The organism is Arthrobacter zhaoguopingii (genome assembly GCF_009828605.1).
GTDB lineage: Bacteria > Actinomycetota > Actinomycetes > Actinomycetales > Micrococcaceae > Arthrobacter_D > Arthrobacter_D zhaoguopingii.
Genome location: NZ_WIAE01000011.1, coordinates 55,227 through 111,900, shown reverse-complemented (window position 1 = coordinate 111,900; position 56,674 = coordinate 55,227). Strand labels below are relative to the sequence as shown.

At 63.3% G+C, this 56,674-nt stretch carries 56 protein-coding genes and 1 tRNA gene (1 of these 57 running past the window's edge); 27 read left to right on the top strand and 30 right to left on the bottom strand.

From position 1 onward, the window contains the following. Positions 1 to 300, bottom strand: the beginning of a protein-coding gene (gene otsB, locus GVV77_RS14385; protein ID WP_159619477.1) for a trehalose-phosphatase. 489 nt of this gene lie to the left of the window's left edge; the window shows 300 of its 789 coding nt (coding positions 1–300); its start codon is at positions 298 to 300; its stop codon lies beyond the left edge, outside the window. Then, a complete protein-coding gene (locus GVV77_RS14380) occupies positions 293 to 1,762 on the bottom strand; it encodes an alpha,alpha-trehalose-phosphate synthase (UDP-forming) (protein ID WP_159619475.1) in 1,470 nt (489 codons plus the stop codon). Before GVV77_RS14380 ends, otsB begins: the two co-directional genes overlap by 8 nt. A 122-nt stretch (positions 1,763 to 1,884) precedes the next feature. Here GVV77_RS14380 and GVV77_RS14375 point away from each other — a divergent pair, with 122 nt between their 5' ends. The 4 genes from GVV77_RS14375 (at position 1,885) to GVV77_RS14360 (ending at position 4,534) form a co-directional block, all read left to right on the top strand. Next, entirely contained in the window at positions 1,885 to 2,739 is an 855-nt protein-coding gene (locus GVV77_RS14375) for a DsbA family protein (RefSeq protein WP_246199839.1), read from the top strand. An 89-nt stretch (positions 2,740 to 2,828) separates the two neighbouring features. Beyond that, positions 2,829 to 2,905 (top strand) — tRNA-Thr (locus GVV77_RS14370). Between the two features lie 139 nt (positions 2,906 to 3,044). Then, entirely contained in the window at positions 3,045 to 3,254 is a 210-nt protein-coding gene (locus tag GVV77_RS14365; protein ID WP_246199838.1) for a helix-turn-helix transcriptional regulator, read from the top strand. 113 nt (positions 3,255 to 3,367) lie between these two features. Then, positions 3,368 to 4,534 carry a tyrosine-type recombinase/integrase gene (locus tag GVV77_RS14360; protein ID WP_159619473.1) on the top strand — a complete coding sequence of 389 codons (1,167 nt, stop codon included), beginning with the start codon at positions 3,368 to 3,370 and terminating at the stop codon, positions 4,532 to 4,534. 430 nt (positions 4,535 to 4,964) lie between these two features. On the opposite strand, the gene GVV77_RS14355 is transcribed toward GVV77_RS14360, so the two are convergent. Continuing rightward, positions 4,965 to 5,744, bottom strand: a complete 780-nt coding sequence (locus GVV77_RS14355; protein ID WP_159619471.1) for a metallophosphoesterase — start codon at positions 5,742 to 5,744, stop codon at positions 4,965 to 4,967. Positions 5,745 to 6,032: 288 nt separating this feature from the next. Beyond that, on the bottom strand, positions 6,033 to 6,614 hold the full coding sequence (locus GVV77_RS14350; RefSeq protein WP_159619469.1) for a hypothetical protein: 582 nt from the start codon (positions 6,612 to 6,614) through the stop codon (positions 6,033 to 6,035). 533 nt (positions 6,615 to 7,147) lie between these two features. On the opposite strand from GVV77_RS14350, the gene GVV77_RS14345 reads away from it, so the two are divergent. The 6 genes from GVV77_RS14345 to GVV77_RS14320 all read left to right on the top strand — a co-directional run bounded on the left by GVV77_RS14345 (position 7,148) and on the right by GVV77_RS14320 (position 11,227). Beyond that, on the top strand, positions 7,148 to 8,257 hold the full coding sequence (locus GVV77_RS14345) for an HNH endonuclease (RefSeq protein WP_159619467.1): 1,110 nt from the start codon (positions 7,148 to 7,150) through the stop codon (positions 8,255 to 8,257). 80 nt (positions 8,258 to 8,337) lie between these two features. Further along, positions 8,338 to 8,928 carry a hypothetical protein gene (locus GVV77_RS14340; protein ID WP_159619465.1) on the top strand — a complete coding sequence of 197 codons (591 nt, stop codon included), beginning with the start codon at positions 8,338 to 8,340 and terminating at the stop codon, positions 8,926 to 8,928. Beyond that, positions 8,879 to 9,472: a hypothetical protein gene (locus tag GVV77_RS14335; protein ID WP_159619463.1), complete on the top strand. Its 594-nt coding sequence runs from the start codon at positions 8,879 to 8,881 to the stop codon at positions 9,470 to 9,472. Before GVV77_RS14340 ends, GVV77_RS14335 begins: the two co-directional genes overlap by 50 nt. An 85-nt stretch (positions 9,473 to 9,557) precedes the next feature. After that, the gene (locus GVV77_RS14330) at positions 9,558 to 9,869 is read left to right on the top strand and encodes a 3'-5' exonuclease family protein (RefSeq protein ID WP_159619461.1); all 312 of its coding nucleotides are present in this window, start codon (positions 9,558 to 9,560) and stop codon (positions 9,867 to 9,869) included. Between the two features lie 196 nt (positions 9,870 to 10,065). Continuing rightward, entirely contained in the window at positions 10,066 to 10,368 is a 303-nt protein-coding gene (locus GVV77_RS14325; protein ID WP_159619459.1) for a helix-turn-helix domain-containing protein, read from the top strand. 79 nt (positions 10,369 to 10,447) lie between these two features. Continuing rightward, positions 10,448 to 11,227 (top strand): DUF6994 family protein, encoded by a 780-nt coding sequence (locus GVV77_RS14320; RefSeq protein WP_159619457.1) that lies wholly within the window; start codon positions 10,448 to 10,450, stop codon positions 11,225 to 11,227. Between the two features lie 33 nt (positions 11,228 to 11,260). On the opposite strand, the gene GVV77_RS14315 is transcribed toward GVV77_RS14320, so the two are convergent. The 5 genes from GVV77_RS14315 to GVV77_RS18170 all read right to left on the bottom strand — a co-directional run bounded on the left by GVV77_RS14315 (position 11,261) and on the right by GVV77_RS18170 (position 16,770). Next, positions 11,261 to 13,177, bottom strand: coding sequence for a hypothetical protein (locus GVV77_RS14315; protein WP_159619455.1), 1,917 nt, complete (start codon positions 13,175 to 13,177; stop codon positions 11,261 to 11,263). Positions 13,178 to 13,666: 489 nt separating this feature from the next. Beyond that, a complete protein-coding gene (locus GVV77_RS14310; protein WP_159619453.1) occupies positions 13,667 to 14,482 on the bottom strand; it encodes a hypothetical protein in 816 nt (271 codons plus the stop codon). Positions 14,483 to 14,723: 241 nt separating this feature from the next. Next, entirely contained in the window at positions 14,724 to 15,155 is a 432-nt protein-coding gene (locus tag GVV77_RS14305; protein ID WP_159619451.1) for a hypothetical protein, read from the bottom strand. A 516-nt stretch (positions 15,156 to 15,671) separates the two neighbouring features. Next, positions 15,672 to 16,508 (bottom strand): DUF4429 domain-containing protein, encoded by an 837-nt coding sequence (locus GVV77_RS14300; protein WP_201293245.1) that lies wholly within the window; start codon positions 16,506 to 16,508, stop codon positions 15,672 to 15,674. A 49-nt stretch (positions 16,509 to 16,557) separates the two neighbouring features. Beyond that, complete coding sequence (locus tag GVV77_RS18170) at positions 16,558 to 16,770, bottom strand: hypothetical protein (RefSeq protein WP_201293244.1); 213 nt, start codon at positions 16,768 to 16,770, stop codon at positions 16,558 to 16,560. 170 nt (positions 16,771 to 16,940) lie between these two features. On the opposite strand from GVV77_RS18170, the gene GVV77_RS14290 reads away from it, so the two are divergent. From GVV77_RS14290 to GVV77_RS14280, 3 genes are all read left to right on the top strand, one after another. Next, positions 16,941 to 17,126 carry a hypothetical protein gene (locus tag GVV77_RS14290; protein ID WP_159619449.1) on the top strand — a complete coding sequence of 62 codons (186 nt, stop codon included), beginning with the start codon at positions 16,941 to 16,943 and terminating at the stop codon, positions 17,124 to 17,126. Between the two features lie 35 nt (positions 17,127 to 17,161). Then, entirely contained in the window at positions 17,162 to 17,776 is a 615-nt protein-coding gene (locus tag GVV77_RS14285; protein WP_159619447.1) for a hypothetical protein, read from the top strand. 402 nt (positions 17,777 to 18,178) lie between these two features. Next, entirely contained in the window at positions 18,179 to 18,820 is a 642-nt protein-coding gene (locus GVV77_RS14280) for a hypothetical protein (protein ID WP_159619445.1), read from the top strand. A gap of 28 nt (positions 18,821 to 18,848) precedes the next feature. Here the strand turns inward: GVV77_RS14280 and GVV77_RS14275 are convergent, their stop codons facing one another. After that, complete coding sequence (locus GVV77_RS14275) at positions 18,849 to 19,529, bottom strand: hypothetical protein (protein ID WP_159619443.1); 681 nt, start codon at positions 19,527 to 19,529, stop codon at positions 18,849 to 18,851. 144 nt (positions 19,530 to 19,673) lie between these two features. Between GVV77_RS14275 and GVV77_RS14270 the strand changes: the two genes are divergently transcribed. After that, a complete protein-coding gene (locus GVV77_RS14270; RefSeq protein ID WP_246199837.1) occupies positions 19,674 to 20,042 on the top strand; it encodes a hypothetical protein in 369 nt (122 codons plus the stop codon). Positions 20,043 to 20,076: 34 nt separating this feature from the next. On the opposite strand, the gene GVV77_RS14265 is transcribed toward GVV77_RS14270, so the two are convergent. The 6 genes from GVV77_RS14265 to GVV77_RS14240 form a co-directional block, all read right to left on the bottom strand. After that, a complete protein-coding gene (locus GVV77_RS14265; protein WP_159619440.1) occupies positions 20,077 to 20,907 on the bottom strand; it encodes a hypothetical protein in 831 nt (276 codons plus the stop codon). A gap of 473 nt (positions 20,908 to 21,380) precedes the next feature. Next, entirely contained in the window at positions 21,381 to 22,367 is a 987-nt protein-coding gene (locus GVV77_RS14260; RefSeq protein ID WP_159619439.1) for a hypothetical protein, read from the bottom strand. Positions 22,368 to 22,725: 358 nt separating this feature from the next. Next, a complete protein-coding gene (locus GVV77_RS14255) occupies positions 22,726 to 22,890 on the bottom strand; it encodes a hypothetical protein (RefSeq protein WP_159619437.1) in 165 nt (54 codons plus the stop codon). A 187-nt stretch (positions 22,891 to 23,077) separates the two neighbouring features. Beyond that, positions 23,078 to 23,341 (bottom strand): hypothetical protein, encoded by a 264-nt coding sequence (locus GVV77_RS14250; protein ID WP_159619435.1) that lies wholly within the window; start codon positions 23,339 to 23,341, stop codon positions 23,078 to 23,080. Between the two features lie 99 nt (positions 23,342 to 23,440). After that, positions 23,441 to 23,941 (bottom strand): hypothetical protein, encoded by a 501-nt coding sequence (locus GVV77_RS14245; protein WP_159619433.1) that lies wholly within the window; start codon positions 23,939 to 23,941, stop codon positions 23,441 to 23,443. 309 nt (positions 23,942 to 24,250) lie between these two features. Next, positions 24,251 to 25,327 (bottom strand): DNA methyltransferase, encoded by a 1,077-nt coding sequence (locus GVV77_RS14240; protein WP_159619431.1) that lies wholly within the window; start codon positions 25,325 to 25,327, stop codon positions 24,251 to 24,253. 422 nt (positions 25,328 to 25,749) lie between these two features. Between GVV77_RS14240 and GVV77_RS14235 the strand changes: the two genes are divergently transcribed. After that, on the top strand, positions 25,750 to 28,554 hold the full coding sequence (locus GVV77_RS14235; protein WP_159619429.1) for a hypothetical protein: 2,805 nt from the start codon (positions 25,750 to 25,752) through the stop codon (positions 28,552 to 28,554). Between the two features lie 239 nt (positions 28,555 to 28,793). Then, the gene (locus tag GVV77_RS14230; RefSeq protein WP_159619427.1) at positions 28,794 to 30,356 is read left to right on the top strand and encodes a DNA polymerase; all 1,563 of its coding nucleotides are present in this window, start codon (positions 28,794 to 28,796) and stop codon (positions 30,354 to 30,356) included. Positions 30,357 to 30,531: 175 nt separating this feature from the next. On the opposite strand, the gene GVV77_RS14225 is transcribed toward GVV77_RS14230, so the two are convergent. The 4 genes from GVV77_RS14225 to GVV77_RS14210 all read right to left on the bottom strand — a co-directional run bounded on the left by GVV77_RS14225 (position 30,532) and on the right by GVV77_RS14210 (position 37,853). Next, the gene (locus GVV77_RS14225) at positions 30,532 to 33,573 is read right to left on the bottom strand and encodes a type I restriction endonuclease subunit R (RefSeq protein ID WP_246199836.1); all 3,042 of its coding nucleotides are present in this window, start codon (positions 33,571 to 33,573) and stop codon (positions 30,532 to 30,534) included. A gap of 64 nt (positions 33,574 to 33,637) precedes the next feature. After that, positions 33,638 to 34,834 (bottom strand): restriction endonuclease subunit S, encoded by a 1,197-nt coding sequence (locus GVV77_RS14220; RefSeq protein WP_159619425.1) that lies wholly within the window; start codon positions 34,832 to 34,834, stop codon positions 33,638 to 33,640. After that, entirely contained in the window at positions 34,824 to 36,341 is a 1,518-nt protein-coding gene (locus GVV77_RS14215) for a type I restriction-modification system subunit M (protein WP_159619423.1), read from the bottom strand. The genes GVV77_RS14220 and GVV77_RS14215 overlap by 11 nt, the downstream gene beginning before the upstream one ends. A 1,338-nt stretch (positions 36,342 to 37,679) precedes the next feature. After that, positions 37,680 to 37,853 carry a hypothetical protein gene (locus tag GVV77_RS14210; RefSeq protein ID WP_159619421.1) on the bottom strand — a complete coding sequence of 58 codons (174 nt, stop codon included), beginning with the start codon at positions 37,851 to 37,853 and terminating at the stop codon, positions 37,680 to 37,682. 37 nt (positions 37,854 to 37,890) lie between these two features. Here GVV77_RS14210 and GVV77_RS14205 point away from each other — a divergent pair, with 37 nt between their 5' ends. Continuing rightward, on the top strand, positions 37,891 to 38,241 hold the full coding sequence (locus GVV77_RS14205) for a hypothetical protein (RefSeq protein ID WP_159619419.1): 351 nt from the start codon (positions 37,891 to 37,893) through the stop codon (positions 38,239 to 38,241). 176 nt (positions 38,242 to 38,417) lie between these two features. On the opposite strand, the gene GVV77_RS14200 is transcribed toward GVV77_RS14205, so the two are convergent. Next, a complete protein-coding gene (locus GVV77_RS14200) occupies positions 38,418 to 38,687 on the bottom strand; it encodes a hypothetical protein (protein ID WP_159619417.1) in 270 nt (89 codons plus the stop codon). Between the two features lie 116 nt (positions 38,688 to 38,803). Then, positions 38,804 to 39,061, bottom strand: a complete 258-nt coding sequence (locus GVV77_RS14195; protein WP_159619415.1) for a hypothetical protein — start codon at positions 39,059 to 39,061, stop codon at positions 38,804 to 38,806. A gap of 101 nt (positions 39,062 to 39,162) precedes the next feature. On the opposite strand from GVV77_RS14195, the gene GVV77_RS14190 reads away from it, so the two are divergent. Beyond that, positions 39,163 to 40,050 carry a hypothetical protein gene (locus GVV77_RS14190; protein WP_159619413.1) on the top strand — a complete coding sequence of 296 codons (888 nt, stop codon included), beginning with the start codon at positions 39,163 to 39,165 and terminating at the stop codon, positions 40,048 to 40,050. Here GVV77_RS14190 and GVV77_RS14185 read toward each other — a convergent pair. From GVV77_RS14185 to GVV77_RS14175, 3 genes are all read right to left on the bottom strand, one after another. Continuing rightward, positions 40,047 to 40,727, bottom strand: coding sequence for a hypothetical protein (locus GVV77_RS14185; RefSeq protein ID WP_159619411.1), 681 nt, complete (start codon positions 40,725 to 40,727; stop codon positions 40,047 to 40,049). The two genes, GVV77_RS14190 and GVV77_RS14185, sit on opposite strands and share 4 nt — an antisense overlap. A gap of 301 nt (positions 40,728 to 41,028) precedes the next feature. After that, complete coding sequence (locus GVV77_RS14180; RefSeq protein WP_159619409.1) at positions 41,029 to 41,916, bottom strand: hypothetical protein; 888 nt, start codon at positions 41,914 to 41,916, stop codon at positions 41,029 to 41,031. Between the two features lie 40 nt (positions 41,917 to 41,956). Next, a complete protein-coding gene (locus tag GVV77_RS14175) occupies positions 41,957 to 42,397 on the bottom strand; it encodes a hypothetical protein (RefSeq protein ID WP_159619407.1) in 441 nt (146 codons plus the stop codon). Between the two features lie 523 nt (positions 42,398 to 42,920). Here GVV77_RS14175 and GVV77_RS14170 point away from each other — a divergent pair. From GVV77_RS14170 to GVV77_RS14150, 5 genes are all read left to right on the top strand, one after another. Further along, the gene (locus GVV77_RS14170; RefSeq protein ID WP_159619405.1) at positions 42,921 to 45,065 is read left to right on the top strand and encodes a DEAD/DEAH box helicase; all 2,145 of its coding nucleotides are present in this window, start codon (positions 42,921 to 42,923) and stop codon (positions 45,063 to 45,065) included. Next, entirely contained in the window at positions 45,052 to 45,717 is a 666-nt protein-coding gene (locus GVV77_RS14165) for a DUF2290 domain-containing protein (protein WP_159619403.1), read from the top strand. Before GVV77_RS14170 ends, GVV77_RS14165 begins: the two co-directional genes overlap by 14 nt. Positions 45,718 to 46,304: 587 nt before the next feature. Then, positions 46,305 to 46,688 carry a VOC family protein gene (locus tag GVV77_RS14160; RefSeq protein WP_159619401.1) on the top strand — a complete coding sequence of 128 codons (384 nt, stop codon included), beginning with the start codon at positions 46,305 to 46,307 and terminating at the stop codon, positions 46,686 to 46,688. 108 nt (positions 46,689 to 46,796) lie between these two features. Further along, complete coding sequence (locus tag GVV77_RS14155) at positions 46,797 to 47,024, top strand: hypothetical protein (protein ID WP_210252851.1); 228 nt, start codon at positions 46,797 to 46,799, stop codon at positions 47,022 to 47,024. A gap of 216 nt (positions 47,025 to 47,240) precedes the next feature. Next, complete coding sequence (locus GVV77_RS14150; RefSeq protein ID WP_159619397.1) at positions 47,241 to 47,837, top strand: hypothetical protein; 597 nt, start codon at positions 47,241 to 47,243, stop codon at positions 47,835 to 47,837. Between the two features lie 68 nt (positions 47,838 to 47,905). Here the strand turns inward: GVV77_RS14150 and GVV77_RS14145 are convergent, their stop codons facing one another. From GVV77_RS14145 to GVV77_RS14130, 4 genes are all read right to left on the bottom strand, one after another. Beyond that, positions 47,906 to 49,315, bottom strand: coding sequence for a family 16 glycosylhydrolase (locus GVV77_RS14145; protein ID WP_159619395.1), 1,410 nt, complete (start codon positions 49,313 to 49,315; stop codon positions 47,906 to 47,908). Between the two features lie 576 nt (positions 49,316 to 49,891). Beyond that, positions 49,892 to 50,152, bottom strand: a complete 261-nt coding sequence (locus GVV77_RS14140; protein ID WP_159619393.1) for a hypothetical protein — start codon at positions 50,150 to 50,152, stop codon at positions 49,892 to 49,894. Between the two features lie 356 nt (positions 50,153 to 50,508). Further along, positions 50,509 to 51,171, bottom strand: a complete 663-nt coding sequence (locus GVV77_RS14135; RefSeq protein WP_159619391.1) for an alpha/beta fold hydrolase — start codon at positions 51,169 to 51,171, stop codon at positions 50,509 to 50,511. Positions 51,172 to 51,213: 42 nt separating this feature from the next. Next, a complete protein-coding gene (locus GVV77_RS14130; RefSeq protein WP_246199840.1) occupies positions 51,214 to 52,311 on the bottom strand; it encodes a phosphotransferase in 1,098 nt (365 codons plus the stop codon). A gap of 378 nt (positions 52,312 to 52,689) precedes the next feature. Between GVV77_RS14130 and GVV77_RS14125 the strand changes: the two genes are divergently transcribed. The 4 genes from GVV77_RS14125 to GVV77_RS14110 all read left to right on the top strand — a co-directional run bounded on the left by GVV77_RS14125 (position 52,690) and on the right by GVV77_RS14110 (position 55,824). Then, positions 52,690 to 53,379 (top strand): CPBP family intramembrane glutamic endopeptidase, encoded by a 690-nt coding sequence (locus tag GVV77_RS14125; protein WP_246199835.1) that lies wholly within the window; start codon positions 52,690 to 52,692, stop codon positions 53,377 to 53,379. A 343-nt stretch (positions 53,380 to 53,722) separates the two neighbouring features. Next, complete coding sequence (locus GVV77_RS14120) at positions 53,723 to 54,043, top strand: hypothetical protein (RefSeq protein ID WP_210252850.1); 321 nt, start codon at positions 53,723 to 53,725, stop codon at positions 54,041 to 54,043. A gap of 1 nt (position 54,044) precedes the next feature. Next, entirely contained in the window at positions 54,045 to 55,226 is a 1,182-nt protein-coding gene (locus GVV77_RS14115) for a glutathionylspermidine synthase family protein (protein WP_159619502.1), read from the top strand. A gap of 115 nt (positions 55,227 to 55,341) precedes the next feature. Beyond that, positions 55,342 to 55,824, top strand: coding sequence for a hypothetical protein (locus GVV77_RS14110; protein WP_159619385.1), 483 nt, complete (start codon positions 55,342 to 55,344; stop codon positions 55,822 to 55,824). 79 nt (positions 55,825 to 55,903) lie between these two features. On the opposite strand, the gene GVV77_RS14105 is transcribed toward GVV77_RS14110, so the two are convergent. Then, positions 55,904 to 56,632 (bottom strand): M50 family metallopeptidase, encoded by a 729-nt coding sequence (locus tag GVV77_RS14105; protein WP_246199834.1) that lies wholly within the window; start codon positions 56,630 to 56,632, stop codon positions 55,904 to 55,906. Positions 56,633 to 56,674 lie beyond the last annotated feature (42 nt).

The following is a 56,674-nucleotide window of genomic DNA, read 5'->3' as shown; positions in this document are numbered from 1 at the left end:
GGGTGCGGCGTCCGGGCCGGTCCAGGTTTCGGCGCCGTGGCTGCCGATGAGCAGGGTTTCCGGTTCAGGGGAAGCCACCTCTCTCAGGCTGCCGAGCGCGCGGCCCGAGATCAGCGCCGTCGTCGTCGACGGCAGCGCGGCCAGGGCCTTCAGGGCGGCCGAGGAGCGGGGGAGCGGGCGGGCGTCCTCGGCGCGCTCGACCAGCGGCGAGACCACGCCGTCGAAGTCGAGCGCGATGAGCAGCACCGGTGTTGCGGCGAGGTCCTCAAGGGCCGCCCGGAGATCGGTGCGCTCAGGCATCGTTGTTCACCGCCGAGCCGTTGCGCAGGGCGGTCAGGAACGCCTGCGACCAGCGTTCGACGTCGTTCTGGAGCACCTGGCGGCGCATGATGCGCATCCTGCGGACGCCTTCCGCCGGGGGCATGTTCAGGGCGGTCACCATCGCGGACTTCAGCCCGTCGATGTCGTGGGGGTTGACCAGGACGGCCTGCCGGAGGGTGTCGGCCGCGCCGGCGAACTCGCTGAGCACCAGGGCGCCGCGGTTCTCGGTGCGGGCCGCAACATATTCCTTGGCCACGAGGTTCATCCCGTCGCGCAGCGCCGTGACGAGCATGACGTCGGCCGCGAGGTACAGGGCGACCATCTCCTCGACCGGGTAGCTGTGGTGGAGGTACCGGATCGCCGTGTTCTTCATGGTGTCGTAGGTGCCGTTGATGCGGCCCACTGCGCCCTCGATCTCCTCACGGAGGAGACGGTACTGCTCCACGCGTTCCCGGCTGGGGCTTGCCACCTGGATCAGCGCGGCATCCTCAACGGTGATGGAGCCGTCCTCGAGGAGTTCTCCGTAGGCCTTGAGCCGGTGACCGATGCCCTTGGTGTAGTCGAGCCGGTCTACCCCCAGCAGGACGTGCTTGGGGTTGCCGAGCTCCCGGCGGATCTCGCGGGAGCGCTCAATGATGTCCTGGCGTTTGGCCAGTTCGGTGATGGCGTTCACATCGATCGAGATGGGGAACGCCTCGGCGCGGGAGACGTAGGCGGGCGCATTGCCGTCGGCGGGGACCTGTACCTGCTGCTGGCGGATGGTGTGGCCGAGGAAGCGGCGGACGCAGCGCAGGAAGTTGCTGGCGTCGCTTGGGCGCTGGAAGCCGATGAGGTCCGCCCCGAGCAGGCCCTCGATGACCTGTCGGCGCCAGGGCAGCTGCGCGAAGATCTCCAGCGGCGGGAACGGGATGTGGTTGAAGAAGCCGATGACGAGGTCGGGGCGGGCCTTGCGCAGCAGCTTGGGCACCAGTTGCAGCTGGTAGTCCTGAACCCACACCGTGGCGCCGTGGGCCGCCGATGCGGCGGTGGCCTTTGCGAAGCGCTCGTTGACCCGGCGGTAGGCGTCCCACCAGGTGCGGTGGAATTCCGGCGGCGCGATGACATCGTGGTAGAGCGGCCAGAGGGTCGCGTTGGAGAACCCCTCGTAGTAGAGCTCCACCTCGTCCTCGCTCAACGGCACCGGGACAAGGCGCATGTTCCCCTCATCGAAGGGGTCGAGGGTCTCGTCGGGAGCGCCGTGCCAGCCGACCCAGGCGCCGTCGGTCTTGGCCATGACCGGAGCAAGCGCCGTCACGAGGCCGCCGGGGGAGCGGCGCCACGAGCTGTTGCCTTCGTCGTCCGTGACGCGGTCGACCGCCAGCCGGTTGGAGACAACGATGAAGTCAAAGTCGCCGTAGTCGGTGTCGGTGTCGGAATCCGCTGCCGTTGTGGCTTCGCTCATTGAAAACTCCTGCAATTAGTAGGCCTACTGATGAACTCTATCGGTTAGGGGCACCGGCCAGTCCCGATAAACTGGGGCAGATCGGGAAGCGTCCCGGAGAAGCAGGCAAGGCAGAAGGACCGATGGCACCGAGCAACTCCCGTAAGCCCAGCAAGGCCGAGCGCTCAGCGGAGTCCCGCGAGCGGGCACGGCTGCAGCGCGAGGCGGCCGAACGCACCGCCCGGCGGAACTCGCTGCTGATCCGCTGGGGCGTGGTGGCGGCCGCTGTCGTCATCGCCGTCGTCATCGCGCTGGTTGTCGCCGGCAATATCCGCGGGCGGGTACCCGACGCCGGTCCGGCGCCGCAGCACGGCAATGACCAGGGCGGAATCACCCTGGTCTCCACCTCCGAGCTCGCCGAGACCGAGGGCGGCGAGGTCGACGTCGCATCTTTGCCGGAGGAGCCCGCGCCGGGAGCGGGGGTGCCGCCGGGAGTGGAGCCGGGCGCGGACGGGGCGCCCATCCCGGTGGTGGCGTACGTCGATGTGAACTGCGTTCACTGTTCCAATTTCGAGAGCGAGTATTCGGATGACCTGCGGCGCTGGCTCAATGCCGGTGACATCACCCTCGAGTACCGCAACGTCGCCTACCTCGACCGCAACTCCCGCGACGACTACTCCTCGCGGGGGGCCGGCGCGCTCGCCTGCGTCGCCGATACGGCACCGGACAGCTACTTCGACTTCTCCACGGCACTGTTCGCCAACTTTGAAAGCGGCGAGCTCGATGACGGCGGGCTGGCCGATATGGCGGCCGAGGTGGGTGCCGGTGACATCTCCACCTGCCTGTCCGAGGGCACCTTCCGGCCCTGGGCGAAGTACACGACGGAGGCCGCGCAGGCTGCCGGCGTCGAGGGTACACCGACCGTTTATGTCGACGGCGAAGAGGTCCCGGACGCCGTGGCGGACTTCGGGAAGGTCGTCGAGGAGAAGCTTCGCTGAGTTTTCACGAACCGGAGGGCTGGGCTAACCTTAGGGGGCGCCCGTTGTGTCGTGGAGACCGCGGCGGCGCCTGCTGGTGCAGCCAGCATGCCTCCTTAGCTCAGTTGGCCAGAGCACCTGTCTTGTAAACAGGGGGTCGCCGGTTCGAATCCGGCAGGGGGCTCCAGAAACCCCTTCTGACTAGGCAAAACACCTAGCAGGAGGGGTTTGTCATGCCACCCAATTTGCCAAAGAGACGTTTAAGTGACGTTTTGGTTTGCCCCGCAGCGGTGAGCGTTCCACTTATCGCCGCACACATGGCGAACATGAACGAAAACGAGACGCCCCAGAAGCCTGCGGCAGTGAAAGTCCTGACCCGGAGCGAAGTGGCCAGCATCCTCGGCATCGCACCGAAGACACTTGCCAACTGGCACTCCACGGGCATCGGTCCGCCAGCGATGCGGCTCCATGGCCTAGTCAGATACGACGAGGCCGACTTCATCGCCTGGTACAAGGCGTGTAAGGCGGCCTCTTGATGGGCCGCCATAGGTTGCTGCAGGGTGAGTTGGGTAATCCTGGCGCGCAACGGACCGAGAACGGACAGTGGCAGGCGTGGGCGCGATTCGGCGAACGTGATGAACGCACCAGTGTGATCAAGCGAACGGGACGAACCAAGGCGATCGCGATCAAGGCCGTGGAAGGAGCGGCGGTCGCCCGGGTAAAGGCATGGCACGACAAGGAAGCGAAGGCGGCTGCGGACGCGGTTCCCACCATTAGCGAACTCGCGGAGCAGTGGTTCAGAACCATCGAGCCTCCCAAGGTGGGCGTCAGCTCGAGCGGTGATGAGCTGCCGGCGTCGCGCGGGACAAAAATCCGGCGCCAGACATTTGACCAATACCAGAGCACCTACCGCAACCACATTCAGGAACCGCTGGGTTCAATGAGGGTTACAGAAGTTGGAACAAAGGTCTGCGGTGACTTCCTTCACGGGCTTATCGAGGATGACGCGGGGCTTACCAAGGCACGTCTGGCAAAGGTGGTCCTGAAGGCCGTACTGGACGTCGCCGTCCGGCACGAGACGATTTCCTACAATCCGGTCAAGAACGTTGCGCCGCTGCCGAGAAAGCAGATCCAGCCCCGAAGCTTGAGCGCTCCGTCTCTCGCTCAAGTCAGGGAAGCAGTCCGCTCATGGCGGAACGAGCCCGGGACTTTCGGCCCTCCGAATGACGGAATGTTGACGGATATTGTAGACGTCTTGTTGGGCACGGGCGTCCGTATAGGTGAGGTTCTGGCGTTGCGCTGGTCGGACGTCAACCTTGAGGGGCCCGTGCCAACCGTACGGATCACCGGAACCATAGTCGAGCCGCGCCAAGGCCCGAAGTACCGGCAGGCTAAACCCAAATCGAAACGTGGCTTCAGGGAGATCCCACTTCCTCAGTTCGCCGTGGACACACTGAAGAGGCGCCGCATGCTCTCGCCCGAACACAACCTCGCGGACGCGGTCTTCTGGTCCCAGGAGGGTACCTACAAGCAGCCTTCTGCAGTTCGACGGTCCCTGAGGAGCGCCTTGAACGCCGCCGGGGTAGAACCCGGCTTTTCCGTCACGCCACATACTTTCAGGAGGACGGTCGCAACGATCCTGAAGCAGGAAGTGGGCGCAGAAGCGGCGCAATCCGTCTTGGGACACACGAGCGTAGCCATCGCGGAAAAGAGCTACTTCGACATCCCGTCGCTCGTGGAAGATCATCGGCAAGTTCTGGAGTCCCGGATAAGTACGGACCGAATCAGCTCGCCGGCAGCTCACCGCAACGACTAACGCCGTGCTCGTCCTAGGTTTTGCCGCATTCCTTTTCAAATCTCATTCGGGCGTCCAGGGAATCCTTAGGGGAGCGCCGCTCCGGGTTTTGGACACCGGAGGTTTTTCCACACACTGATAGAGACCGCCGGCGTGGTCTGCCGAAGGGTTTGGACGTCGTCGGGCCGGACCTGCAACCACAGCTCCGCTGCTCGACCCACTTGATTCACCCGAAGACCGAGTAGTGGTACGGGCGAACCGTCAAGCCGAAGGTCATATACGGGCTCTCTCTCGAAGTCTGGCGTCGCGGGCTCAACCTGCACCTACCGGGTGAGCCACCCGCGTGTCTCCTCCATCTTGAGCCGATATACCGTCCCGCTTGCCGTTACGAACTTCCAGTCACCTATATCTGAGGGGGTTAACCGCTCGATCATCCACGCTCCTTCATTGGCTACCGTGTATTTATCCGCAGCGGGGTCACCTTCATGGGCAGCTCGTGGTTGGGCCAGATCAACACGCCGTTGCCAAGATTCTGCAATTCGTTAGCAAGCACATCAACGCGAGTAGCGCCGCCACCGTCACCGGGCAGCTCATGAATCACGCGCTGATGCCAATGGCCAGCGAAAACCTGCGGAGGACGGAGCAGCCGCACTACGTCATCCAGTAGCTTCCTCGTCATCTCTGCGCGCGCAACGACTTTGGGTGGCAGCGCGAGCTGGCTCGCCAAGGGGACGGAGGCAGGAACATCGTGCGTAATGAGAATGTCGACCGGTCCATCAGCAATCAGTCGCGCGGCCTCCGCGTGCGTTGGCTCCTCGTTTGCCCACCAGTCCTTGCCCTCGGTTCGCCGGTGCTGGTCGACGCTGTAAGCGCCACCCAGCCCGCCGACGACGAGACCTTCAACGATGGTTCGCCCGCCACGGGGAAGCACGCGGATATTCGATCGCCAAGCAGCGAGTCCGTCCGTCCCGACTGGGAGCGTGGCAATGGTGTCGTGATTGTCGTGGTTTCCCGGGCTGACGATAAGCATCAGGTCACGCTCGACAAGGCACCCGTTCAACCTCTTCTCGAACCGCCCGCGGGCGCGGCCCGGGAAATCCAGCCCAAAGTCGCCCACGTGAAGCATCGTCCTCACACCGGCGTCAGCGGCCGCTTCTATGCTGGCGATCGCCCAGCCGAGGTGGCCGTGCCAGTCCCCGAATACGCCGATAGGCGAGGCAGTCGAGATCATCCAGCAAGCGTAGGTGCCCGGTCCGACAGCTTATTCGGCGGTGGCACTTGCGGCATGAAGATGGATCCGTGTTCTGCACGACAGAGAGGCGGTCGTGAATGCTCCACCGGTACAAATCTTCCCGGCGACAGTGCCGACGAAAACAACGTTGAGGCCCGGAGCCAGGAGGTCGGGCAAGCTGAAGTGAAGTAGTCATTCCTTCAGCTTGCCCAAAGGCCGCTGGGCTCCCAAGGGGCAATGACCAGGCGCCCAGGAATAGTCAACGGGTTGTGGCACGAGCTGGACTCCCTAGCGTTGCTCGAGCAGGTCCAACGTGTACTTTTCGCTGGCGTCGTTCCAGATGACCCGACAGGTCCAGCTGCTGCGCATCATGGCGCCAAAGGAGTTTTGGGCATCAACGACGGCGGTGACCTTGTAGGTGTCGCCCAGCTCCACGACATCAGTTGAGCTGAATTCGGCGGAGGCCGGAGACTTCAGCCGGGTCTCGATGAACTGCTGGCAAACGGCTTCGGCCCCTGCCGCCGAGCCGCTGGCTGAACTGGGACTGCATGCGCCGAAGAGAGTGAACCCTATGACGATGAGAGCCACGATGGGGAAGCAGCCCAGCCCTTTGCGCCTGATTCTCGGCGGAGGCTCCCCAGCTGCCTGCCGCCGGGCAGCTTCACGCAGTTCGCTTCTCTTCCATTCATTGAACACCTGGACGGCGCCGGTCGGACGGTCATAATCGGGGAATTGCTGGCCTGTCTGCATGTCGTACAGGGGCTCCAGCCCAACGTCGACCAGTTGCTTGGTGCGCAGGAACTTGGTCCCGTCCCAGTATTGGGCGATGGTCGGTTCGCGCGCGTCGTAATACCAGCCAATTGTTCGCATAATTCCCCCAAAAAAGTCAGCAATCCACTGAAGCTTATGGGCGGACACCGAATGCCGCTGGACCCCAGGCCGTGTCCCGGTGAGAGTTTCCACCAGCGCCGCACACATGGTGGATAAGGTTCCGGAGGCTCGCACACCCGACCGGTTCCCCAGTGGTTTCCGCTTCTGTCCGGTGCGCCCGTGTATGTGCGTGGGTAGAAACCAGAGCACCAATTGCGAGCGAGGGGGCCTCTCCTGGAGCGTTCGTATGAGCGTTGGCCAGTGCACGACTGAAGGTGTCTGGGAAGCGTTGGCTGACCCGCCGCTTTCGAAAGCGGCTTGATGCACTGGAGCGGCACCGTGATGTGTGCGGAGCGGCGGACATCCCTCCCCGGAGGCACCACCGCCGACGGGCCGTGGATGGGGAATGCTCACGCTAGGTTCGGCCCGTCGGATCCAGCCCTGGATGGGGGACTTTCACATCCTTGAATGTGCCAAAAACCGCGGAGAATGGCGGTTTTGACCCTGATTCAGAGTGCCCTAGAGTCGGCCGCATGACGGATCAAAAAGCGCAGGTAAAGGCCAACGGACAGGACGACCGGAACGAGCCCAGCGCGAGGCTCTGCGCGGTGGGTGGATTGGACTGCGGGCGGCAGAAGAAACTCTGGGGCGGGATGTGCCGGGCGCACAAATTTTACGCCGACGCCCCGGCCTGCATCGAGGAGGGGTGTGACATCCGGCCGACAGCCGAGGCGAACAAATTCGTGAAAGGCCGGTGCCCGAAGCACGACCAGCAGTTTCGCGCCGCGGCCAAGCGTGCAGCCCAGGGCTCCTGCAGGGTAGGCGAAAACTGCGGGCCGCAGAGTCGGCTTATCGACGGCCTGTGCCGCAAGCACTGGACGCTCCTTGGCACCTTTGGTTCCTTCGAAGTGCCCGTCTGCGAGGAGCCCGACTGCGAGGTAAGCGCCGACACCGATCCCAGTGGCAGCTTCAAGGCGGGACGGTGCAATATGCACTACCTCCGGCTGCGGCGCGCGATCCAGCGGGCTGAGGAGCTGGGGGACCGGCTCTGCCTGAGGTGCGGTAAGGACATGTCCACGGGCAGGCGGAACGCCAAGTACTGCAGCAACGAATGCATGGCGGCCGCAAGCAATGAGAGGAACATTGAGGAGATCCGGATGCGCGGGCGCCTGGGTGAGGCACTGCGGAAGGCACTCAAGCTTCACAATGAGGGCTCTGAGCCGTTCACGACCGATGAAGCGGTCGCCCTCCTTGAGCGCCTCGGGTTCCGGTGCACTTACTGTGGTGGCACATTCGAGCCGTCAGAGATGCACCTCGACCACATCGTCCCGCTGCGCAGGGGAGGCCCCCACGCGCTCTACAACATCACCGCGGCGTGCTGGGGGTGCAACGGCTCCAAGAAGGACAGGCCGCTGCTCCTCGAGTGGGCGCCACCGCTCCTGGGCGGCAAGCCCCGACGGGATCCCACCGCACCGCGCGGGAGGCGGCGCAACCCATGGGTTCCGGGCCAGTGGAGAGACGAGCATGGGCCGCTGCCGTCGGTCCTGGCCCTTGCCAGCGAACATCCCGAGCTGCTTCGCGCCATCCAGGTCACGGAGAAGTTCTTCCGCAACCAGGGGCAGGAGGCTGAGCGCGCGTCCTAGGGGGGGTTAGCGGCGGCGCGCGGGGGACGCCCGCGTGTCCGTCCGCACACATCAGGGGTGAACCCGACCAGGAGGACCCCATGCGCAAGACCATCGACACAGCCACCATCACCCGGGAAGGCTTCTCGCTCACCGCGACGGCACTCGGCGCCGACGACGAGCTTGGCCCGCCATCGGCCGGCAACCGGAACCAGCTGATTTTGGAGTTCACCCTCGGCGGCGAGACTGTGGTGCTGGATCTCAGCGGGGAGGAAGCAGCTGAGATCGTCACGACGGTCGCCCAGGCTGCCGTCCTGCACGAAACCAGGGAGATGTCGCCCGCCGCTACCTGCGCGAGCATGGAGACATTTACCGGCCCGAGCAGATTGCCGAGCTTGAAGCCATGTCCGCCGCCGAACCCGAGGTGCAGCGACCGTAGTATTCGGTCGTACCGGCACCGAACTCTCGGTAGGATCGAACCGCCTGCCACCGCAGACACTAAATGGGGTCACATTGAACAAGAAGTTATCTGCCGCTGCCCTTCTGGCTGCCTCCGTGCTCCTCTCGATAACGGGATGCTCGGGCCAGACCAGCGCCGGAGCGCCAGCGACTCAGCAGGCCGCCAGCACTCCTTCGCCGACCGTGTCCTCGGACAAGGAGGCCCCCGGGTCAGCGGCACCGACACCGGATGATGCCCCCACCAAGGTCCTCACCCCCTCGCAGGTTGGGTCCGCCCCGCCGATCTACCCGGAACCCGTCGCTACTGACCCCCTACCTGACCGTCTGGACGGATCCAGCCTCGCGCTGTCAGACATAGAAGGTGAGGTTCGCTTCGTCGACTACCTGGTCGAACGCGACTGGGGCTGCTTTGGGGGAGAGGTGGAACCGGCCATCTTTGGTATCCAAAGCAGGGAGGTCGAGCCCGGCCGCTTCATCGAGGACGGAAGCTACCGCCTCTTCGATGGGACAGTTTTTCCTGCTTACTGGGAGTACATTGACGGCGCACTCTGGCTCGGCCTGGACGGGGATGACCCGCTCAAGATAACCGTCCCGGAGATCATCTCGGTCCCGGGTGCCGTGGACGTCTGGATCGAACACCCCGGCAAACCGGAGCTCGACGCCTACACGGAAATTACCTTCGAGAACGTCCAGATGTACGGCTTGGTGCCGACGTACACCAACCCCAATACGGAGCAGCCGGAAATCTCCGGCACTGAAATCTCCTGCCGGGGGTAGGCCCCGGGTAGAGGCGCCGCTGCCGCCGCACACATATGCTCCAGTGCCCCGAACGGGGACCAACTGAAGGAGCAGTGCCGCCGGTATGACCACAGATTCATCCACCCGGGTGCCCGGGCTGGACTTCGTCGCCATCGACTTTGAGACGGCGAACCCTAACCACGCCTCCGTCTGCCAGATCGGCATCGCCCGCATCCGCGACGGAATCGTTACCCACAAGGCGACCGGGTTTTTCCTGCCGTCCGAGGGCGACCGTGAATTCGGGTACTGGAACAAGAAGGTCCACGGACTGAGCTTCGCAATGGGCGAGAACGCCCTCGGCTGGGAATCAACGCTGCCGCGGCTGATCAAATTCGCCGGCGACCTGCCCCCTGGTGGGCCACAACGTGGCTGTTGAACGCTCCATCATCACCAGGCGGCAGGGGAGCGCCCCGACGCTGGCGCCATAGTCATCTCGGCGACCCAGTTGCTCGTTGACGGCGCCTGACAATCACCCGCAACCTGTTCGCCAGACATTCCACATAACGGTACTTGTGTGTTGCTATAGATCGACCAACAGAACAGGCGAGTACCTATAGCGGAAGCAGGAACACATGCTCACGAGCAAACACACAGGCGAGGAGCTTGGAGGGCACCTTGGGGAGTCCCTGCGGCAATGGCGCATCATCCTCGGCCTGAGTCAGGAGCTGGCCGCCGAGCGGGCCGACATCTCGCTGCCCACCCTGCGCCGCATCGAGCGGGGAGATCCTGGCGTGAAGATGCGTAGCTTCCTGGCCCTGGTCAGCGTGCTCAATCTCGTGGACCGCTTCATAGAAGCGGCCGAGCCGCTTGAGACCGACCTGGGCCGAATGCGCGCACATCTGCTCGGGCGCCAGCGCGCCAGGCGGACGAACTGACCACGCACGAAGTATGCGTCCTCGGAGTTCTCCCGCGCGCCGTCGGCTTGCCCGCTGACGTGCGAATACACTTCCCCTCATGTGCGTCTTCGACACCTCATACGACTACAAGTCCGACAACCAGGGGCAATCCGGGTTCGACGCCGACAGGGACAGCGATCAGCTCAAGGCGGATCATGAGCTGCTGTGGACGAAGGAACTGCCATCGGGCGTCCTGTTCGAACCGAAAGCACCCACCGAGTCGGTGAAGCGCAGGAATAACTATCTGCTGTTCGATGGAGGTTCTCTGGGGCGGCATGTGTACGGCAGCGATGCCATCACAAACTCCTACACCGACTGGACGACGCCGTATGCGCTGGCCGACGCCATCGCCTCGCTGGACGAGGAGCAGAAGTCCCGCTATCTCAACCAGCCGTACACGATCGGCAGCGCGATGATCTGGCCCGTCCAGACGAAGGAACAGAGGGAGGCCCAGGGGAGGGTCCAGACCATGAACCAGGCACGGAAAAGCAGCGTCTTTGACCGCATGGACCTCACCCTGGAATGCATCCGGCGTTATTACGCAGGAGACCCCCGGCACCCCCTAAACAAAATCACCGAAGCGTACGGAGAATTCTTCGAGCTGTTCGAGGACTTTCGGAACTTCGTGGACTTTTTCCACTTCCAAGACCTCGTGACCCCTGACTATAAGGTCCGGTACTTCCTGCCGCTTGACCCCTTCAAGTGCGCCGGGACACCAGCCAGCAGGGAGGAGTACATCGAGTACCGCGAGAATGTGCTCGCGTTCATTGAAGGCCGGAACCGCCGGATGGCCGATTGGGTCAGGAAGCACCACTGCGACGTTGAGGACGACGGATAAAGCTTGGAGGTTCCGCCGACGGGCCCGTCTGGCTCAGATGCCCATGTCGTCGTGGACGCCCACGGTGGCGAACATGACCCTGCCGTCGATGCCCCGCCAGAAATGCAGCCGCCGGGCGGATGCAGCTCCGATCTGCAGGGCCACCCGCCAGGCGGTGCCGTACTCGGCGTGCTCGACGAACACGGTGCCGGCCTTGGGCCCGCTGCGCAGGCGGTGCATGTCGCGGCCGGGCATGGTCTCGGCAATTCCGGTGAGGACCTCTACGGCGACAGCGACGATCTTGGATCGGTCCACGCCCTGGATCTTCTCGACACTGGCGAGGAACCTGTCGACGAAGCCGTACTCCGCCAGCGGCATGTCGGCTTTCGAGGCGGCCGGGATGCGGTTGGCCCACTCCAGGTAGATCTCGTGGCGGAACTGTGCGGCGGGATCGCCGAAGAGGGGCCCGGTGTTGGCGGCCGCGGCCGCGGTGATCTCCCGGGAGAGCTGGCGGGCACGGGCGGCACGGGTCTGCTCGGTGCGGATGCTTTCGCGTAGGCGTTCGATCAGGTGGACCTGCGCGGCGTTCTCCGCGGCCAGGTCATCGGCTTCGCTCAGGGCCCGGGTGAGTTCCCCGGCCATCTCGATCCGTTCCCGGGTCAGGAGGGCGACCTGGCGCTGGGCGAGCTCCAGGGCGGCACCTCCAGCGCCCGGGGTCGGCACCGGCCCACTGGGCTTCTGGTTCGCCGCCACCTCCTGGCGCAGCGCTTCAGCGTCCGCGGCAAGGCGTTGGTTGTCCTCGTCGAGGGCGTACAGGGTCGAGCGGAGCAGCTCCAGGGCGGCAGCGACCTCGGTGTGACCGGCCGTGCGCGGTGCGGGTGCCTGTGGCTCCTCATCCTCGACGGCCGGGACCGGCGCAGCTTCTTGGGCAGGCAGGGCTTCGTCACCGGGCAGGGGCACTTCGGCTTCGGGCACGGCGGCTGGCACCAGGGACGCTTCTTCAGGCTCAGCCGGGACAGCGCCGTCCTCAACAGCAGCCTCGACAGGAACCTGGGCCGCAAGCGGGCTCCAGACAATCCACGGTTCACCGCCGATCGTGAACGGCAGCGCCGGGACGATCTCCTCCGGCTCCGGGTTCTCAACAGCGGACACCTTCCAGGCCTTGCCGTCGGCGCGGCCGGAGAGCTCGATGCGGACGGCGATGACGCTGCCGGGCTCCGTCAGGGAGGCGTGGCGGACGACCAGGCCGGGGAACAGGGCGATGCGCTTTTCGTTCAGGACCAGGGCCGGGTGGGTGATGCCGGCGCGGGCGTGAGCGACGGCCTCGGCGACGGTATGGATGCCGGAGGTGATGGTCAACAGCCCGTCCCGGACGGTGCCGGTGAGCTTCTGACCAGACGTGAATAGCCGCTCCGGCTCGATTCCCGGTGCCAGGGGGGAGGTGTCGATGCGTGCCATGCCGTCAGCCAGTTTCACCAGCACCCCGTCCGGGGGCAGCAGCATGGAGACCTCGCACCCAACAATCTCGGGTTCCTTTGAGCGGGCCGGAGTGCTTGAAGTGGTGACGGGTGGCGCGTACGGGTCCATCTTGTCGACGTCCTGGGCGAGGAGGTCGACAGCGTCGCGGGCCTCGGAATCCGAGTAGGCCAGGCGGAGCACGGAGGCGCGCTGGTTTTTCTGCCATGCGGTCCCGGTCGGGTAGGAGCGGGCGGCGCCGTTGTAGACGGAGGTGTCATCGGGCATCGCTTCATCGAAGGAGTAGGCGACCGCCGGCGTGGCTAGGACGTACACCGCTGCCTTGTCGCCGAGGCGTTTGGCGACGGCGGCCGGGTCGAGTCGGGTGCCCTCCTTCGTGGAGGAGATGACCACTACCGGCTTATCCCGCTCGGGATGGCACATCAGCGCGGCGAGGTCGATGGCGTCCCGGCGCGAGTCAACGGTCGTGTAGGTGGCGGATGCCGCGGTGGTCAAGGGGTCCTCCGATGGTGGGGTTTCAGCCACCATATGCGGACGACGGAGGCCGCCTCCCCAAGGCGTGCGTGGTACTGCTTCCGACAGCCTAGCGGCGGGTGCGCATGTGCTCGTGGAGGCCGGGGATGGCGAAGTGGACTTTTCCATACCCGCGGCCAGATGGAAGGGACTCCCCTTGTGAAGACCGTTGTTCGCGGTGTTCTGGGTGAAAGCGGTGAAACCGACCCGAGCCTATCCACCCCCGGCGAGCTGATCATCTAGTTCCCATGCGGGCAGACTACAATGGCCGCCTCCCCGGAGGAAGACGGCCCGCCGCTTGGGAACTACCAGCCGGGCGTGCTCAACGTGCCACCTCCTTGGCTCGGGGACAGGGACTGCACGGCTTTCATCAGCCACCTCTCATGTGTGCGGACGGCAAAGGCCGCCTCCCCGGAGGAAGACGGCCTCGTGGTCGCCGGCGTGGCGGCGTTAGTGCAGCTCCTGGACTGGTTACACCAGCGTTGGAGGGGTCTTCAGTGCCATGCTTCGCACATGGTCGACCAGGTCGCGCCACAACATGATGTTTGCCCCGTACTCATCATCGGATTCCACTACCGCTCGGGGCGGCAGCTCGATCAGGTTGGACTTCTTCACCCGCCCGCCGACGACGAGGGCGCCCACGTAGATGCGACGCCGAAAGATGGAGATGTGCTGGCGCACGGGATGGAGGAGGTGCGCCTGCTCGAGTTCGCTCTCCTCACCACTCCACTCCAGCACCGTGAACCGGGGATACCGGCCTCCGTCGTCCTGCTGATGGCCGATGACGCGCAGAAGCAACCGGGATCCGGTTGTCTCCTCGACGTAGAGCAGGTGCTGGCCCACCTCCCACGGCGTGTCCTTGGATTTGCGGGGCTTGACCTGCTTCCGGGGCGGAAGGTCTTCGAGGAGCTTCTTTCGCAGGGCCTGGAGGGATTTTCTCCGGGCCGCCACCAGGTCATCACTCCAGGACGCCAGCTCCTCGGGGGCCTCGATGATCCGAAGTGCCCACTGGAAGGTGTCGCCGTCCGGGATTCCCAGGCTGTGCTCGGTGGAAGCGAGGGCCAGGATGATCCGGTTGTTGTCATAGTCATCCGGCTGCCCGTAGCAGAACTGTCCGATGATGGCCGCCGACGCGTCGCCGGGGTCCTGCCCCTGGCCGATCAGGTCGGTGAACGTATCGCGCACGTCCAGTGCTTCGTCGCTGTCGAAGATGCCGACACCCCATACGCCCAAAGCCTCACCCTCCTTTTCTGGGGAATCCCACCCGTCCGGGCTCTCATCCTGCATGTGCTGCGGGTGTACTCCATCCCATGGGTCGACCCTTGCCGAGATAAGCCGGATGCGCCGCTCCGGCCTCTGCGCCGAACCGCACCCCAGCCGGGGCGGCCACACCATCGAGGACCATGCCCGTTGAGGATAACGAGGGCCTCGGAATCGCGTTCAACGCCCAGCTAGAGAGGTCCTGCACGTTCTAACCGCCTAGAGAAACCCCGGCCGCTAACTTGGCCGGGGTTCCAGTCTGTGCCGGCTACGACCCGGCGCGGGCGGCGGCGCGCCGCCTCCGGGGGCTGTGGTGGGCGTGTGCCGCGGCCAGCTGCTTCAGCCAGAACGACTCTTTTTCTTCCTTGGTGCTCATAGGGTCCGGATAATCGAGACTCTTGGCCAGAACGAAGAACCCGCTGCCGGGACCATCCGCCGGTGGTGCGAGTTTCACTACGGAAGAGATCATGAATTGGTGGCACATCGGGTCCTGCTCGACGATGTGGGCGAGCAGCCGGCTGAAGTACTTCAAGCTGCCGGGGTTGGAAAAATCGAATCGATCTAGGCCGGTCGCTGAGCACAGTGCTTCGTTGAACTGCGCGTAGGTCATGACGCCCTCGTCGCGGGCCGTGTCAACCATCACATCGTGGCCGGCATGGATGAGCTGCTCCCACTCGTCGTCCGGGCGCCCGTTCTGCATGGTGTTCCTCCCCATTGGCTACTGCTCCGGCCTAGTGCCGCTATGGGATCGTAGCAGGAGGACCACGCAGCACGCCCGGGGGGATCTGCGGCCTTGAGCGGCCGAAGCAGAGGTCAGTCTGGACCCTCCCGCATCTTTTGAGCAGCCGGCTTCCTACCGGTAGATTCAAGCCAGAAGCCCTGACGGTCCCCCCATTCGTCAGGGCTTCGACGCGTGCGGGGTCCGGAGGCGCCGGCCCCGGTTCGGCTGTGGGGCGCGGACCCGTATGGAAGAAGGTCGGGAAAGCGTCCCTCGCGCTGTGCAAAGACCGAGCGGAGGCCTCTTGAGCATCACCACCCCGTCCAGCCTGTGCTTGCGCAGGCAGTCGACAGCACCGAGCAGCGGGACGCACTCCTGCCCGAAGTCCAGGAAAAGGAACTTCCGCTGCTCGTCAGCGAGGAGTGGGGTGATCGCCTCGCCGCTGGACCTGACCTACTTCCGGCAAGAGCGCGGCGGGGCGCTGAACCAGCCCTAGGACTAAAGCCGGCCGAGAAGCTCGGCTTTCTTGGCGTCGAACTCCGCGGCTGTCAGCACCCCAGAGTCCCGCAGACCTGCAAGCTGCGAGAGCTGATCCAGCACTGAAGTGGCGGCCGGGGCCGTCGCAGGGGCCGGGTTTTGCCTGGAGGTGATGGCCGCCTCGAGCGCGTCCCGGAAAGTTAGGAACGCTGGCTCCTGGTCCCGGTAGAACACGACCGAGTTCTCGTCCCCGGCTGCATCCCAGGTTTGCTTACCGAACTCGCTGCGCTGTTCGTTGCCGCCCGGCACCGTAAATTGGATGAATCCGCTAACGACCGGGCCGGCTGGTTTAATTTGAACCGCGGAGACCGACCCGAGCGGAACACGCTTGACGCCCTTGCCCACCGTCATGCGGCCGAGGACTCCGGTGTGCTGGATCGTGAGGAACTGCCCGTCGAACGCGCAATATCCGCCCACGCCCACAGCCAGCACCGCATCGTCCGGGATGCCGTGCTTCGCCCGATAATTTGCATTGGATTCAGCAACGGGGCCGACGTCCTCCAGCACCCCGGCCGGAAGCTGCTCCGCCATCTTTTCCAGGTTCCGCTGCAGGTTGCTGCCCTGCCCTGTGATAGTCCAGACGATTACGGCCATGGTTCCGTCGGAGGTGATACTGCCGCTGTATTTCCCGGGAAACGTGTTGGACCGCATCGAGAACGGGGACTCCACGAGGACCTGACCGTCGCCCGGCGAGCTGGCTTTGAATTTCAGGGACTTTGCCGCGGCAAGGATATGACCGACCGCCGTCGCAGAATCGGCCCGGACAGTCCACTGAATGCTCTTATTTTTGGTAGCCACGCGATGACTCTAGCAACCCGCATACGCAGACTACCCGGCCTGTGTCCACCTAGGCCTTGTCCTTCGGCCAGGGGAACAGCGAGGTGTGCCGGGTCCGCGTCAATGTGCCGTCAGGGTTTTCGCGGAGACCGAGCTGCTCGTGGCTGCCACCGGCATGTGCGACCGCCGCCAGGACCAGCTCCAGCAGGTTGTGGTCAAGGCCCGGCACCGCCTCCGAGATGCTGACCTCAACCCCGCCTCCGCCGATGGATGCGGCAATCATCAGGAACCGCCGCTCTCCGCCTGAAAGCGCGCCGATGTGCTGCCCGATGGCCTTGATGTCGACGTAGCTGCGGTTGCGGTCCTCGCGAAATCACGAATTGCCGGGAGCGGCGAGGCCGCCGTGCACGCCACGTATGAGCAGTTCGGTGGCCCCTTCAAGGGGACTTGGACTTGCCCGAGGGAACCACTCTGCGCTGGCGCAGAGCCTCCGGCCGCGGCCTCACCGCCACCCGCGGACGCGACGGGCACGGGAGGGTGCTGATCACCAACGGGTTTCTGTTCGCCAACACCGCCAAATGGGACACCGGCCGGCTGGCGTTCGAGCTCGCCGGTGCCGAACCCGTGGATGTGTCCTGAGGGCCGCGGCGCATTGCCCGTGTGACCATGGAGCCATGATCGACATCACAGCCGGTTACCTGGCGCAGGCCCTGGAAGCTTCAGCACTATCCTTCGCCGACGGGGAGCTCGCCTACCTGGCGCTGACCTCGAAAGTGCAGCTGCCGCTGCGTGACCGCCTTGCCTGGAGCCTGGCCACCCAGCTGCCTGGTCTGGTGGTCGCCCGCGGATGGAAGCGCACCGACATCGCGATCCTCGACCCGTCGGCCCTGCCGCTGGCATTGGTGGAGGCCAAGGCCCTGTACACCTTCGATGTGGCCACCCCGGACCGCGCCAATGTCAGCGAGTACGCCCGCATGGTCAAAGACGATATGGCGAAGGCCTCCGCACTCCTCGGGGGACGTCCGGGCCAGGTCTTCGCGCTGGTCCTGGTCACCCACCCGATGGACGCACCCCCGGCGGTCCTCAAAGACGTCTTCAAGTACCCCGGCATCCGAACCGCCTTCAACCGGTCCACCGAGCAGGAGATCCGGGCCGGCGCCAAGGCAAACCTCTCGGCGGCGCTCGAGCCGCTGGGGCCGGCCGTCCACGGCTCACTGGATGGCGGATCGGCCTTCGGGGTGCGTGTTGTCGTCGACTACACGATTGTCGGCCCGGTGGCGGTTTCATGAACTCTACTTTGGTGAACACGGCCTAATGCGCTCAAATCGGCGTAAGAATCGAGCCAAAGGTGTTCCACGAACCCTGTTCACTGATGTTGTCCCGTAAGTCCTCGAGGATGTTGTGAACTGCGGCTTAGGAGCCGGAATGAGGTTGGGTTACGCACGCATCTCCACCAGGGACCAACGAGAGGGTTTGATCCGTCGTTCGTCCCGCGTTGCCTGTTCGCTGTTTAGGTTTTGTACTACTTCATGCCCATCTTCCTGAGTGACGCGGCGTATCGCGCCAAGGTGGCCATTGCGATCCTCGAAGCTTCTTCAGGGAGTTGCTAGAGCTCACCTAGAACAAGGGTGTCTCCGCGGCTCCTGCCTGAATCGTGGGCAATAATTACGCTCAGAAGCGATGGGGGAGCCGTGGAGAACAACCAACCGAATCATGCCCAGGCGGTCCACAGGATGGCCGCGGCGCTCAGGACCGCACCTCCTGCCCCCGACCCGGCCACCCTGCGGGCCCGGCAGGCCGCGCGGGAACAGGCAGACCGTGAAGCCGCCAGGGCCGCCGCCCGGAAGAAGGGCGGCAACACGGTCAAGTTCAACTTCGACACCACGGACTTCCGCACGAAGCTGCCCGAACGGGGCGTCAACAAGCGCCGCCGCGGCATCCTCAATAAGTCCGAGCGGGCCAACTTCGGAGACACCCCCGAAGGGATGAACTTCGCCCGGAGGATCCACCAGTTGCGCCTCCGGGCCCGTGATTACCGCGACCGGCTTCTCGAATCCGACGGGCAAGACTTCTCCGCGCTCAGAACTGACTTGCTGGCCGAAGCCGACAGGCTAAGCAAAGGATTCGCCCCGATCCTTCCGCCCTCGATCGCACGGGCCGCGCTGGCCGCCATCAGCGAGGTGCGCGAGGTGGTCAAGCTCAAGGTCGGGCAGTCCTCGCACGAGCCTCAGAAGCCAACCACCTACGTTCCGGTGCCGGCCGAGCTGACGACCGGCAGGTTTAGCCCAACCGTCTCCGGGGGCCTGCCCACCATGGGGCGCCGCCGCCGCTGACCGCCGAGTCAGGCTGAGCCAATATCGGCTATCGCCTTTGACCGGCCTTCGCGTAGTGGTCCGCGGTCCAGTGGCCGTCGAAAAAGCCGCGGTCGTTGAGCTGGTGCATGCGCGTGTCGATCAGCGGCGAGGCGAGAATCGACTCGCACAGCGGCGTCAGCGCGTCTACGACGATCGCTCCAAGGTGGGCGAGGATCTCGATGTGGCCGCTCGAGCGCCCCAGGAGCATGGGTGCCATCTGGCTCAGGGCGTGCTGGGCATCTTCCTCAGGCATGCCGAAATGGACGCCTCCTTCGACATTGGCGTAGTACTTCACCACCTCGAGGACGGTCAGCGGTCGTCCTCGAATCATGCCCACCCTCGCGCCGATGAAGTGCTTCAGCTTGGGCAGCGCTGGATCCTCGGGCGCGCCGACCAGCTCGCGACCGCCAAGCCGGAGAAAGTACGGCGGATCTTCTCCGTGCTGACCGTCCTCCGGAGCGCTCCACTGCCTGATGCGGAACTCCGTCCGCACCTCCGGGCGAGCGGCCCGAACAGTGTTGAGGAGGGGACGGCCGTCGATGAGGAGCTTGCGAAGGAGCGGCGCGGTCCCGAGCAATTCGTATCGGCTCCGCGCGCCCGGATCCTCGCTCCGCCGTCGGACGTCGGCGACTGTCTCGACGAGGAGCCATTCGGCGAGCATCGCCTCAGGGCCCAACTTCGGTGCCATGTTGCCTTCTTCTGCTGATGAGACGGATCGCGGTCCCGTCCTCTGGTGTTGACCGCCGGAACCAAGTGTATGCACGCCGTTAGAATCGCCTGACGTGTACAACGATGAAGGGTGACAGTGGGCAATCTCGGGAACTATCAATTGATGACTACTATTGCGAAAAGGGTAGGCGGGCCGGTTGGGCTCCTGGCCACGACATTGAGCGCCGGTTACGTCATCGGCAGGACGACAGAGGCCGGCGGCAAGCGAGGAATCGGCGCGCTAAAGAACGCGATCAAGAGACGCAAGGCACCGTGCGAGGTAAAGGACGAGGTCTTCGTTGTCCGGGCCGACGGCACGGATGACCAGGGCCTCGAGTTCAAAGCCGGGGCTGAGTACAGGGTGCTCGAATGCAGCGACGACGCGATCCTCATCGAGCTAATCGGCAATGACGACAACCCGCACGTCGTGTCCGACGCGTTTCTCGCCACGATCTCCGACTTCCCTGCAGGACCCGCAGCCGACGAAGACTGAACCGGACAGGGGTAGCCCGGCGTCGGCGGATGTACTAGTTCACCGAGGCAGAGAGCGTCTCGAAGAAGAGATCGACTTCCTTCTGACTGCTCTCCCTCAGGAGTGGCGCGAAGGTGCGAATGTTCGACCAGTCCACCGTCATCTTCCAGCTGCTGTGTCCATCCGCATCGATCGTCGGCGTCTGCTCCGGTTTCTTGGTCTTCTCCGTGAGGGAATCGCTCATCTCCACCAGGTCCGAGAAATCCTCGTAGGCGTTCACGACGCGCACGAGCGCCGCCTCGACGGCCGCGATGCTTAGACTGTCATTGGCCTGCATCCACGTGTCGAATCTGCGATCCATGGACGCGTGACCCGCCCACTTGTTGCGCATGTACTGTACGTACTTCAGAGTCAGATGATCCTTGGGGTCCACAGATTTTCTGATGTGCTCGACGAGCTCGAGCTCGGCGCTGGCGTCCGCGTCGAGGTCTTCCAGCGTCTTCTTTATCCTCTCGAGCAGGTGAGGCATGGACGCGGTCCTGCCCGGCCGCTTCTTCCCGTCCACCGGTCTCCCGGAAGTCAGGTCGATCGTCGTCGCGACCGAAATGACGGCCTGCTTGAGCATCTGGTGCGACAGATAGACGAAAGTCCTCTGGAGCTGGCCGTCTCCCTCGTAGTCCACGGTGTTTGTCCTCAGGAAGAAATACTTCGCGAAGTAAAAGTCCTTTACGACCTTCCGAATGAGGTTCTGCTGCGAGATCTCGATGCGCTCGTCCTCGGGCACCTTCGCGACCTCGGCGTCGAGTTCCGTGTTGCTGACGCGCGCTTGGGTCAGGTCCGGAACTTCGTGTGGCGCAAACTCTGATTGAAAATTGGGCAGTCGCATGTCACAGCATATCGACGCGGCGTCGGGGCATCCAAAACGGAGGACTGGCGCTTGGCCGGAATCTAGTCGTCATGTCGGGCGCAATGGAGATGTTTCCGGAGAGGTTACCGCAGTGTTCTGGCTCGTTCTTAGGCTGCCCGTAAGCCGGTCGGTCCACGCCCGAGCAGGCGACCTTCCCTCACCGCGAGGTCCTACATCTCGGCGATCAGGTCTTGGAGGAGCCGGACCCTGGGCATGCCCTTTTCGCGGGCGACGAAAGGTGGCGACATCGGAGCAGTGAAGGTCTTTAGCAACAAGTTCTCGGGAATCCGTTTCACCCATCAGTCCGTCGGCGTGGCGACTGAGAATACCCTGGCATTCGGTGTCGGTGGTGAGGATGAGATCTAGCACGGAAACTATGTGTGCGGCCCCGGCCGAAAAGCTCTACAGGGCCGGCACCCACCCGGATGCAACCCGGTTTCGGTGTGCTGTCGTCAGGGCTGAAGGTGCTCGTCGCACCATGCCGCGACCGCCCTGCAACTCGTGACAATGTTGCGCGTAACGTACATTCGGTGGATCCACTCATCGAATTGCTCGAGGATCTCCCGCAGATGGGCGACGTGCGAGGCCGCGTCTGTTGCGGTATCAGGCGCACCCATCGCCAGAAGTACATCGGCGTCCGGCCGGAATCCTATGCGGTGGTTGCCCCCTTCTCCCAGAAGGGTGCGATCCGGTGTTGTGTACAAATTCCTATGGGCTTTTAACGGGATGCCGTCGTCCAAGTCCCTATGGCTCTGGGCCCACAAGGCGACCCTCGCCCTCGACACTGAGTCGTCTAGTCCCCGTACTAGGTGCACGGGCAGGCGGGGAAGGGATGACGCCTGCAAAAGTGGCTGAACATGCCGCTGGAAATACCGCCATTCATCCTCGACTGCATCGGCAGCATATTGCACCAACTCGCGGCGTCTGTCCTCTAGATGTCCTACTTCGCCCGAGTTTAGTGCTGCTGCCAGCTCCCGTTGGTACGTCATCCGCGCTACCGGCAGGTGCGACCAGTCTTGCAGCTCGGTCGGAAAGTACTTCAGCAGCCGCCGAATTCGATCGCGCTCATCCTCTAGAAAACTCACATCCTCATCAAAGTAATCCAGATTTCCGATCAGGTAAGACGCAAAGTTTGCTAAGCGCTCGGACGATTCCTGGGCTTCTCGTATCGCCCGCAGTCTCGCAGAGCGCTCCTCCTGAACCGTGAGCAAATAACGCAGGATGAGCAAGGCCACCGGTATTCCGAAGCAGGCGGTCGCGATGGCCGAGATGACGTTGACCGTAAAGGGATAGTCCTTCCACGCGCCTGTCCTGTCTGCCCGCCATCCAACCCAGATGCAGACAGAACCGATGCCCATCAGGGCAAACGTGAAGTCCTGCGCCACCGGACTTAGTTCGTTCCACCGATCGCGGATCCAATGACCTTTTCCCTCGCGCATCGGCGCTCCCATCTCTGGTGCAAGCAGGTCAGTTCGCCTATGACCAGATTGCACCCCGGCAGGGAGGCCCGCTAGAGATTGCCGAGGGTGGCCCGCACTGTGGTGCCATTAGCCCTCGCGCTCCGAAAACCTGGCCACCTCCGCCGGAGGGCCTCCCGGGACGGCCAGGAGGCCCGATTGGCGGGGTTAGACGCCGGTCAGGGCCAGCTTGGCCTGCTCGGCTTCCTCCCGCCGGCGGATGTCCTCCGGGGAGGTCGAGGCCAGCTTCAGGAACGACTCCAGCTGCACGATCTCGATCGGAATGGCCCGGCCGGCGAGGTCGGAGTAGATCCCGATGGTGCCGCGGAGGACCTCCTTATCATCGCGTGGATCGCAGGGCCCTCATCGAGGCCCAGTTCGGGGCCACCGATTCACCGCCCGCGATGAACGCAGTGGCGGTGATCCGGGACATACGCTCCGGGGTCGGCTCGAGCTTGAACAGCTGCAGGGCGGCCCTCGCCTCGTCGGCATCCTCGATGGCCATGACGACGCCGCTGATGTAGCCGGCCAGGCCCGCCTTAAGAGGGTCAGTCCACAGTCACCTGGGGCCCACTGCCGGTGCGTCGTGGGTGGTGAAGGGGTTTTGATGCCATTGATGTCGAGCACCTCGGCAGGTGCTTCGCCGTTCTTACGGACCGAGTGTGGCGGCTGGTCATCGGTGAGCCTGTTCCTCACGACTCCCGCAGTGCTTTGAGCTCGTCGAGGATATGCCGGGTCGCCCGCGCGAAATCTGCTTCCTGCTCGGCGGTCGCGCTCCGGTCCAACGCGTGGAGGTTGTAGTCGCTGGTCTGGCCGTCATGCGGATTGGAGTCACGCTCGGGTTGGAAGTCGACATTGTCCTTGTGCCTTTCGATCCACGCAGCGTGAATCTCCCCAAGCTCCCAGAGAAGTTCGGCCCTGCGGGCCCCTCTCTGCTCAGGTGTCAAGGGTGTCATGGCCTAAGCCCTTTCGCATGTCGTCTTGGAAGAGCGGAGTCGAGTCGGTGGGTCCATCGGCTTTCACCACCATGCGGGCCGGTGCCTTCGCGTGCAGAATCAGCCGGTTCCCCGGCCACCCTCGTCCAATTTCTTCCTTAGCTGTGCGCGCCAGTCGTAGTACGCAGATCTGCCAATCCCCACTTGCTTGAGCGCCTCCTTCAATGGGACCCCACGCGCATACGCTTTTTCGACGTCAAGGACTTGCTGGAAGCGCCGGTCCTGATTCGCCTGAATCCTTAGCCGATGGGTCGATCTGCCGATGATCCGTCGCGCGCGCCGCCGCTTGGACTCGTAGGTCCCGCCCGCCGGGAACTGCATCTCCCGGGGGCCGTCAGCCTCGCCCCACCACACATGCCGGAGGAGGGTATTCTCCGGGTCAGCAACCCTCAGCGCCTCCGTCAGAACAGCGATCCGTTGGAGCAACGCGTTCCGAGCCGACATCTCGGCGGTGTTCTCCGCAGCGGTAGCCGGGCTTAGGTGCTCCGGGTTGACGCATATTCTGACGCCGCACATGTGGTGGATCGCAGAAACCTCACTGTTGTCGTACACGAAGTCCATTTTGGCGAGCCAAACGGCGCGATGAGCGAGACGCTGCGACCTGCTTCGCCCTATGTAGGGGTAGCCTTCTGAGCGGCGGGCACCGTTCCACAGCCAACAGCCAGTCTGCCGATCTCTCGTGCACCGGCTTTCGATGGTCTCGAGGAACAACTGCTTGTCTTTAGTCCTGAACGCTCGTTCCAGGGGACCAAGTCGGCTCAAGGGATCCATGCTCATACCGCCGACCCTATGAGGCACCACCGACATTCTTGTTTCGATGCCGCGATCCGGTCTTTTAGTACCCAGTTCACTCACGAAGCGGAAGTTTCTTCAGCCTTCGGGCGAGGGCCCGGTTACGCTGCCAGCCCGGGCCAAGCGCGGTCGAACATAGTGTTCGATGAGCTCGGACTGCTGTTCGATGAGGACGAATGCGCGCCCCGCCAGTCGAGCAGCCTCGGCGGTGGTCCCCGAGCCGCCAAAAGGATCCAAGACGCTGTCCCCAGGTTCCGTTGCGACTTCCAAGATTCTTCGGAGAAGACCTACCGGTTTGGCATACGGGAACGGGCTGATGCCGGATCGCAGTTGATCCTTATGTGCGTCTTCGTTTGTGGGGATGCGGTCGTCCAACCGCCATGACCAGACGTTGGAGACAACCTTTGCGCGCCCGCCGGCTGCGAGGTAGGACGGACGGAACGGCGGTTTCGGAATAAGAAACTGCGCCCCATCCTCGACCATCCTCTGAACCGACGCCCGGCTGTACCGGCTGGGCAGGAGCAGGCGAAGCGGCGAAGCATTCATGCCGCCGATCACGGCAACGTCCTCGAGTAGCTCGGCCGTTATGCCGGGCGAGGAGTGGTCGCCGGCAGGATAGATGCCATCCGGACAGTTGAAACGAACGGATCCGGCCGGAAACTCCAGCCTGGTCGGAGTGTTGCCGCGATGGGTCACCGGCACGCGCTTCCCCACCTCGGTCAGGCCGTCAGTGAATGGTCGCAACTTCCTTCGGTCCCTGGCATAAATCAGGAGGAAGTCCGTCGTACTGGCGAGATGCCGCCCCCGGATAAAGCTAGGCCGGCGGGTGCGCTCCCAAGTGATTGTCCCAACGAAGCGGTCCCTACCAAACACCGAATCACAGGCTGCCTGCGCCGCGCCCAGTTGTCTGTCGTTGACGTGCAACCAGAAGCTCCCGTCAGCGGTCAGCAAGGGCAAGACCCCGCTGGCCACATCACTGATCAAGGCGGCCCACTCCGTGTCGGAGCGGTGGTCCAAGAAGGGCCCGCGATCCGACCGGCCAGTGTTGTAGGGCGGATCAGCGTAGGCCAGCCGGAAGGTGTCTCCCCAGCCGGATGCAGCGAACTCCCGCAGAAGAAGCCGGGCATCCCCATGTAATACCCGGTCCCCATGCACCGACCCATTATTTCGGGCCGGGGAGGTTTTTCCGAATCGCCGCACACATGGATCCCAAGCGCGCAAAAGAGCACCAGTCGCCGCGCGGAAACAACGGATCAATGGAGGGCAATCAATGAAGAACCGGCTCGGTATGGGACACGTAACCCCATTCACAGATCATCACCAGAGCTTATTAGGGGAAAGCGGGGAGAAGGGGGTTGATTCGGATGCCCATCGACAAGAGAAAACCTTGTGCCGGCCCCAAGGAACTTCCACCGGACCTCCTAGGCAGAAACCCCAATAAACCCCCTATACCCCCACCAGGCATCCTAGGCGGGCCATACAACCCCCACGCACCGCCCCGCCCTGCCGCTCTACAGCCCCACACACCGTCGGCGTCAAACCCCCGGCTGCGACAACGTCACGAAGGACACGAGAACATGACTCACCCACAGATAGATCCGGCACAGCGGCTGGAGGAGACCGCATTAGAGCTGACGAAAGCCGGCTTCCTGATCCATGCGTTAGCCGCAGAGAAAAGGCCCGCTCACCCCAAAGGCTTCATGGATGGCGACGAAGCCGTCATACGGTCCTCCGAGGAGGCCCTCCTCAAGGTTGTGAAAAGGGAAACGACGGGTATTTCGGTCTTCGCCGGGACCAAAGCCCTTTACGAACGCGGCGGCAAATCGTTCATCCTCACTGCCTTCGAGTTCGAGGGTAAAGCGAGCGCTGATCCGGAGTTCTGCACGGAATGGGACACCGCCGTTGAACGCTTCCAGTTCACTGAGGCGTGGTCCCAGCTGGATAACGGGTGGAAAGAGCGCACTCCCTCCGGCGGCATGCGCTGGTTCTTCGGGGTGGAGGCCCCTGACAGTGCATATGCGGCGGAGCTCAAGGGCGTCAGCGGTTCATTGGCAGTCCGCCGCGGCGGCCAGACCTACGCGGAACTGCTTGTCGGCAAGGGCTCCATTATCGCCGCTCCTTCCTACGGTGCCGTACACGCGACAGGCAAACCCTATGAGCGGGTGTCAGGTGGTCCCGACGCCATGCCGTTCCTCTCATTCCGCGAAGTCAATGAGTTGTCAGAACTGCTCGCCGAAATGGACGAGATGCCCAGAACCAAGCTAAGCGAGATCGTTGGCCCGAATCTCCTTGATGGCCGCCAGCGGTCGATGCTTTCGCAGTACAACCGCCAAGTTTCGGATGATGAACTGGCTCAAATGATTGTCGATGCTGGGTGGAAGCACCACGGCAAGGACAAGTCCGGCACCCACAACCTGTCGATGGCCGATGGGCACGGCTTGGTTCAGGTGGGCGGTCCACGCCACGAGGGCGCTGCCTGGACATTCTCGACGTCTGCTACACCCCTCTGGCCAGAGAAGCACATGCGACCGGCAGACGTGCTCTGTGTTCTTCGCTTCGGCGGTGACTACGAAGCTATGTTGGCCAAACTGCAGGCGGACGGCCTAGTGCGTCATGAGCCTTGGCCGCTGGGGGTCCGTCGCCTAACTGAGGTCCGTGTCGAGGACACGAACCGGAACGTACTGGCGATGCAGATAGGCAAGGCGCTTCAGGAGGCAAAACACCCCACCGCCCGAGGTATTCCGTTCGTTCTTGCGCTCGTGCACCCGAAGGACGGCAGCATGGTTGCACCCATCTCCCTTGGTACCGAGCACGAGCTTCGCCGCTGGCACCCGACCCAGCGTGAGACGCTGCTCTTATCTGTCGTACAGCCCGTCAAACGGGTGAAGAAGGAAGTCAAGTACCAGCACGGTCTTCCCTCCACGATCATCGAGGCTGTCCTGCCAAGCGGTCGTGTGCCGGAGGGGATGTCGGCAGTGCGCTACGCGGCGACGGAACCGGTTCTCTTACCGGACGGAAGCACCGTGAGCGCCCCCGGGCATCACCCGCTTCAGCACGCGTTGGTAGCGATCCCACACCGAGAACGCGCGTTCTGGGCCGCGTACAAGGTCCCGGCGTCCCCGACTCTCCCTGCTGTGCAGTCGGCCGCAGAGTTCGTCTTCGACGAAGTCCTAGTGGACTTTCCCTTCGAGACCAAAGGGGACAAGGTCCGGGCTCTGGGTTATCTGCTCACCGCCGCCAGTCGAAATCTTTACGGACCGTGCCCTGGTTGGCTTCTTGACGCTGCCGAGCGGGGTACCGGGAAGTCGCTCCTTGCCGGTGGGACGCGCTACATCGCCAACGGCTCATCCGCCTATACCGGTGTCGGGTACTCGCGGGATACAGACGTGGAGACTACAAAGGCTGTGGTGGCCGGTGTACTAGCGGGCACAAAACACCTGCACGTGGATGAACTGCCTCGCGGTGACCGGGTCAACTCTAAGGTTCTGATGGAACTCATCACCGCGGACGGCTCCACCCGTTGGCGCGTATTGGGGAGCTCAACAGAGGTGTCCATCCCGCCGATGCTCATCACGGTCTGTGGGAACAACGTTGAGGTCGGCGGCGACAGCAATCGTCGATTCATCCCCATCCGTATGGTCAACCGCGATTCAATCCTCGCATTCGAACGCACCGGCTTCCGCCACGACGACCTCATGACGTGGATCAAGCAGAACCGCCCACAGTTGCTGGCTGCCCTCCACACCATCCTTGCCTATGGTTTGCAGCACCCCGTTTCGCTTTCCTCCCTGCCTAAGGGGTACGGCAGCTTTGAGGAGTGGATGACCGTACTGGGCAGCTCCCTTTACTACGTCGACGTGAGCGGAACCCGGGCCATCGAGCTTTTCTCGGAGGGGCGCCGGGAGTTCGTCGAAGAGAACGACGACGAAGCCGACGAATGGGCGCCTCTCATGGAGGCCTGGGTTAAGCGGTTCGGCGAAAATCAATACGTTACCGCCAAAGAAGCGCATGACGCGTTCAGCGCCACCAATCGGACTGCGCTCGACCTTCCAACCTCCCTCCTGCCCACGCTGGGCGTAAGTGACGCGGGCCTGATCAAGTCCTGGGGAAGAGCTATCTCTGCCCGTCGCGACACCTCGGTGCCACACGCCGGTGCCATCTATCGCTTCGACGTTCGACGGGACGCCAAGCGTGGCAACAAGTTCCGCGTCTACACCGTCCTGGACGGTGCAGGCGTGCAACCCCTCCACGCGGTCCAGCCTGCAGCTTCAGTCACCACAATCTCGTCGCCTGTCGTCCATGTTGCTTCGATGCACCGAGGCGATGAAACACCCAAACCGGAAGTTGAGACCGGCGACGTCACCGATTTCGACGCTGCCTGAAATCCCGAAAGCAAGGACATCACATGACACATGCGCTTCCGCACGCCCAGGCTCGCGCCGAGGGCCTAGCCACGGTCGTATACCTCGCCCACGGCACCACCCCCGGAGTTTTCGCCGAATGGCTCTCGCTTCACCCAAGCGGTCATCTCGCTATCGACGTAGAAACTACAGGGCTCGACCTTCATGCCCCCGGGTTTGCAGTTCGTCAGGTGTGCTTTGGGACATCGGAGGGGCACGCGGTGATCATCGACGGATCTGACAAGAGCCTGGTGATGGCATGCATAGGACTGGCCGTGCGGAGCGGCCGGCAGCTGTGGGCCCACAACGCAACCTATGATGCAGGTGCTCTTTACAAGGCGTATCAGGCGCGGCTTCGCAATCTACGATGCTCCCTGACCTTGGTGAAGACCTTCGATCCGGACATCATTGACAGTCGTCGCGGTTCACTCAAGGATCTACGGCCCGACACCCGCGCCGCTCTCAGCAAGCTGGCTCATCACTGGTCGCAAAAGACCGGACAGCCGGTCGACATTGCCCGGGATCGGTCATGGGTCGCGGCCGCCGTCGCCGGCATGCAGCCCGATGATTCGGTTCTCCTTGAATACGTGGCCACCGATTCCGTTGAGTGCGCGCGCCTCGTCGCCGAATGGGCGGAAGCCGTCGGTGCTCCCAGCGAGGAATGGGACCTGGGCTTGATGGAGACAGAGGTAGAGGACGTCTGGCGTTGGCCAGCTGCGCGAGGGTACAGAGTCGACCGGGACATGCTTGAGGACAAGATGCGCGAACTGTCGACCAAGCGGCAGGAATCGGTAGAGCGCTTCGGTATCGATCTGACGACGAACAGCCATGCCACGAGGCAATGGCTCGCCTCCCGTGGCATCCGAGTGCAAGACCGCGAAGGCAAGGCGACGCTCTCCCACAAGCATTTTGGGCGTGCGTTCGTGCCGAAGGACGCCGACGATGACTGGCGGGCGTTCAAACAAATCCGAGAAGCGGCCGGCACCGCCAACAAGCTCAACGAGATTGCCGAGAAGCAGGTCGACGGGAGGATCTACCCGACGATACGAGGTATTGGCGCACAGACGGGTCGCATGTCGATCAGCCGACCGGCTATTCAAAATCTCCAAGGGTCGCTGCGGAGCCTCCTCGTCGCCGAACCCGGCCATGTCCTCGTAGGGTGTGACCTGAACCGGGTGGAGCCCTGCGTCATTGCAGCGATGAGCCAGGACGCGGACCTCATCGAAGGCGTGAAGGGGGACGTTTACACCGAACTTGGGGTGGCTGTATACGGCGAAGAATCCCGAGGTGATCCGAGCAGTCGGAAGATCGCGAAGACCGCCTTCCTTGCAATTGCCTATGGGCAAGGCCGAGCTGCGTTGGCAGCGAACCTCGGGCTGGCAGAGGGTGAGGCAGCGGGCGTCATCCGCCGCCTGAAGGCTTCCTATCCAGCCATGACCCGCTGGATGGCCGGGATCAAAGCCGATGCGTCGAACGGTCGATCGCTCACCACGGCCTACGGCCGACGTCTGCCTAGGACCCCGGAACACCCATATCGTGCGGTCAATTGGGTAATTCAAGGCACAGCCGCTGACCTGTTCAAGAGGAACACCCTCAAAGCTGCAGCGGGGCTGCACCGTGACGCGCTGTTCCTGCCGGTGCACGATGAGCTCATCGTGCAGGTCCCCCGTGGTGAGGAGGAGAAGGCTATGGCGGTGCTAGAGGACGCCATGACCTCCGAACTCCATGGCGTACCGATCGGCGGGACACCCGTCATTCTCGGCGACCAGTTGGGCCACGCCTGATGGAGTTGTCGCAAAGATCAATCAGCGCAGCTGGAATGACCTGGGCTGCAACTGGCGCACCCGGAAAGCCCACGCCACCCGGATCAGCCGAACCGAAGCAGACAGGATCCTCGTGCGCCGGCAGCTGAAACGAGGCCCATCGTTGCCCGGGTCATCATCGAAGCGGGTGCGTGCTCTAGTAGTTCCCGGCCACGTAGGCGTAGGCGTGATCGAAGAGCTCGCCCTGCAAAGGAAGCCCGTAGTGGCGTAGCACCTTCAGGATGGCCGTCCGTACCTCTCGGTCGCCGCGCTTCGTGTTGTTCCACCCGTCCCAACGGACTGTCTTGACGATCTCGTCGATGTCCCGCACGACCTTCTCGAGGATGACCGGGGCGCCGTCGGGTTTGAACTCCTCGAAGATCTGGGTGAGTGCTCCGATATGGGGGTCAGGCAGCAGGTTCAGGCCGTCCAGACCAGCTTCGTCTTCAGCCTTCTCTGCGGCCGAAACGTCCCTCGCCAGGTTAAGGATCTCCTGCAGGAACGAGATCGATTCCTGGGCTTTTGCGAACTGGCGTTCTCGAAGGCGCTCAAGACGCTCTGACAGGGACTGGTAGGCAGCGTGGGAACCGTTGGGTCCCTCGAGCCTGCGCTTCAGGCGCGCAGCGATATTCATGATTACATCGCTGGCAGTGAGGACGGTGGACTCACCTGGCTCGTCATCGGTGATGACACCGGATTCCAAGAGGCGCTTGAGCGTCCCCTCGTCGGCGATGACGACGTCGACACCCGTGTCTTCAACGGAGACCTGGCCAATGTGGCCGTGCACCAGCTCAAGAGTTTTTGCGCCGATGCGGTGCCAGAGCAGGTCGCGCGTGGTGTCGGCCGGGAGGACGGAGGCGTAGACCTTCGATAGCCACTTGTAATCCGCCTGGTGGGCTTCGAGTCGCTCGTTTGGCCATACGGCCTCCCAAATGCCTTGCACCACGCCGAACTGACCAGCAAAACGCTCCTGCGCCTTTGCATCCGGGATGCGGTCGTGGGCGGCCTGCAGGGCCTCAAAGGTGCTGGAGGTTCTGTCGATCCCGGCGAAGCGGTCGAGTGTAGTCTCTAGCTCGGACTCGAAAAGATCGATAAGTGTGCCGACGTCAAGTTCCTTGCGGGCGGTTTCGGGGTCGGCCGGCTTCATGGCCCGGGCGAACCCGTCGCCCAAGCCTACGTAGTCGACGACGAGGCCGTAGCGCTTCTCCTGGCCGGTTGCCGGGTTCTTCCAGTTGCGGTTCGTCCGGGTGATGGTCTGGAAGAGCGTGTGCAGCTTCATCGGCTTGTCGAGATACATGACACCTTCAATTGGAGCGTCGAAGCCGGTGCCGAGTTTGGAGGTGACAACAAGAAACTTAAGAGGGTCGCCTAGGCTGCGGAACCGGCCGAGCAGATCCTCCTCGGCGGCGTCCGTGAGTTTGTACTGCTGCCAGGCTGGGTCGTCCTTGGTGTTGACGGACATGACCACGGCGGAGCGGTCTACAGTCTGGGTCGAGCCGGCACGCTCCTTGAGAAGCCGGGTGAGCTCTTCTTGGTATGCGACGCATAGCGCCCGGTCGAAGACGACGACTTGGGCCTTCATGCCGAGCGGATCGATGGTCGAGTAGAAGTGCTCGATGATGTCGGTGCAGACCTTGGTGATGCGCTCCGGATTAGCGAAGAACGTTCTTGTGGAAATGGCGCGCGCCGCAACGAACTCCTGCTCTTCCTCTGACAGGCCTTCCTCCTGCGCCAGTTCATCGAACGCCTTATCGAGTTCCTCCCGGCGAATGTGAAAGTCAACGAGCCGTGGCGCAACGTGCATCGGAACAGTGGTGCCGTCGGCGATCGACCGGTCCGAATCGTAGGTATTCATGGCGTGGTTCGGATCCTCGGGATCGCCGAACAGCTCATAGGTATTGCGGTCGGCATCAGCAATCGGTGTTCCGGTGAAACCGAAGAAACGGGCGTTAGGCAGGGCGCGGCGCAGGTGTTGTCCGAGCATTCCCTCCTGTGTCCGGTGAGCCTCGTCGACAAGGACGACGATGTTCTCCCGCTCGTTGAGCACACCGGCGTTCCGGAACTTGTGGACGGTAGTGAAGATGACCCCGCGTCGGTCTTCTGCGAGAATCCTGCGGAGGTCGGTGGCCGTGGCGGGCGCTTCTAAAGCGGGCATGTCGGCCCGCTTGAACTGCTGGTACATCTGGGAGACCAACTGAATACGGTCAGCGATCAGGACGATTGAGGGATTCTGTAGGCGTGGTTCTTTGACGAGTTTGACGGCGGCGAACAACATGGCGAGGGTTTTTCCGGAGCCCTGCGTCTGGTGAATCAGGCCTTGGCGTTTGGACTGGTGCAGAGCGCGGGCGTGGATGGCAGCCACTGCCTCGACCTGTGGGTAGCGAGGCACGATCTTATGGAGGGTGGGGGATTTCGAGTGGCGGCCCTTTAGCTCGAATGCGGTGAAGTCGTTTACTACTGACAGCACATTGGCGGGGGAGAGTAGAAGCTCGACGGAGCGTTTCACGCGCGGCCAGCCGGCGGGGACGATGTCCTCAGTCGTCTGGCCCCAGACGCCCCAGTGATCGATGTCTGTACCGACGCCGCCGAAGTGGAGTTCCTTTCCGTCGGTTGCCACCGAGAAGGCGTTGGGCACGAAAAATTCGGGCCACCCCGGCTCGTAGACCGTGTGGATTTCCTTTGCGGCGTTTAGCCAGGTGACCTTTACCTGCAGGCGCGTCTTGGTCTCGATGACGACCATCGGGATGCCGTTCACCCAGAGGACCAGGTCAAATCGGCACTGGTGGCCGGGCGTCCCCATCGTGACCTCCTCGGAGACGACAAGGGAGTTGGTGCTCGGCGTCGTGAAGTCGATGAGGCGTACCGGCTCGTAGCTTTCCCTGCCCTGGAATTGATGCGTCTTCTGGCCGCGCAGCCACTCGAGGAAGTGCTGATTGGATGCAACAAGACCGTCGTCCCGGGCCGCGAGCGTGATTGCCCGAAGCGGGCCGAGGACCTCCGACGCACGGGATTCTTCCTCGGCGATCGCAGGGTTCAACCGCGCCAATGCAGATATGAGGTCAGCTTCGATGAACGTGTCCTCGGTATGGCGATCCAGTAGGCTGCCAGGGATATGCTTCCATCCGGACCTGACCAGCAGATCCAGCACAGGCGCCTGCACCGTGCTCGACTCATTGAAACCTGCCACCAGGGCCCCCATTCCGATTGCAATCCTGTCCTGCTCACTCTATAGAAAACATGCGTGGGCAGAGCGATGGTGCCCATCAGACGGATATCAATTCGTCGTACGAATCCGGAATGGTATGCGCGCCGGACAGCAGAGCGGAGAGGAGCTCGATGCGGAGGTCGCGGAGCGAAGAAAGCTGCAACTGTGAAGCGTAGACAACTTCATAAAGGGACTCAGCTGCGTCTAGATATTGTCCTATGCCCGGCGCGTTGGGGTCAGGCACCTCCAATTTCTTGAGCCAGCCAACTGCTACGTTGCCAAGACCGGTTGATCCACTGGCGGACTCTGAAATGGCGCGTTGCACAGTAGGCCTGCTGAGGCACCAGTACAAGTGATGGCTCGTGGCTGACACGTTCGGCTCGATCAGAATCTGAAAGGCTGACACGGCATAACCGTCGATCTCTCCTCGGGCACGATAGACATTGCCAATACGGGCGCGGTTCCCGTTCGTCCTAATCATTACCAAGGAGGAAGGCGTAGCTCTCATTGTCGAGCTTGGTAGCCCAACTACATACTTCTCAGCTGCGAGATCGAGCTCCCATCCTGCAGGGGTATTTGTAATGCCAAGTACAGGCTCTCCGCCAGGTACAGGTTGAGGTGACTCGTCGGAAGCTTTCCATGAGGGACCGGAGCGAAGCTTCGCGAGAGTCTCAAGTTCAACCACTGATCCATCGTGCCAAGTTTCAAGGTGCACATTAAGTAACTCTTCGGCGGCGTCCGCTCGCGCTCGTGCTGATTCGATGGTGTCGTCCAAGCCGCCGAGCAGGTCAACTATGCGCCGCTGCTCGGGCAATGGTGGCAGGGTGACCCGTAGGTTCAGAAAATCTTCCCAAGGAGTGCGCCGTCGTCGAGGAACAGTTCCTATGGCGATCGTTCCGTATCGCTGAATCATGGCGGGCTGTCGCAACATCAACCCGATGAAGGGTGGGTAGGCTGTCGGGCGAACTGCAAATACCTCGTAGACGGGGGAAGTTACCCCAAGTGCACCGGTCAGGTTCTGCCCAATTGCGCCCAACCAAAGAAGGTATACGTTGTAGACGATGTCGAAGGGCTGGACCATCTTATAGCCGCTTACGTCTTCTGTAGCAACTCGTCTCCCCATATGGACCACTTGGTCCACCAGTCCGTGTTTCTCTGTACACGTCAGCACCGTGGGCTCAGGCGCTGCCCCTAGCCGCTTCGTGCGTCGCTCAAGAAGGTCGCCTAGACGGTACTCCTGCCAATCAGAAGTCATAACCGGCCGCCTTCAGCTTCTCAACAAGAGTTTCCTCCGCGAGGGCAAGACGTTCTCGGGACTCTTTGTAAGCGATAAGGGCTTCTTCAACGTTCGCCTCTGCTGCCGCCTCGCCCTTGAGGTAGCGCCCTATGTTCAAGTCCCAGCCATTAGCTTCGATTTCGTCGCAATGCACGAGGCGCAGACGGAGACCGTTCTCACCGTCGATGTCGGAGCCGGTCTTGTATGCGGTATCGACGGCCCTGATGTCATCGGCGGACATCGTGTTTTGATTCTTCCCGCTGACGAAGCGCTTGGATGCGTCGAGGAACATGACTTTGCCTGCGCGTGCGGATTCTTTGCGCTTGCGAAATATCAGGATCGCGACGGGGATCGAGGTCGAGTAGAACAGGTTGTTCGGCAGGCCAATGACGGCCTCAAGTAGGTCGTCGCGAATGAGGGCTTCGCGAATGACAGCTTCCTTGCCACCGCGGAAGAGGATTCCGTGTGGCATGACGACGCCGACGCGTCCGGTGTCTTCCTTCATGGAGGCCACCATGTGCTCGATCCAAGCGAAGTCGCCGTTTTTGGCCGGTGGGAGGCCGTACTTGCTGCGCCCGAAGGGGTCAGACGCCCACGCACCGGCACCCCAGTTCTGCAGGCTGAACGGGGGATTGGCGATTACGATGTCAAATTTCTTGAGCCCGTCACCCTGTCGGAACTTCGGGTCGGAGAAAGTGTCACCGCGGGCAATCCTGAAGTCTTCGAGCCCGTGTAGGTAGAGGTTCATCTTGGCAATCGCCGAGGTTGTTAAGTTGATCTCCTGGCCTTGGAGACTTAGCGTGTTCGGGTTGCCGCCGGCCTCACGCACGGCGGTCACCATCTCAACGAGCATTCCGCCCGAGCCACAGGCTGGGTCGACGATCTCGTCCCCTTCTTTTGCCTCGAGCAATTTCACGAGCAGGTGCACTACGTGACGAGGGGTGAAAAACTCGCCAGCCTTTTTTCCTGAGGCTTCGGCGAACTCGCGTAGCAAATATTCGTAGGCGCTGCCGAGCATGTCGCCACTTACTGAGTCCGGGTCTAGGCGTACGGCGTTGAAGGTGTTGAGCAGTGCCATGAGTGCGCTCTGCGGCAGCCGGTCCTGATTTGCCCACTGCACGTCGCCGAAAACGCCGGGGAGAGAATCTGGGTTCAGTGCTTGCACGCGGGCGAGCACCTTGCCTAGCTTGTCGCCCGTGTGCTCGGCTGTACCGATGACATCGGCCCAATGGCAGCCCTCAGGGATTGTGAAGGTGTGCAGGGTCGCAGCTAGCTCATCGGTCAGATCGTCCCCGAAATCGCGGAGAGCTCGTGCTCGCTCGTAATCCCAGTTGTCTGAAATCCACTTGAAGAACATTACGGGGAAGACATACGCCTTGAAGTCCCCAGGGTCGACAGGCCCGCGAAGCGCGTTTGCTGCGGCCCAGAGCGTGGACTCCAATTGCTGCTGGGTCAGGTGGTTCGGTCCGGTCGGTGCGAGCGTCAAATTTCTTCCGTTCTAGGAGCTGAAGTTCTGTTTCCATTGTGTCCTGCTTGGAGCGCTACGCTGCTCATACGCGCAGGTTGCCCGAGTCGAGTCGAGGCAAACGTTCCGGCGCGCTGACCGAAAGTCCTGGGGTTCGTGTCGCCGCCTCCGGCGCGCGAGAACCGGTGACTGACTTGTTCCATACCCAGGAACATGCGTAGATTTGCCCTCAGCGCCCCAGCGACCACAAACCGGGGATACGGGGAATCTACGACGGCGAAATTCCGTGGGAAATCGCCCGAATCGCCGATGTGCTGCTCTGAACCGGGCCGCCGCTTCTGGGCTGTATTCGTGGTGTACTCAAACGGGCGCGGGGCAGCAACACGCTTGGCTGAAACTCCGTTGCGAGGCAGCGCTTCGCGCGGTGGCCATCGGCCAGGGAAAGCGGAAAGGAAGCCGAGCCGCGCAGCAGCACGCGGGACGGGTCGAAATGGTCGGCCACAGTAAAGTGCACTGGGCTCGGGGCCGGACAGGCCGTGCTCTTTGGGACGCGATCCGCGAATCGTGTCGGACACCAGCCCGCACACGAAGCGGGCACCAGCTGCGCGCAGCGCTGAGAGCTCCTTGGCCGACGCAGCCCGCACGGGTGAGACCCACACACCTGGGGCGCAGCCCCCTGGGAAACGAAGCGTGAACCGCCACGCAAGACGGCACGGAAGACAGGACGGCGGAAGCGCAGCGCCGCCCGTGAAGCCATTCCGGAAAGAGACAGCCTGGAGTCACGCTCCACCCGGATGCCCCACACCCCCGCCGCCCGCAGGGCATCACTTCGCTGACACCAACGCGCACGGCCGACCAGAGAACGACCGGGGCGCAGCCCCTGATTGTCATGACGAAGTCAGAGTGGAAGACGAGGCGGATGCGTGCGGCGAAGCCGCGGCATCCCGGCCGAAGAACCGTGCCAGGTAGCCAGCCAGGCTGGCCAGGGCGCGAAGCGAGCGGCCGCCGCAGCTGGCGGCACCACACCGCGGGGGCGCGCAGCGCGCCCCCGGCCACCACACCCTCTACCCGCAGGGCGCGCAGCGCCCAAGGGGTCGCAGACAGAAAGGACACAAAACGATCTTCACAACGGGGGAAACAGAACGGACACCACGACGGGAATCATGACGGTAACGCTCAGGACGAGGGCCGCCAGGCCCGAGTCCTCTTAATATGCCAATCCGCTTCCCGCCATCACCACCGCCGACCCGGACAGCGGCTACCGCCGGACCACAACGACAACGCGACGACCCGACAGGCGGGCCGAAGGACCGGCGGCGGAACCCGGGCTGCGGCGACCGCCGGCGGTGTGCTCGTTCGTCAGAAGGCGCCGATGCCGGCGGCCAGGGTCGAGCCGATCAGGATGACGATCAGTGCGGCGACGACGACAACCTGGAAGCGGTTCGACTTCCGTCGAGCGGCGGTGTAGTCGGCCGCCCACGGGATGCGCCGCCCGGACGATCTTGGAGCCGCCCACCGGTCCGAAGCGGGCAAGAGCTAGGCTTGGATCACCGTCCCCCGAAAGGAAGCCGTGGATACCGAAGGACCTGATCTTCGCACTGTCGCCGGCGAGCTGAATAACGCGCTCGGCCCCACCCTCGTCGGCGCCATCGCAGGGAACCCCGTCCCGGGAATCTCCACCCAGTGGCAGACCGCCGATGGACCCGAACTCGACGAAGCGGAAGCGGAACGGATTACGACCGCCCGCGCCGTGTGGCAGGTCCTGGTTGACAGTGAAGGCCCGGACACCGCCCGGCTGTGGTTCATCGGGGCCAATCCCTGGCTTGAGGACGACTCGCCGGTCACCGCCCTGCGCGAGGGCCGCTTCGAAGGTGTTCTCAACGCCGCCGAAGCCCTGGTCAACGGCAGCTTCTCCGGCTGAGGCGGGAGTCGGAGCTTCTTTTCGATGACCGTGCTGACCAGCTGACCCCAGCGTAGGAGCCGTGGGCGTGAATGTTGGCCGCCCATTCCTGAGTGACGGCACGGTCGCGCGTGGCCACGCTGCTCGGACGCAGGCCCCATTCGGTCAGGACAAATGGATCGTCAAGGTCGAGAATCTCAGGATCGCCCGCGTAGTGTTAGTACGAGCCGGGCTTTCGCTGGTTCCCCGGGCGGCGGCACCAGGGCGTCGGGTGTCCACCGCGGGTAGTTGCCGAAGTTCTGGACGACGGCCCGGGCGGCGGTGTCGCCCATATACAGCACGAGGTATTCGCCGGCGGGGTCATCGACGCGGCTGCCGCCCTGGTAAGGCCAGACAAACAGAGGATGACCGTTAGTCCCGGGGTGGGTTTCTTCCGGCACCCAGACACAGACCCGGTAGAAACCCACCTAGGTGAAGGCTCACTGCGCACGGGCTTCATCAGCCTGGCGAGCTCGATCATGCCGTCGGACTCCATCCCGAAAACCCCGGCGGTCTGGCCGGTGGAGAGCAGGCGGTAGGCCTCCTAGACGATCGGGTCGTCCTTCACGGACGGATGCGGGAGGCGCTCCAGTCTGATCTGCCTGCCGGTGGCGTTTTCGATGCGTTCAACGACGGGCGCGATAATGTCCAGGAACGTCCCTGGTTCGACGAGTGAGTCGTCATCGAAGATGCCGGTGCCCGACCCGCCCAGGGTGGAGACCACCTTGGGGTCGAACCTGATGAAGCCGAGGCTGGTCAGGGGGCCCAGCTCGATGAATTCGGGGAGGTCTCGGTACGTCATGTCGACGCCTTTCTGCCGGTGATGTGTACCGCTCCTATGCGCCGGAACTGGTGACGGGCGGCGGCGCGGGTGGCAGAATGTTGCCGCGGAGAGGGGGCCGTATGGCGGGGGAGGACTGGCATCGGATGGGCGCCGTCTGGCGGAACTCAGGCACCCTCTTCAAGACCCTTGTCGTGGGACTGCCGCCCCTTGGAGTGGTGCTCGTCCTCATCGGCTGGCGGCTCGAGATCGACGGGGCCTGGGTCAGACTGCCGTTCTTGCTGAACCTCTTCTCCGCTGTGGTCACGGCATGTTTCGGTGTTCCGCTTGCCCTGGTCCTCATCCGGGCGCTGACCTGGCACCAGGAAGAGAGGGTTGCCGTGCAGGAAGCCGCCAGATTGGGCGTCGTGGTGGCGAAGCTGATGAACGCACAGGCACGAGGTCTGGTCAGCAGCGACAAGGATCTTCTTGGGGCGATCCAGGCATTTAGTACGGCCCGCGGATTGATTGGCAGTGCCGCCAGGCGCATCCGAGATGAGGGCGGGGTCGCACTGGATGACAGGGAGTTCGTCTGGAAGGTTCGCGAGGCAGTGCAAAGTGCCTCGGACGCGGTGTACCAGTTCGCAGAGCTGCGGCGTGATTACGGGCGTCAGCCGATCCAGGAACTGGCGAGCTCCAAGGATCTGCTCGAAACAGTCGTTCGGCCCCAGGTCCTCCTCGCGGGACTGCCATGGCTGCCCGGCGACCTGTTCGACAAGTGGCATGGGCTCACCTGGGACCCCTTCGCCGGGGCCAAGGATCACGGACCCTACAACTTCGGGATCGACACCGGCGAGAACCGGGCTCATATTGTCGGCAGGCTGATGACCGACCTGAAGCGGCGGGACACCGAAATGGAGGAGCATTACCGGTGCCTCATGGACGTACTGGCCCTCATATCCGTTTCAGATGAGCTCCTCCAGTCCTTCAGCTCAATGGACGAGAGCCGCCCGAAGGCGAAGAGCTCCTAGAAGAGCATCATGGCGGCAACGACGCACAGCGTCCGGGCCCCAGCGGCGGCAAGCAGTGCCTTCACCGGCACCGGAGACCGCTTATGGATCTTCAGCAGCGCCCGCTGCATATCGCCTTCCACATCGAACTCGGGCACGTCGCCGAGCCCGGCGCCGGCGGACAGCGGCGGCACGGCCGTGGAGGTGTCCCCGCCCGACAGGCCGGCGCCCTGGAAGAGGTTGTGGACCTTCCCTGCCTGCGCTGCTGTGCGGGTGGACCAGAAGGTGGCCAGTCCGGGTGCCCGGTAGCGCTGGGCGCTGCGGGATACCGGTGAGTCCGACTCCGGGTTGGGCAGCGACTTGACCACCACGGCGAGCACCTTAAGCATGTCGTCGACGTCCGGGTCATCCTCGAAGTGTCCGGCAGCTGGCGCGGCGGCCGTGCTGCCCCCGGGCCCGCCGGCAGCGGAAGTAGGGGTGATCCCATGGGCTGTGACGGCCGAGAAGATCACCCGCCCATCCGGGAACACCGTGGTCAGCTCCAACGGGCCGTAGATCTCCGCGTAACGGATGAGCACCTGCAGCGCGGCATTGAGGGGGATGCGGCGGCCGTTGGGAAGCAGGGCTCCGCCAACGGCCGCGTCAGCGGTCCCGTCCGGGTGAACTGTCGCCAGGGCGGGGATCGCCATCGTGGTCATCCGGACCCCTTCAGACCGTCGTCTGAAGCGCCTGGAGCTCCTCGAGGGATTCCCAGTACGTTCCGCGGGTCAGGTGCAACCTGCAGCCGTTTCGACATCGCAAGTACTGATGAGTGTGCGGAGAGAGCAAAGGGCCGCCCCGATGATCCGGACGGCCCTTCGTGATCCTGCTCAGGCGGCCTCGCGCAGCTCGCCTTATTGTGACCGGTGTGGATGTTCTCCTCCTTAGTCCGGAGTGAGGCCGTGTCGGCCAGTTGCTGCCACAAATCACGGTTCTCTTTCTGCCCGCTTGAGCATGTGACTATGCGGGGGTCGCCCCTTCCACTTGGTGAACGACCGCGTAGTCCGACGCCGGAAGCCTAAGGGTTTGGTCGTTCTTGCAGTCGAAAAGAATGTAGGTACCGGAAGACTGACCGAGCAGATACAGGCTCCTGTCAGCGAACTGTGGTCTGAGGTTGTCGCTGGACAGCAACGCGACAGCCTGTCCTCCGTAGGCAAACCCGGGAATCTTGGTTACCTGCATACATCCCACAACCCTGTCCGCCTGAGACCCTGCAGCGACCGGCAAGGCAAAGACCAGGATGACCAGCACAGATCCTAGGAACCACATGTGGAGATTGCGCCCCTTTATCCGAAAACCGTAGGCAAGAATTGCCTCGTCATAGAGGACGTATCGACGCTTTAAACGCCCCTTCAGCTCGCGGTCTTCTTCCCGTGTCCTTTCCCTCTTCTGTTCCAGCGAGCGGATCACTTCCCACGAGTCGATCTTCTTGTCCCAGATTTTCAGATGCCACTTGTTGGACAACCACGGCTGTCTTGACTCCTCCGCCAAGGATCGGAATTCCTCGTCCGGCATCGTCGCAAGTCTTTCCACTCTTTCGCCAACAATCCTGCGGGATGCTGTGAACTTGGGAAACACAAGGAAGAAGTCGATCACCCCCACGAGGATGTAGAAACAAGGAACGAGGGCAACAGCGGCTACGAGTGCGACAAGAACCGATGCCTCGGCGAGAAGCCGCACCTGATCCAGGCCGAGCTCCTCGGGAGAAGTTCCCAGCCGGTCGTAAAAGATCGCGTATGGCAGGCGCAGGAGGACATACAGGATGACGGCTCCGGTCCCAAGAGTGACAGCGAGATCCACCTTCGCTAGGAAGCGTTTTGGGCTCGACCCGCGGGCACCCTCCGTCATGGGAGCATTATGCGCCGAGCGTCAGGTGGGTGCTAGGAATTCAGCCCTGGATGCGCAGCCGGGCCGGGAGCTTCGCTTCGCCGCCGCGGCCGACGGCGACACCGAGTGGACGGCCGGTGACCAGCTCGGGCCGGGCCGGTGCCGGGTGGGGGACGTCGACGCCGGCGCGCGACATGGGCGTGCCGATCAGGTGGGTGTGATCGCCCTTGCGCAGCCAGTGCGAGGTCGCGGTCAGCAGCGGTGCGTTGTCGATGACGGCGGTCGCATCGAAGGAGTGCCACGGGGTGAAGGAGTAGTCTCCGAGCAGACCGCGCGACACCCAGCGGGCCGGTCCGGTGCCCGGGCCCAGGGCGAAGTCCGCCTGCATGGTGAAGAATGATTCGCTCATCTCGTGGAGTGCCGGGAACCATTGATCCCAGGAGGCGACGCCGATGCGCGCCGCGGGGGAGTCGGCACCGGTGCCGGGGTAGTCGCGCAGCACCTTGGCCAGGCGCCGGTAGATCTCGTGGCGGGGGTCGGTGCTGGTGTGCCGCGACCGGTCGGGGTGGGCGGCGGCGATGAACAGGACGGTGAGTCCGGAGGTCTCCAGGGGCCGTTCGCTGATGAGCTGCGCCCAGCGGCGGACTTCGGACTCGAAGCCCTTCGATGCACCGGCGCGATGTCGCAGGTGAAGTTGGCCAGCGGCAGCGCGTCAACCTCGTGGGTGAGCAGCAGGGTGGCGCGCGAAGAGGGGAGTGCCGGCGTCTTCGGAGCGGGAGCGGACCAGCACAGTGCCGAGCGGTTCGATGTCGTTGTTGGGATATCTGAGGGAGAAAATTGGAGTTGGGCCAGCGCAGGAACTTCAGGGACCCCCAGTGTGGGAGATCAACCAAGTCACCCAGGCAGAAAAAGCGCATTATGATTCGAGTGGTGCGGCCGGTGTCACCTAGTTGATGGCGGTGGCGGTCACTCTATCGGTTCACGCAATTAAAAGTAGGCTTTCCGGAGGCCTGGGGGGGAGAAACATGCCACTCGAAGTAGTGCACGGTCAGCAGGAAAATCACGCTCCAGCGAATGAGCTGGCAGCACTGGCGACCGAACTACTGGACGAGGGCACGATGTACCTGGGCTACCCGGTGCTGGCGACTGCCGACGACCGTGTGGAGATTGACGCTCTACTCGTTTCTCAATCCCATGGCCTAGTTGCCTTCCGTTTCGCTGATGTCCCGCACACGGAAAGTGACTGGCGGCGACTCGCTGATGAACAAGATCGAATTTACAATGCGCTCGAAAGTCACCTATCTCGGCATGACAACCTCCGCGTAGGCCGTAGATTTGCAGTCAGCATACTCACCATCACAATGTTCGGCACAGATCCAGGGCCGCCTCCGTTCAGGAGCGAGGCGGTCTTTTCCACCCTCGAGACCCTTTCTCCGCTCATCGATGGGCAACCCGGTCTCGATGTCGATCTGTATCGGAACCTTCAGGCGGCCCTGCAGCGGGTGACGACGATTCGTCCCGCCAAGCGCCGTTCAGAGGTCAAGGACGGGGCTAGTCGCGGAGCGACCATGAAGGTCATCGAGCGTGGCATAGCGAACCTAGACTTTTGGCAGAAGCGAGCGGCTATTGAGACACCAGAGGGGCCTCAACGCATCCGCGGCCTCGCTGGCTCAGGCAAGACCATCGTCCTCGCGCTGAAGGCTGCGCTTCTGCACGCACAGAATGAGTCGTGGAATATCGCTGTCACGTTCTGGTCCCAGTCGCTCTACCAGCAGTTTGAGGACCTCATCCGACGGTTCTCGTTCGCTCATATGGATGATCTCCCAGACCCGGATCGTGTGTCCGTCATGCATGGGTGGGGTTCGCGCAGTCGTGTTGGAATGTATACTCGCCTTGCGGATGCCCTAGGAGTAACTCCTATGAATTTCGGTGCCGCAGAGCGCAAGTACGGACGCGATGCCGCCTTCGAAGGTATATGCGATGAACTTCTTGCGGTGGCGGAGAACCAAACTATCGAGCCAATATTTGACGCCGTGCTCATTGACGAAGCTCAAGATTTCCCACCGTCCTTCTTCCGGCTCGTATATCTGTTCACCAAACATCCGAAGCGGATCGTCTGGGCCTACGATGAGCTTCAAAAACTCGATGAAGCAGAGATGGCCGACCTCGCTGGACTCTTTGGTGCGACAGAGACTGGCGAGCCTGTCATCAACATTGCAAACAGAGATAACGAACCTCGACGCGACATCGTCCTGCCGGTGTGCTACCGAAACACCCCCTGGGCACTAGCCACCGCTCATGCGATTGGGTTCGGCATCTACCGGCCCGAAGGACTGGTGCAGCACTTTGATGATCCCGCCTTGTGGTCTGACATCGGGTATCAGGTAGATTCCGGGGTCTTGAGGCGGGGCGCACGCGTCGAACTCAAGCGATCGCCAGTGAGCTCGCCAGCCTACTTCACCGAGCGCCTGACGAGTGACGACGCCGTCATCCTTCGCGGTGACTTCGCGGACGAGGCAGACCAAGACAAATGGATTGCGGAAAGCATCATCGATGATCTTGGACGGGGAGAACTCGAGCCTGATGACATTCTGGTCGTGTTACCTAGCGCCTACACGTCTAAGAAACGCTACGCCCGACTCGCTCGTATTCTCAACGAGCACGCTATCGTCAGCCACTTGGTGGGCGTAAATAGTGGCCAAGACGAGGTATTCGTTCGTGGGTCCGTAGCAGTCGCCCATATTTTTCGCGCCAAGGGAAATGAAGCACCGATGGTGTACGTTCTCGATTCGCAGTTTGCGGGCGGTGTCTTCAACGAGGTCAGCCGTCGAAACACCATCTTCACGGCTATTACCCGAAGCAAGGCCTGGGTCCGCATTTGTGGCTACGGTGCGTCGATGGCTGGGATTGCGGCAGAGGTGGCTGCCGTGCGTGCCGCGGACTTCAAGCTGGAATTTCCCATCCCTACTCGTAGTCAGATGGACGAGATGCGCAGGGTGAACGCGGACCTTCAGTCCGACGCCACCGCAAGTCAGGCGCTCGTAACCCTTGAGCAGCTTGCCGAGGCACTCGACCGCAATGAGATCTCCTTGGAGCAGGTGCCGCCGAAGCTGGCTCGGCAACTCAATGAGTTCTTCAACACTCTCCCGTTTCCCCATGACGACGCCTAATGGTCTCCGGCGAAAGATTAGCGATCTCCTCTACGATTTGCTTGACCGGGGCCTAATCCTCTTACCCGCCACGATCGTCGTGGAAAACGAAACCGTGACGTGGCGGTCTGCTACGCCCTTGCAGAAGTTCGTCGACTTCGTCGAGCACCCAACGGTCCGCACCTACCGCAAATGGGCAGAGGCAGGTGAATATGCAGCTTTACTGCCGGATGGCGCACTGCTGCAAATTCGCTATCGAGTAGTGGGCGGAACAGTGGTCGCACACCGGCTTGCGTACATACCCTGCCCGTACTCCGTAGATCAAGATCTGCTACAGACTGATCCCGTCGCTGATGTCCTCGACCTTCATGCCCAAGAGTCCCCTGATGATGTCAGAATGCAGAGCGCGATCCGGTTCGATTTCGACCCAGAGGCGGCCGGGCCGGGGCATCCCGCTGCGCATCTGACGATCAATGTTTCAAGCTGCCGCATTGCCTGCGAGGCTCCGATGTCGCCGGAGGACTTCGTCCAATTCATCTACAAGCACTTCTACCACGAGCTTTGGTACGCGAACGTCACCTTCTTCCAAGGGATGCCGCGCTCGGATGCCATAAGCACAATGAACGATGATGAACGATACGCTCCGCACGTTTCTTGGAGGCGTTCTAGCTGACGGAGACCTCTTCCGAGGGTTGGGATGAGGAGATTGAGTGCCTTTCCGAGGTGCGTGAAGACCTTCCTTCAAAACAGTGCTACATGGCAGCTTGTGCAATGGCAGGTGACGTTTATTGTGACGTTTTCCCGGGATGCTTGGGGAACGAGGAGGGATCCCCAGGTAACGTCGTTCTATCAACAGACACGTTCCGCCTAGTCACTGGGGCAGGTTGGGCCTCGCAGGGAACGGCCGGGAATTGCCGACTTGTAAACAGGGGGTCGCCGGTTCGAATCCGGCAGGGGGCTCCACAAAACGTTCTCTGGCCAGGGAAACGTTGCATCGAGGTCCGAATCGGCGACCGTGACGCCCCCGACTCAAAGATGGAATCAAGTGAGCTGGCCGGCGCAGTAGTTCCGACGGAGCCTGCGCAGGTGCACTACCTTCACCTCGGACCACCCAAACTGGGCAGCCAGCCCGGCCATCGACGGTCCGTCCCAGATACCGACAATTCCGCGGATCCGCCGCCCTGGGTGGAAAGAACGAGGACCGGTTCCGTCCGCAATCGAGCCTACCCTGAAGTCATAAGGACCCACAGGAGGAAGCTCATGGATTGGAAAATCGAACTCATTGCCATCCCGGTCTCCGACGTGGACCGGGCGATCGGCTTCTACCGCGACAGGGTGGGCTTCGTGCTGGATCACGACCACCGTGTGGGCGAAGGCGTCCGCTTCGTACAATTGACCCCGCCCGGCTCTGCCTGCTCCATTGTTCTGGGGGAGGGAATCACGGAGATGGCCCCTGGCTCGCAGAAAGGCGTCCAGATCGTCGTGCCGGACGCGGCCGGGGCTCGTTCAATGCTCCTCGAAAACGGTGTTGGGGCAAGCGAAGTCGACCTCCAACCATGGGGCAGTTTCGTGTACTTCTCCGACCCGGACGGTAACGCCTGGTCCCTTCAGCAGCTACCCGACTACGGGGCCTCCCAGAGCTGAGGGGTGTCACGGTGGTGCCTTTGACTCTTGGCGGTGTCCGATGCCTGGCCCCAGTCCACGCTGTTCCAATCGCGTAGGATGCACCTCATAACGATGATGGGGGAGAAGATGAAACGCGACTCGGTCTGGATGCGCCTGCTGAACGGGGCTGTATTCGGCGTCTTGATCGGCCTCATGCGGCACCCGGACAAACACAGCAACTACCGGTATGAGCGGTACGTCGAGGAGCTGCCCGAGGGTGCCGCTCCGATGACGTATGAGCAGTGGATTGAAGCATACGACGCTGAATGGGAGGCGCGGAAGAACGCCCGCAGCCTCGACCCGGACGGGAAGTAGATTCCCAACGGGAACGATAAGGACGAGGGCCGCCAGGGCCGAGCGCTCCTAATCTGCTTCCCGGCGTCCCGCCACCACCAATGCCGGCCTAGACAGCGGCTACCAATGGGCCACACAGACACCACGACCACCTGTGCGGCGGGCCGAAGGGCCGGCGGCGGAACCCGGAGCCGCGGCGACCGCCGGCCGGCACACCAGCACCGTTAGGATGTCCGGATGGGGTCCGGGGGTCGGCGAGCGAGCAGGGAGAAGCGGCGGAAACTTGCCCACCGTATTGGAGGCTGGCCGGTTCGCCCGCGCCGGACTGCAGCGGTCCTGGTCACCCTGTTCATCGCTCTGAGCGGAGTGGTTTTCAGCGTCCAGATGGAGGCCGAATTCGACCGGGCCGGCGAAGCTGTCAGAACCCAGGAGCACCAGTGGAGCATCATCGTCGACAAGGATCCGCGGCGGCGGGGCGGCACCCGATACTACGTGCTGGTTGACGGGCGGAAGGAGGTGCTGGACGACGCGGGCTTCCTGTCGGACAAATCACTGTACGCACCCGTATGGTACGTCGTGGACCCCGAGGACGAGTTCCACCTCATCGCTGTGGGATCCCCCGGTGACTGGGAGGACAAACCCTGGAACACTTACTTCGGCGCAGCGGTGCTCGCAGCCTTTGCCCTCGTTGCAATCACATCGGCCTGGTGGCGAATCGTCCCCGAGGACAGATGGGTCGTTCTGAACACGATCTTTCCGAGCAAGAGACCGCCGGGCCGGAGGGCGCTTGACCTGGCGCCCCGAACCAACAGGGCGGGTCGGCACGTTCGGTGACGCTGAGTCAGCCGGGCTGCAGTGACACCTTGAGAGCATGAACCGGGCGTCGGTTGACTCAAACGCTTCTAGCGCTTGTAGGCCCGGACGTAATCGACCTCCATGAGTGCCGGAAATTGGGTGTCTGCATCCGGTGAACCGGGCCAGCTACCGCCGATCGCCAGGTTGAGCCGAAGGAAGAAGTTCCGGCTGAAACTCTCATCCATCCACGAGGTGGTCGTCCGGTTCCGCTCGTAGGTTTTCACGCCGTCGACGTACCAGCGGATGACTCCGGGCTCCCACTCAACGGCGTACTGGTGGAACCCGTCAGCCATCGTCCGGCCGTTCGGCAGAATGTACTCGTAGTCCTGCATGCCGTGAGGCGTAGCGTGGTCGTAGTCGTAGTCGTAGTGGATGGTTTGGTGGACCTCGTTCGCCCGGACATGGCTCTCCGACCTGGAGGAACCGAGGGCTTCCATAATGTCGATCTCACCGACACCGCGGTCAACCGGGCGCATCCAGAAGGCGGGCCAGAGCCCCTTCGAGGTTCCCTGCTGAACTGGGAGCTTCGCGCTCATCTCGAGCCGGCCGTGGGTCGTTTCAAACTTCCCGAGCGTGTTCAGGTGGCCCGAGGTGTACAGCCGCCCGCCGGGGAAGCGGCCGTCGTTACTGTTGCAGAGAACCGGAGCCGGGAGTTTCTGCGCGGTGATGGTCAGCTTGCCGTTGGACACGCTGACGTTTTCGTTCTGAAGGCAGGCAAGCTCGTCGTTACCGTCGCCATAGGTGGAGTTGTCGAGGACGTTCCATCTCGTGGTGTCGACGGCAGCACCGTTGAACTCGTCCGCCCAGGACAGCTTCCAGGCAGATGGTGCCGGGGGCACGGCGTTGGTCTTTGCCGTGAGGACGGCCGACTTCTTCTGGATCCCTCCGATCGTTGCCGATACCTGGATGTTGTAGCTCGTGTTCGGAGCGAGGCCCGTGAGAGTTTCGCCCTTCGTGGCGTCGTCCTGTCCAGCGACGTGGACGCCATTGACATAGTGCTTGTAACCTCCGGTGTAACCCGCGGGTGCATCCCATTCGACGCGGATCGCGGTTTGGGTGGTCCCCGAAGCTACCGGACGCAGGTTCGTTGGCGGAGCCGGCGTGATCGGCGGAGTCCTGGTTGCTTTCATGGTGACGACGGCCGACTTGTATTCCACGCCGCTGATCACGGCGCTGACCTGCACCGTGTGGATCGACCCGGAGGCCAGGCCCGAGAACGTCTCCCCGGTCGTGGGGTCCGAAGCGCCCGCGACGAATCTGCCGTCGAGGTAGTGCTTGTACACCCCGCTGTAGCCGGGAACCGGGTTCCATACTGCACGGATCGAGGTGGACGAGCTTGCCGCATAGTCCTGGCGGAGATACGTAGGCCCACCTCCGGCGTAGGCCGGGCCGAGCCCCACCAGCAGCAAGAGCGCGGCGGCGGCCATTGCGATCAGCGACTTCTGCGGGTGCTTCATGTTGTGCCTATCGCGAAGGTTTGAAGGTATGAAGACGCCGAACACCCGGGCGACCGGGGCGTTGGGAGGGCTCTGGCGTGGGTTCGGCAATCCGCGGGGTCAAGGACGGGGGCAACCGGGGGCGGGCGGCTCGTTGGTTCCTTCCGCGGCGGGAACCTCCGGCTTGCTCCGGGCTCACCCCCATTCAGATTCTGACCCTACCGGGAAATGTGACCAATGGCACTGATGTTTCGAATGAGACAGAAGTTTTCATCGGGATAGCTGTCGTGAGTGCAATCTCCCGGCAGAACACAAGGAACCCCTTCCAGGTCGCTGGAAGGGGTTCCTCAGGAAGCTTCGGAGAGGGGCATTCTCGGACGGGTGGGACGGCTTGCGGGAGTCAGCATCCCGTTCCCTTGAAGTGGAGGTTGCTATGTCTGCAGAAAGTCACAACGGAATCCGCCACGGTTTCGACGAGAAAACGGCGTGCAGCTGCGCAAGGGTGTGGGCGAAGACGAACTTCTCGCCGTCAGCAGGGCCGGTCGTGAGCGGGCCCTACCGTCCGCAGCCGAGGCTTGCTCGGGTGGAGGGCGTAGGTTACTGGCGCAGCGACCAGCGGTCGGTGTGGCGCCGGTGGGCAAGCCGCCTTGGCAGTTCGCGGACGGCCCAGAACGCAACGGCGACCGAAGCGATCAATAGTAAGAACATCAGGTAGAGCCCGATCAGTTCCGCCAACGGGGAGCGGAATCCGTTCAGCACCCTCAGGCCGCCGAACGCTCCGGCGGTCCAAAAGATCAGCACGCCCGCGAGCGCGCCGGCGGACGGAAGAAGGTCACGGTTATTATTCAGCCACTGCATTCGGCGTTCCTCAAGATACGGTCCCCACCACAGGTTCCATTGTCCGGATGGGCGCCGTTTTCTCCGCCTCGGGCGCGTATTGGCTTCGTCACATTGCGAAGGACGACTCGATGTGTTGTGGGGCAGTGGGCCATTAGGGGCGTAATTAGGGCTCGGGATTCCCGGTGCGGGAGGGCCGCTGCCGGGTGGAGCGGCCGGGGGACCGCACGGGGCGGGGTCAGCATCCGATTGCGTCCCGGGTGCCCGAAAACGACGGCGGCGCCCGATTTATCGGGTGCGTTTGTCGCAATCGGGTATGCCGGTCGGGCTCAGGGGACAGGGGACAGGGGACAGGGGACAGGGGACAGGGGACAGCATTACGGTCTGCCAGCCAACCGCACAGCGAAGTCAACCAATGCGGCGGCGACTGCATCCGGATGGCTCAGGGCGGCATAGTGGCCGCCGTCGATCTCAACCGGCTCGATCCCCAGCCGCTCGCGCACCTGGCGCCTCATGAAAGAGGCCGGGAAGAGGTTGTCCTCCCGGCACAGGATGGCCAGAGTGGGCACCGCGGGGTGCCGGTCCGCCGGCCACGGCCCCGACATCCAGCCGCCCTGCTGATCCCGCTCACGCGCCCGTGCTTCGCGGGCAAGAGGTTCAGGGACGCCGTTGAAGTAGAGAACCTCGGGGTCGTCATCAATGCTCTCCAGGTCGTGCCCCGTATTCGCCCACCAGTCGGCGAAGCTCTCACCGGGAAGCGGGATCATTCCGGCGAGATACGCGAGGCCTCCGGCGTCGAGATGTTCACAGGCCAAAGGAGCGATGAAGCCACCGAGGGAATGCCCGACGACGATGACGTGCCGCGCGGCCGGCACGGCGGCGGCGATGACGTCGAGATACTGCTCGAGCCCAGCATCGGCGTCCTCGATCGGCAGATCCACGGAAACGGCGTCGTGGCCCGCGCTCTCAAGAAGGGGAGCAACCAGATGCCAGTCCCACGCAGTGGAGCCGCCGCCGTGGAGGAGCACGAAGGTCGCCATAGGGTTCCCCTTTCAGCCAGGAGGTAGGTTCAGCGTCCTCGATCAGGACACCGAGGAGGCGGCCAGCTCCGCGATGAGGAAACGTGCCATATCGGCCCGCGCCGCGATCAGTCGGTGCAGGTGCTCGGAGTCCGGCCCGTCCAGCTCAGGGGGGAACAGCGCCGAGAGCCCGCTGACGATCGCGGTGGAGATGGCGAATCCCCTCCGCACCAGTTCCCGCGGGAGCGGCGCCCCTTCGTCGTGCAGCCCCCACAGATAGGCATCGAGCGAACGGGGTGCGAGCTCAGCCAAAGCCGATCCGGGAAGCAGCCCTTCATTGACGAGTCCGGTCAGCAGTTGGCCGAGGTCGAAGCCGGCCGGGGCGGTGCCGAAGCTGCCCCAGTCGATGGCCACGACGCCGTCGCGGCACTGCAGGAGGTTCTGGGGGCAGGCGTCGCCGTGTGCGCGGGTGCGGGGGAGGGCCGACAGTTCCGACAGGAGGGCGGGAAGCTGCCCGGTCAACGCGATCAAGTCCTCCTCGAGGCGGTCATCCACACGGCCTTCGAAAGCGGGGTGGGAACGGAATGTCCCTGAACGAAGCCGCGGAATGAAGATGTGTTCGCCCGGCCCTAGGACGTAATCGGCGAGGTCGCGATAGTTCCCGCGGGGTGCCTCCGCTGCGCCGGCGAGACGGCCGAGCAGGTATGCCGTCCGGGCGAAACGGTCGGGGTCCCACTCAGCGTGCGGGTCTTGCCGAACGTCCTCCATCCAGATGGCCGTGCTCTCCTCGTCAATCTCCTCGATCTGGTGCACCCTGGGCAGCCGCAGTCCGTCGGGTAGGTAGTGTCCCAGGCGGCCGGCATAGACCTCGGCCTCGGTGCGCCAGGGATAGTGTTCGACGACGAACCCCCGCAGCTCTTCAGGGATCTGCTCAATCCCCGCCCAGCGCAGCGGAGTGTGGATCACCTTGAGGACTGATGAGAAGGCGTGTCGGTCCTCTCCCTCGCCCGCCGTGCCCTCCAGTCGCCACAGCCCGGCGGTCGTCATGTTCGACAGCGGGACGCCGAGGGGAACCAGTACATGGTCGCTGACAGGAAGCGGGTGGCCCGCGCCAACTGCCGACCCAGCCACCTTCGCCAAAGTTTCAGGGGACGGCTGCATGTTCTGCACAGGGACATTGTCCCGCCCGGCCTGACGGCGGACAAGGCCGTCGGTCGCGCTGCGGCTCACGCGGCGGCGCGGGACGGTGGCCTCGGCCTGAGGAAATCGGGAGTACTCTCAGGCGCATGGTGATCAGCGACGACGACGGCCCTGCCAGCGGCGTCCCCTTGACCCTGCACGACGTTTGGGCCGTTTTGACTGCTGCCGTGCTTGTCGCACGGCTCACCCGGCCGCTGCATAGAAGCTCGTGGCGGGCAGCCCGCCCGCCTGCGGCATGATGGCGTGATGGGGAAAAGAATGGACCACGATGAAAGCCCGCATCTAGGTGCCGGTGGCTCGGGTGCCCGTTCGCTGGGTCGAATGCAGGGGGCTCCGGGAGTGACCCTGAGGCAGGCCGGCTGGGCGCTGCTGTTCGTTGTGATCTATGCCGCTGCTTTCTTTGCTGCCGTGCTGGCGGCGGGGCTGCTGGGTCTCATCGACTCCGTTACAGCCTTTGTGGTTATCAGCCTCTGCGGCGTGACCGCCGTAATCATCCTTGCCTTGTACCTCCATCTCTTCCGGCGGAACCGCCTGAGTCTTGGCGATCTAGGGTTCAGGCGCCCGACGCGCAGGATGTTCCATCTGCTCTGGCAGATCCCCGGCTCGATGCTGGCCGCCGGAGCGCTGCAGGGGCTCTTCCTCTCAGCCCTTGCACCCCTTGGTGTGGATACCTCATCGGCTGGCTCGTCCGATGACCCTCTTTCCGAGGTCATCACCGGAGTGCCCACCGCGGTGTTCGTCATCGCATTTCTCGTCATCGCCGTCCTCACTCCGCTGTGGGAGGAGGTGCTGTTCCGGGGCGCCTTCCTCAGCGGTTTCCTGCGGCGGTTTCGACCTTTCACGGCCATCGTGCTTTCGGCTGCTCTTTTCGCCGCGGTCCACCTCGTGCTGCTGACCTTCGTCTATCTCTTCGCGCTCGGAGTGGCCCTGGCCCTCCTTCAACGGTTCCACCGGAACCTTTGGGCGCCCGTCCTGCTCCACGCGGCCAACAATGCGGTGGTCACGCTGGTGGCATTTTCGGTTGCCTAGGGTGAGGGGCCACCGCCGGTACAGCCATTCTGGTGGAGGGCTCCTGTTGGTGGGTTACAGTACTTTGCAAACGTCATCGACAGGATCCTGGTCCAGGGGTCGGCTTGGGCCAGCACCCCGCCGATCTATTAGGCCGCCTCCATTGCCGCTGATCGGACGCCCCGTGCGTACCACCAGGCCCGGATCCATCCATCATCCCAGCGAGCGAGAGCCGACCATGACCGATATCCAAGGCCCATCAGCGGGGAATCGGAATCGAAGCCGCCGCAGTGCGTCCCTTTCCATTGGTGTGACGGCGCTTCTTGCAAGCGCCGTGCTTACCGGATGCTCACCCTCGGGCGAAGTGATCGACGCCGACTACGCCCAGGTCTGCCAGGACCGCACCACCCAGGAGCGGGTCGAGGACAGCAAGTGCAGCGAGGAAGGCCGGTCCTCCGGCGTCTACGGGTGGTACTTCTTCGCCATGGGGGCGCGTAGCGCGGCCATCAGCAGGTCCATTCCTCCCGTCGGGTCGCAGCTTGCCGGCGGCGTCACCACGGTTCCGGCGGGCGCTTCAACCAGGAGCGGCCTGCCCGCCTCGGGGTCGTCGGCGGTAAGCCGGGGCGGTTTTGGCGACAGCGCCAAGTCGGGCAGCGGCGGCCGCTCGGGAAGCATGGGTGGCTGAGGTGGAACGCATCCCCTCCGCCCCGCGCCCCGACTGGAAACAGAAGATCGAAAGCCAGGGCCTCGTCTTTTCGACGACGGTCCTGCCCGATGGTTCCACTATCGAGTACTGGAACGAGAGCGCCTACTACCGGTTCGACCTTGCCGAAGTCGAAATGCTCGAAAAGGTCACCGAGGAACTGCATGGCATGAGCATCGAGGCCGCCCGTTACCTCGCAACCGGAGCAATGGGCACCATCGGCATCAGTCCGGAAGCCCTGAAGCTGGCAGCAAGCTCCCTTGCCCGCAGCGAACCCGCCGTCTACGGGCGCTTCGACTTCGCCTACGACGGCGTGAACCCGCCCAAGATGCTCGAATACAACGCCGATACGCCCACCGGACTGATCGAAGCGTCGATCGCGCAGTGGTACTGGCTGCAGGACGTGATGCCCCACAAGGACCAGTGGAACGGCATCCACGAAGCCCTTGTCCGGGCGTGGGAAAAGCAGCGCGGGGGCCTCGACGGCGCAAGGCTGCACGTGGCCCACACCGAAGTCGAAGAGTCAGGCGAAGACTGGATGACCGCCGCATACATGCTCGATGTCGCCAACCAGGCAGGGTGGGAGACCGTCGGAATCAACATGAGCGACATCGGCTGGAACGCCCGCACCAAGCGGTTCGTCGACCTCGATGAGAACGTCATCAGCAGCATCTTCAAGCTGTATCCGTGGGAACACATGATGAAGGAGGACTTCGGAAGGAACATCCGCGAATGGCCGGTGATGACCCGATGGTATGAACCAGCGTGGAAAATGTTCCTCTCGAACAAGGCGCTCCTTGCCGCCCTCTGGCATCTCTACCCCGGGCACCCCAACCTCCTGCCGTCCTACCTGGACAGTCCCCACGGGCTGGAGGAATGGGTAGCCAAGCCTCTTCACGGACGCGAAGGGGACAATATCCGCATCCATGCCAAGGGAGTCGAACTCGAGCAGCCAGGAGACTACGGCGCCGAAGGTTGGTGCTACCAGGCCTGGAGCCCCCTGCCCGACTTCGACGGTAATCACCCGGTCCTCGGATCCTGGATTGTCGATGGAGAAGCGGTCGGTGTCGGCATCCGCGAATCGGACGGGTACATCACCGACTACTTCTGCCGCTTCGTCCCCAATGTCATCGATGCCCCCGCCCCGGTCCTTGGCGCGGAGTGATGGCGAAACCCGATAAATCCTGTCCCGCCCGCCCGTGATAATTCCGGCGCTGCCGTCGCGACAGAAATCCACCTCTATGGAAGGATGACGGCAGTCATCGATATGGGGGATGGAAATGGGTGCATCGATTTTGGGGAAACAGGCGGCCGCCGCGGGGTTGGGGCTGGCTCTTCTGCTGGGCGGATGTGCTGGTAACGCCGCACGGCCGGGTGACGGCGACCTTCCTGCGTTTGCCTCAATCGAGGAGGCACGGGAAGCGATCGGCGAAGTGATGCCCTGTGGGGCGGATCCGCTGGCCGAGCCGACAGCGAATATGATCGCCGGTTTCACGCCGGAATATGCCATGTGCTCGGAGAATGTTCAGGTCGAGTTTTACGCCACAGAGGATGACCGTGAGGCCTCCGCCAAGGCTTACTCGAACTCCGGGGGCACTTCCTACACCCGAATTCCGGTGAACCTTGTCGAAGGCAGGAACTGGCTCGTCCTCGATCTTTCAGAGGCCCGCGGCGCGGATTCCCAAGGGGGCGAGCTGAAAAGGCTGGCCGAAGAACTTGATGCCCGCTTCACGCAGGTGGAGGGCGTGAAGTCGAGTTCCTGACCAACCGGGTGGGCCGTCCCGCGCGGAGACAGTAGGGACACGGGCCCTGATGGGCCAGCCAGGTGCAGGTGCCTACCGGCTAGAGCGCTGCCACCACTCTCCCGACGGCACGCCAGGCGAGGAACCAGGAACCGCCAATCACCGCCGCGAACAGGAACAGCCACACGGCGGAGGGGACGGCCGTGCGCCGGGAGAGCAGGTACGCGTCCGAGGTCTCAAGCCGGTGCCGGTGCCGGACATGCACCAGAGTGACATTGAGCAGGTCGCGTACCGCGCCCACCAGAAGGGCCACCCCGAGGCCGACGACGAGGTGCCCGGTGAACATCGGTGGGACGAAGAGCATCAGCCCGACGACGGCGGCGATCGTGCCCAGGAGGATGAACACGCCCCCGGCGTTCCGAATGAAAAGGACGGTCGACACAAGGACGAGGGTTCCGGCCGACATCGCGGCCGGCCCCCACCCGGTAAGACCGGCCCAGACGAGGCCGGCCCCAACCACCGCCGGAACGGGGTACCCCCAGAACCCGGACCACACCGTCCGGAGCCCGGTCCGGCCGAAGGATGTGGTTCTGCCGGAGTGGTCGAGCCTCAGGGTGATGCCGGTAATCCTGTGCCCCACCATCAGGGCGGAAAACGCGTGCCCGAGCTCGTGCACGACCGTCGACACCAGGCCGAACCACCGCCAGGTGGCCCTCGGAACCGAAAGCGCTGCCGCTCCGGCAAGGATGAGTGCCAGCTCGATCGACGTCACGGCCGGAGCCTCACCCTGCGCGAAGGTGCCCAGAAACCATTCACCGAAGGTGCTCAACCGCCCGCCCATCTACTCGTCCCGGTCAGCCTAACGCCTGTC

Coding starts and splice junctions, on each gene's coding strand:
- GVV77_RS14195 (WP_159619415.1), bottom strand. CDS start 39,061: ATGACGTACCGAGACCTCCCCGAATTCATCGAGCTGGGCCCCCTGACC.
- GVV77_RS14180 (WP_159619409.1), bottom strand. CDS start 41,916: ATGACGGAGGGTGCCCGCGGGTCGAGCCCAAAACGCTTCCTAGCGAAG.
- GVV77_RS14340 (WP_159619465.1), top strand. CDS start 8,338: ATGCGCAAGACCATCGACACAGCCACCATCACCCGGGAAGGCTTCTCG.
- GVV77_RS14285 (WP_159619447.1), top strand. CDS start 17,162: ATGATCGACATCACAGCCGGTTACCTGGCGCAGGCCCTGGAAGCTTCA.
- GVV77_RS18170 (WP_201293244.1), bottom strand. CDS start 16,770: ATGATTGCCGCATCCATCGGCGGAGGCGGGGTTGAGGTCAGCATCTCG.
- GVV77_RS14330 (WP_159619461.1), top strand. CDS start 9,558: ATGACCACAGATTCATCCACCCGGGTGCCCGGGCTGGACTTCGTCGCC.
- GVV77_RS14145 (WP_159619395.1), bottom strand. CDS start 49,315: ATGAAGCACCCGCAGAAGTCGCTGATCGCAATGGCCGCCGCCGCGCTC.
- GVV77_RS14265 (WP_159619440.1), bottom strand. CDS start 20,907: ATGCGACTGCCCAATTTTCAATCAGAGTTTGCGCCACACGAAGTTCCG.
- GVV77_RS14110 (WP_159619385.1), top strand. CDS start 55,342: ATGGGTGCATCGATTTTGGGGAAACAGGCGGCCGCCGCGGGGTTGGGG.
- GVV77_RS14250 (WP_159619435.1), bottom strand. CDS start 23,341: ATGACACCCTTGACACCTGAGCAGAGAGGGGCCCGCAGGGCCGAACTT.
- GVV77_RS14380 (WP_159619475.1), bottom strand. CDS start 1,762: ATGAGCGAAGCCACAACGGCAGCGGATTCCGACACCGACACCGACTAC.
- GVV77_RS14170 (WP_159619405.1), top strand. CDS start 42,921: ATGCCACTCGAAGTAGTGCACGGTCAGCAGGAAAATCACGCTCCAGCG.
- GVV77_RS14185 (WP_159619411.1), bottom strand. CDS start 40,727: ATGACCACGATGGCGATCCCCGCCCTGGCGACAGTTCACCCGGACGGG.
- GVV77_RS14275 (WP_159619443.1), bottom strand. CDS start 19,529: ATGGCACCGAAGTTGGGCCCTGAGGCGATGCTCGCCGAATGGCTCCTC.
- GVV77_RS14155 (WP_210252851.1), top strand. CDS start 46,797: ATGAAACGCGACTCGGTCTGGATGCGCCTGCTGAACGGGGCTGTATTC.
- GVV77_RS14245 (WP_159619433.1), bottom strand. CDS start 23,941: ATGGACTTCGTGTACGACAACAGTGAGGTTTCTGCGATCCACCACATG.
- GVV77_RS14310 (WP_159619453.1), bottom strand. CDS start 14,482: ATGCAGGATGAGAGCCCGGACGGGTGGGATTCCCCAGAAAAGGAGGGT.
- GVV77_RS14225 (WP_246199836.1), bottom strand. CDS start 33,573: ATGGGGGCCCTGGTGGCAGGTTTCAATGAGTCGAGCACGGTGCAGGCG.
- GVV77_RS14325 (WP_159619459.1), top strand. CDS start 10,066: ATGCTCACGAGCAAACACACAGGCGAGGAGCTTGGAGGGCACCTTGGG.
- GVV77_RS14150 (WP_159619397.1), top strand. CDS start 47,241: ATGGGGTCCGGGGGTCGGCGAGCGAGCAGGGAGAAGCGGCGGAAACTT.
- GVV77_RS14160 (WP_159619401.1), top strand. CDS start 46,305: ATGGATTGGAAAATCGAACTCATTGCCATCCCGGTCTCCGACGTGGAC.
- GVV77_RS14260 (WP_159619439.1), bottom strand. CDS start 22,367: ATGCGCGAGGGAAAAGGTCATTGGATCCGCGATCGGTGGAACGAACTA.
- GVV77_RS14255 (WP_159619437.1), bottom strand. CDS start 22,890: ATGGCCATCGAGGATGCCGACGAGGCGAGGGCCGCCCTGCAGCTGTTC.
- GVV77_RS14140 (WP_159619393.1), bottom strand. CDS start 50,152: ATGCAGTGGCTGAATAATAACCGTGACCTTCTTCCGTCCGCCGGCGCG.
- GVV77_RS14165 (WP_159619403.1), top strand. CDS start 45,052: ATGACGACGCCTAATGGTCTCCGGCGAAAGATTAGCGATCTCCTCTAC.
- GVV77_RS14320 (WP_159619457.1), top strand. CDS start 10,448: ATGTGCGTCTTCGACACCTCATACGACTACAAGTCCGACAACCAGGGG.
- GVV77_RS14135 (WP_159619391.1), bottom strand. CDS start 51,171: ATGGCGACCTTCGTGCTCCTCCACGGCGGCGGCTCCACTGCGTGGGAC.
- GVV77_RS14350 (WP_159619469.1), bottom strand. CDS start 6,614: ATGCGAACAATTGGCTGGTATTACGACGCGCGCGAACCGACCATCGCC.
- GVV77_RS14375 (WP_246199839.1), top strand. CDS start 1,885: ATGGCACCGAGCAACTCCCGTAAGCCCAGCAAGGCCGAGCGCTCAGCG.
- GVV77_RS14235 (WP_159619429.1), top strand. CDS start 25,750: ATGACTCACCCACAGATAGATCCGGCACAGCGGCTGGAGGAGACCGCA.
- GVV77_RS14130 (WP_246199840.1), bottom strand. CDS start 52,311: ATGCAGCCGTCCCCTGAAACTTTGGCGAAGGTGGCTGGGTCGGCAGTT.
- GVV77_RS14345 (WP_159619467.1), top strand. CDS start 7,148: ATGACGGATCAAAAAGCGCAGGTAAAGGCCAACGGACAGGACGACCGG.
- GVV77_RS14365 (WP_246199838.1), top strand. CDS start 3,045: ATGAACGAAAACGAGACGCCCCAGAAGCCTGCGGCAGTGAAAGTCCTG.
- GVV77_RS14220 (WP_159619425.1), bottom strand. CDS start 34,834: ATGACTTCTGATTGGCAGGAGTACCGTCTAGGCGACCTTCTTGAGCGA.
- GVV77_RS14190 (WP_159619413.1), top strand. CDS start 39,163: ATGGCGGGGGAGGACTGGCATCGGATGGGCGCCGTCTGGCGGAACTCA.
- GVV77_RS14270 (WP_246199837.1), top strand. CDS start 19,674: ATGACTACTATTGCGAAAAGGGTAGGCGGGCCGGTTGGGCTCCTGGCC.
- GVV77_RS14305 (WP_159619451.1), bottom strand. CDS start 15,155: ATGCAGAACGGGCGCCCGGACGACGAGTGGGAGCAGCTCATCCATGCC.
- GVV77_RS14355 (WP_159619471.1), bottom strand. CDS start 5,744: ATGATCTCGACTGCCTCGCCTATCGGCGTATTCGGGGACTGGCACGGC.